The organism is Cupriavidus lacunae (assembly GCF_003353055.1).
GTDB classification, from domain to species: Bacteria; Pseudomonadota; Gammaproteobacteria; order Burkholderiales; family Burkholderiaceae; genus Cupriavidus; species Cupriavidus lacunae.
On the sequence record NZ_QKWJ01000048.1, the window covers coordinates 1 to 56,800 of the forward strand.

Genomic DNA, 56,800 nt, shown 5'->3' on the forward strand with positions numbered 1-56,800 from the left:
CAGCGCAGCATCGCCGCGCTACGGCGCCGCGCGACTGCCCTTGGCTTCCAGATCCATCCCGTGGGGACAGCTTCATGATAATGGCCCCCTCACGGCAGCCGTCTTCAATTCGTTTCTCTGGAGGTACTGGAAGCTTATCGGGAGTTGTGTAATGGCGGCCACACTGTCGTCTCCGGAGAAATGCTAAGCAAGCGTCTTGGTGTGTCTGCTAAGTATCTTTGGGAAAAGCATTCTGCGGTGTGGGAGCTCTGCCAAGGGGTGAGAAGTTACCAACGGCGGACACAGGCGCAAATTCGGTTAGACGAACTGGAGAGGTTGGTGCGGGAGGCGGGGCGCAAGGCCATCGCAGATGGCTACTCTCCGACTTACCATCGTGTCAGAGAGTATTTGATTCTCCCTCCACGATATGGCGTCATGGAAGCGGCCGATATGATCAAAAAGTGCTTTCATGACCATATCTAGGCCTTTCATAAGGCAAAGCGTGTCGTTTTTTTTGACAGGGCATAGCGTGTCGTTTGCGACATCCTTTGGCTGGTGTCCTCACTTCAGCTTCGCACCGCTCCCGCATACGTACTTTCACCTAATGCTGCATTGCGGCAATTTCTTTGCTACAATAAGGGAAAACCCCATAAGGGTAATCCCTAAAGGAAGGACGCCATGAACACCCAATCCGACATCAAGCTGACTGACCAACTCGAACGCGAACTGATCGAACGTGAACTCGGTACGCAAAGCCTGGGCTTCGCCCACGACGTGAAGCGCGCCATTGCCTTCGTCCAGAACGTGATCGAGCGCCTGCAGATCCAGGCCCGCAAGGCCAAGGTGGCTTACGCCAACGGCTAAAGTGCTGCTTGCAGCATAGTAGTTGCGGCCCGTCACGGGCTGCGTTGTAGAACCGGCCATACGTGCGCCCGTCCGGGCGGAACGCGGCCGGTTTTATTTTGTGCGCGACGAGTGCGTGCCTTGTGAGCAACTTTCACAAGACTTGCCAGCGCTTTTTGTCTGCCGGGGCCTCAGCTGCCCGACTGCTCCTGGATCCAGAGCGACAGCCGCACCTTGTAGGCCTGCTGGATATGCCGCCGCGCGATCTGCTCGGCCAGCGCCGGGTCGCGTTTTTCCAGTGCCTCGACCAGCGAGATGTGTTCCTCGTAGGAGCTGCGCGCGCGCCCCGGCACCGCCAGCGTGGTGCGTCCGAGCAGCGCCATCGACTCATGCAGCGAGCGCAGCGTCTTCAGCAGGTAGCGGTTGTGGGCGCAGCGGTGCAGGGTTTCGTGGAAGAGCCGGTTGTTCAGCGCGAGCCGGTCGGGGTCGTCGGCGATGGCCAGGTCGCGCTCGACGATATCGCGCAGCAGCGAGATCTCGACGTCGGTGGCGTGGCGCGCGGCCAGCGCGGCCGCGGTGCCTTCCAGCACTTCGCGCATCACGTATAGCTCGCTGACCATGCTGGCGTCGAGCTGGGTGACCATCATGCCGCGGTTGGGCTCGTTGACGACCAGCCCTTCGGACTCCAGCCTGGACAGCGCTTCACGCACCGGCGTGCGCGACAGGCCCAGGGTTTCAGCCAGTTCCACCTCGCGCAGCCGGGTGCCGGGGGCCAGCCGGCCGGCCTGGATGGCGGCGCGCAGCTGCTGGTAGGCGCGCTCCGAGCGCGGGAGCGATGCGGCCTGGCCGCCTTCGGCGGCCCCTGCGAACTCTTGAGAAATCATGTGAGGCTGGCTGATGCAGTTGGACTGTCGTAGCCAGCCATCATACCCGCTCGTGCGCGCCTGACATCACGGCGTCGCAATATGGGGTAAAGGGCCCGCCCACGCCAGGCCCGGCGCCTCAGCCCGCCGGCGACTGGAAGGCGTGGTACTGGTACAGCCAGGTTTCCGACAGCGGCTTGCCGTTCAGGCGCAGGAACAGGCGGATATCGACCGGCTGGGTGCCGTCGGCGGTCAGGTCGAACTGGGCGCGCCAGTGGCCGGGCACGCCATTGGGCACGGCCTCAGTGAAGACATAGGAGAAGGTGCCGCGCGAGGCGGTCAGCACGGCTTCGGGTTTGACGCCGAAGGGCAGTTTCTCCAGCGGCACGCCCTTGAACTCGACCATGAACTTGCGCACGCCCTTGGGCCGCGGCTGGCCGGGCTGGCCGCCGTTGCCCAGGCGCGTGGCCACGCAGCGCGCCAGCGGCGAAGGATAGGGCTCGTCGGCCTGCCAGTGCAGCCGGTAGCGCAGGCGGTAGGTGCTGCCGGCCTTGGCCGGGGCCTTGGGCACCCACATGGCGACGATGTTGTCGTGGATCTCGTCGTCGGTGCGCAACTCCACCAGCTGCACCGAACCGGCGCCCCAGCCGTCGCGCGGCTCGACCCACAGGCTGGGGCGGCGTTCGTAGTTGACGCCGTCCTGGTAGTGGTCGAACAGGCGGTCGCGCTGCAGCAGGCCGAAGCCCTTCGGGTTCTCGTCGGAGAAGGCCGAGGCCGTGGTCTGCGGCGGGTTGTTCAGCGGGCGCCAGATATGCTCGCCGGCGCCGTTCCACAATGCCAGGCCGTCGGAGTCGTGCACCTCGGGGCGCCAGTCGACGGCGGTGCCCTTGATGCTTTCCGAGAACCAGTACATCGAGGTCAGCGGCGCCAGCCCCAGCCGCGCCACGTCCTTGCGCAGGAACAGCGCGCATTCCACGTCCATGATCACCGCCTTGCCACGCTGCATCACGAAGCGGTAGGCGCCGGCGATGCTGGGGCCGTCCAGCAGGGCATAGACGGTGACGGTATCGGTGTTGCCCTCGGGCGTCTCGAACCAGAAGTGGGTGAAGGCCGGGAATTCTTCCTGCTTGCCCGCTTCGGCCACGTCGATGGCAATGCCGCGCGCGGACATGCCGTACTGATACAGGTCGCCGATGGCGCGGAAATACGACGCGCCCAGGAAGGCGACCCAGTCGTTCTTGCGCCAGTCGCGCGTCTTCTGGTCGCCCAGGCGGCTTTCCTGGAAGCGGAAACCGGCAAAGCCGCTGCCCGGCGGCAGCTTGTGCGCGGGGCTGTCGGCCGGCATGTCGAAGTAGGCGTCGTCGTAGACGATCTCGCGGGCCTTGCCGGGGCCGTCCTTGGCGCGCTCGATCACGTGCATGCGCACCGGGGTGCGGAAGTAGGTGCCGAGGTGGAAGAAGGTCACCGGGAACTGACCCGGACCGCTGGCAAAGAGCGCGTCGTCGGTGCGGAAGCGGATCTTGCCGTGGGCGTCGTAGTCGATGCGCGACAGCACGTCTGCGGGCGGCGACGAGGGTGGTGCGTAGGGCTTGGCGGCCAGCGCGCGGGCGCGGTCGATCAGGGCATCGAAACCGAACGGCTGCGCGTCGCCGAGCTTGATCCGGCTGGCTGCCAGCACCGATGGGGTAATGCCCAGCGCGGCAAGCGCGGCCGAGGCAGTGGCGGAGACCAGCAGGGTTCGGCGGTTCATCATGTGGCGAGAGCGTCCTTTTATTTGTCCGGGGTTGTGCAGAACTGTAAGAGACGCCGCTGCCCGGGAAAAGTTCGGACACCCTCTGTTACAGGCGGCCCGCCTGCAGTTCCCGCTGCAAGCGGCCGCCGCGGCACATCAGTGCGCCTGCCCGGCCCGGCGCCGCTGCCGCCGTTGCCGCGCCAGCATGTTCAGCCCCTCCACTGCGGCCGAGAACGCCATCGCCGTATAGATATAGCCCTTGGGCACATGGGTGCCGAGGCCCTCCGCGACCAGCGTCATGCCGATCATCATCAGGAAGGCCAGCGCCAGCATCACGATGGTCGGGTTGCGGTTGATGAAGTTGGCCAGCGGCGTGGCTGCGAACAGCATTGCCATCACCGCGGCGATCACCGCCACGAACATGATCTGCACATGCTCGGTCATGCCGACCGCGGTGATGATGCTATCGATCGAGAACACCAGGTCCAGCACCAGGATCTGGCCGATGGCCGAGGCAAAGCTCTGCACCGCCTTGGCCGTGCCGCCTTCCTCGGCATCTTCGTCGGCCGAGACATGGTGGTGGATTTCGCGCGTGGCCTTCCAGACCAGGAAGGCACCGCCGGCAATCAGGATGATGTCGCGCCACGACAGCCCCTGGCCCAGGATCGTGAACACCGGCGCGGTGAGCTTGACGATAAAGGCGATGGTGGCCAGCAGGCCCAGGCGCATCACCAGCGCCAGGCTGATGCCGATCTTGCGCGCCTTCTCACGCATCGCTTCAGGCAGCTTGTTGGTCAGGATCGAGATGAAGATCAGGTTGTCGATCCCCAGCACGATTTCCATCGCCACCAGCGTGGCCAGTGCCGCCCAGGCGGCGGGGTCCTGCAGCAATGCCAACGACGCTTCCATGAGGGCTCCGGGTGTCGGGTTTGCAATCTGAGGTTTGCAAGGCTGGTGCCCGGCGGTGATCCCCCGGCGACACATGCAGGCGTCATGTTAGCGCAGCGCCGCTTGGCGCCGCAGTGTGATCCGGAAAGATAAAGCGCGCTTGCCGAGGTTGCTATGTGCCCTCATGGAATATAGTATGTGATATATCAAAACATCCAATCGAGCCATCAAGGAGACAGCAATGAAAGTGTGTATCTACGGCGCGGGCGCCATCGGCGGCTATGTCGGCGCGCAACTGGCGCGCGCGGGCGCGGAGGTCAGCTTCGTCGCTCGCGGCCCGCACCTCGCGGCGATGCAGGAACACGGCGTCAGGCTGTTGATCGACGGCGAAGAGCGCGTGGCCAAGGTGCGCTGCACCAGCGATCCGCGCGAACTCGGGCACCAGGACTATGTGTTCATCACCCTCAAGGCGCATTCCGTGCCGGGCGTGGTGGATCAGATGCAGCCGCTGCTGGGGCCGGAAACCGCGGTCGTGACCGGCGTCAACGGTATCCCGTACTGGTATTTCTACAAGCATGGCGGCGAGCTGGCCGGCAGCACGCTGGAAAGCGTCGATCCCGGCGGGCGCCAGTGGAAGGGCCTGGGGCCGGAGCGGGCGATCGGGTGCGTGGTCTATCCCGCGGCTGAAATCATCGCGCCCGGCGTGATCAAGCATGTCTACGGCAAGAAGTTTCCGCTGGGCGAGCCGGACGGCAGCCGCTCCACGCGTGTGACCCGGCTGAGCGAGATGATGATGGCCGCCGACCTGGAAGCCCCGGTGCGGGACAACATCCGCGACGAGATCTGGCTCAAGCTGTGGGGCAACCTGTGCTTCAACCCGATCAGCGCGCTTACCCATGCCACGCTGGACGTCATCACCGCCGACCCGGCCACGCGCGCGCTGTCGCGGCAGATGATGGTGGAAGCGCAAGGCATCGCCGAGCGCTTCGGCGTGAAATTCCGTGTCGACGTGGAGCGGCGTATCGACGGCGCCGGCGCCGTGGGCGCGCACAAGACCTCGATGCTGCAGGACCTGGAGGCCGGGCGGGCCATGGAAATCGACCCGCTGCTGACCGTGGTGCAGGAAATGGGCCGGCTGATCAGCCAGCCCACGCCGATGTGCGACGCCGTGCTGGGGCTGATCAAGCAGCGCGACGCGATGGCAAAGCTGGCCGCCTGACGGGCTGGGGGCACCGACGGCTCAGGTGTCCCCTGGCGCACGCCAGGCGCGCAAACATTGCGCATGCCTGGCTTGCGAAGCGAGAGGGCAGGGCGATAGTGATATACCATATACGACAGACCGCGCACCGCTACTGTGCCGATGCATGAGGACAGCGCATTGTTTGATGCGTTTTCATAATGGGTCAGGCGTTTTTGCTAAGCTGTGCGGGAATGCGGAGGGCAGCCATTCCGGCCGCCTTGCCGCTGGTCTCACACGAGCTCATTCATGTCTGCGCAAAGCCAATCCATCGTCCAGCCCAACGGGCTGGCCTTGTCCGTGCAACCGATCAACGCCGGCGCCAGCCTGCGCGACCAGGCCTACGCCATGCTGCGCCAGGCCATCGCCGACGCCGACATCTACCAGTCGCACGACGAGATCCGGCTGGATGAACGGGTGCTGAGCGAGGCCATGGGCGTAAGCCGCACGCCCATCCGCGAGGCCATGACGCTGCTGGAACAGGAAGGCTTCCTGCGCACCGTGCCCCGGCGCGGCATCTACATCATGCGCAAGACCAAGCGCGAGATCGTTGAGATGATCCAGATGTGGGCCGCGCTCGAAAGCATGGCGGCGCGGCTGGCCACCCAGAACGCCACCGATGCCGAGATCGCGCAGCTGCGCAGCATGTTCGACAGCTTCCGCGACTCCACCCCGGCCGAGCATATCGAAGAGTATTCCGACGCCAATATCGCGTTCCACCAGGCGATCGTGCAGCTGTCCAAGTCGCACATCATCATGGACACGATCCGCAATATCTTTATCCATGTGCGGGCGATCCGGAAGATGACGATCTCGCAGAGTGATCGGGCGGCGCGTTCGATCGTTGACCATCTGCGCATCATTGAGGCGCTGGAGAAGCGGGATACGGAGTTGGCCGAGCGGCTGGTGCGGCAGCATTCGCTGGACTTGGCTGATTATGTGGAAAGGCATTGCGATTTTCTTGATTGAAGCGAGAGGGGGGGCGCCGGTGTAGCCGGTGGGCTTCCTGGTCGTTGGCCTGCTTGGGTACGTAGGGCGGGTTCCATGTTGTCGTAGGATTAATCGCCTGGTTCCGCCCTGCTGGGCGGGTCACTTTTTGTCCGAGCGACAAAAAGTAACCAAAAAGCGCGTCGCCTCTGGCGGCTGGCCATCCATTCCACGGCGTTGGTGGTTCGGGCGGCGGTGCTTGCCGTTTGGCGTGGTTGGCCGTTCGAGCCTGCTACGCACCCTGTCTGTGCCCACATCGACGGACTATTGGACGAACCCGACTTTAGGCGGTTGGCAGCCTGCTAAGTACCGCGTCGGTGGGACGCCTTNAGTGCCTTCGACCTACGATACTGAGTGCGCGCAGCGCAGCCGTAGGCGTCCCACCGATGACCTCGTTAGCAGGCTGCCAATAGCCTAAAGTCGGGTTCGTCCAATAGTCCGTCGACGTAGGCACCTTACAGGGTGCGTAGCAGGCTCGAACGGGCAACACGCCAAACAGCAAGCACCACCGCCCGAATCACCCCCGCCGCCAAATTGGTGGCCAGCCGCCAGAGGCGACGCGCTCTTTGGTTACTTTCTGTCGCTCGGACAGACAGTGACCCGCCCAGCAGGGCGGAACCAGGCGGTTAATCCTACGACAACAGGAAACCCGACCTACATACCCAACCCAACAAGCATTCCACTTTATGGTATGTGATATATCAATGCGAAAAAGGCATCCCCTAACTACCCCGGGTTTTCACTGAGTCCCCCCACCTCCACTCCAGATCTGCAGCCAAAACTTGTCAATTGCTGCATCGCACCGTAGAAATTTCCGCCACATCTACGTAACTCCTCTTGCTCTCTTCTGATATATCACATACCGTATGTCATCAAGGAGTTAAAACCATCGCCCGAGGAGACATTCGAAATGGAAACCAAGGCACTGCAAGGTGTTCGCATCCTGGACATGACCCACGTCCAGGCGGGCCCCTCGGCCACGCAGCTGATGGCGTGGCTGGGCGCGGACGTGATCAAGGTGGAAATGCCGGGGCGCGGGGACATCACCCGCAGCCAGCTGCGCGACGTACCCAACGCCGACAGCCTGTACTTCACCATGCTCAACAGCAACAAGCGCAGCCTGACGCTGAACATGAAGACGCCCGAAGGCAAGGCGCTGCTCGAGGACCTGATCCAGCGCAGCGACGTGCTGATCGAGAACTTCGGGCCGGGCGTGCTGGCGCGCGCCGGCTTTGACTGGGACCACCTGCAGGACCTGAACCCGCGGCTGGTCTATGCCTCGATCAAGGGCTTCGGCCCGGGGCCGTACGCGGACTGCAAGGCGTATGAGAACGTGGCGCAGTGCATGGGCGGCTCGGCCTCCACTACGGGCGATGCCGAAGGCGTGCCTACCGTGACCGGTGCGCAGATCGGCGATTCGGGCACGGGCGTGCATTGCGTGGTCGGCATCCTGGCCGCGCTGCTGCAGCGCGAGCACACTGGCCGCGGCCAGCGCGTGGAGGTGGCGATGCAGGACGCGGTGCTGAACCTGTGCCGGGTCAAGCTGCGCGATCAGCAGCGCCTGTCCAACGGCCCGCTGCGCGAGTACCCGAACGAAGATTTCGGCGACCACGTGCCGCGCGCGGGCAATGCCTCGGGCGGCGGCCAGCCGGGTGCGGCGCTGCGCTGCGCGCCGGGCGGCCCCAACGACTATGTCTACGTCATCATCCAGCCGCAGGGCTGGGAGCCGCTGATGCGCCTGTGCGGGCGCGAGGACCTGATCACCAACCCCGACTACGCCACGCCCGAAGCGCGCCTCAAGCACCTGGCCGACTGCTTTGCCGTGATCGAGAAATGGACCGGCGGCCGCAGCAAGTTCGACGTGATGGCCGCGCTCAACGAGGTCGATGTGCCGTGCGGCCCGATCCTGTCGATGAAGGACCTGATCGAGGACGAGTCGCTGTACCAGCGCGGCTACCTGGTGGAGCTGGAGCACCCGCAGCGCGGCAACTACGTGCAGCTGGGCTGCCCGATCACGCTGTCCGCATCGCCGGTGGAGATCGAGCGCTCGCCGCTGCTGGGCGAGCATACCGAAGAGATCCTCGAGTGGCTGGGGCGCTCGCCCGCGCAGATCGCTGCGATGAAGCTGGCTGGCGCGGTATGACGCAAGCCTGACGTCATTCCCGCCTGTGCGGGAATGACGATCCGGGGCGCGCGCCGCCCGCATTCCCGTTTCTTCCAAGATCCTGTAACCGACATCGGAGCAGGCAGGGCCCCCCTTTGCCTGCGCAAGGAGCATGCTGTGCAAACCTGGATACGTTTTCGCCGCGCCGACGGCTGCATCGGCCATGGCCGCATTGATGGCGCCGACGGTAACCGCGTCGTCGAATATGACGGCGACATTTTTGACGAGCCCACCCCCACGGGGGCCGTGCATGACCGCGCGTCGCTGACACTGCTCGCGCCCTGCGCGCCAGGCAAGGTGATCGCGCTGTGGAACAACTTCCATGCGCTCGCGCGCAAGCTGGAAAAGCCGGTTCCCACGCACCCGCTGTTCCTGCTCAAGCCGGCCTCGTCGCTGGCCGGCCCGGGCGATGCGGTGCTGCGCCCCAAGAGCTACGACGGCAAGATTGTTTATGAAGGCGAGTTGGGCATCGTGATCGGCAGGAAGGCGCGCAATGTATCGGTGGCTGAGGCTGGCGCGCATATCTTCGGCTACACCGTCGTCAACGATGTGACCGCGGCCGAACTGATCACGGCGGATCCCAGTTTCCCGCAGTGGACGCGCGCCAAGGGCTTCGACACCTTCGGCTGCATCGGCCCGGCCATCGTCACCGGCTTCAACTGGAAAGCCGCCAGCGTCATCACGCGGCTCGATGGCGTCGAGCGCCAGAACTACCCGCTGTCGGACATGATCTTTTCGCCCGAGGAACAGGTCAGCCGCATCTCGCAGGACCTGACGCTGATGCCTGGCGACGTGATTGCGTGCGGCACCTCGATCGGCGTGGGGTCGATGAAGGACGGCGCGGTGGTCGAGGTGGCGATCGCGGGCATCGGCTCGCTGGTCAACCACGTGCGCGGCTGAGCCGGCGCCTGATTCTTTCTATCAAATGGTGAATGCCATGCCAATGACGATCGGTGTGCCACGCGAGGTCCACCCGGGCGAGCGGCGCGTTGCCGCCACGCCTGACTCGGTCAGGGAACTGCTCAAGCTGGGCTACCAGGTGGCGGTGGAGACCGGCGCCGGCCAGGAGGCCTCGTTCTCCGACGATGACTACCGCGCCGCCGGTGCGGCCATTGTCGACGCGGCCAGCCTGTGGGCCTCGGTGGACGTGGTAATCAAGGTGCGCCCGCCGCAGGGTCATCCCGGCCTGGGCGTGGAAGAGGCGGCGCTGCTGAAGAAGCACGCCACGCTGATCGGCTTTGTCTGGCCGGCGCAGCAGATGGCGATGCTGGAGCGCCTGGCGCAGCGCGGCGCGACGGTGCTGGCGATGGACTGCGTGCCGCGCATCTCGCGCGCGCAAAAGCTGGACGCGCTCAGCTCGATGGCCAATATGGCGGGCTACCGCGCGGTGATCGAGGCCGCGCATGCGTTCGGGCGGCCCTTCGCCGGACAGATCACGGCCGCGGGCAAGATCCCGCCGGCGCGCGTGCTGGTGATCGGCGCGGGCGTGGCGGGGCTGGCGGCGATCGGCGCGGCGCGCAGCCTGGGCGCGGTGGTGCGCGCCTTCGATACGCGGCCGGTGGTGCGCCAGCAGATCGAAAGCCTGGGCGCGGAATTCCTGACCGTCGAGATCGAAGAGGACGGCAGCGGCAGCGGCGGCTACGCCAAGGAGATGAGCCCGGCCTTCATTGAAGCCGAGATGCGCCTCTTTGCGGAGCAGGCGCGCGAGGTGGACATCATCATCACCACCGCGCTGATCCCGGGCAAGCCCGCGCCCAAGCTGCTCGAGGCCGGCACGGTGGGCCTGATGCGCGCCGGCAGCGTGGTAGTGGACCTGGCCGCGGAGCAGGGCGGCAACTGCGAGCTGACCGTGCCGGGCGAGGCGGTGCGGCAGAACGGCGTCACCATCATCGGCTACACCGACCTGCCCAGCCGCATGGCCGCGCAGGCGAGCCAGCTCTATGGCACCAATATCCGCCACCTGCTCACCGAACTTACGCCGGGCAAGGACGGCCAACTCGTGGTCGACATGGACGACGAGATGATCCGCGGCGCGACGGTGTTGCACCAGGGCGTGGTGACCTGGCCGCCGCCGCCGCTGACGGTGGCGATCCCGCAGCAACAGGCGCCGGCCGCCACGCCGCCGGTGCACGCAGAGGCCGAGCCGCCGCGCAGCCGCACTGGTGCGACGCTGGTTGCGCTGGCCATCGTGGCGGCTGCGCTGCTGGGCCTGGGCGCGGTCGCACCGCCGGCCTTCATGGCGCACTTCACGGTGTTCGTGCTGGCGATCTTTGTCGGCTACCAGGTGGTGTGGAACGTCACCGCCGCGCTGCATACGCCGCTGATGAGCGTGACCAATGCCATCAGCGGAATCATCGTGGTGGGGGCGCTGGTGCAACTGGGCAAGCCGTCGCTGGTGACGGCGGTGATTGCCGGCTGCGCGGTGCTGGTGGCCACGATCAATATTGCCGGTGGCTTCCTGGTGACTCAGCGAATGCTCAAGATGTTCCAGCGGGACTAGAGGGGGAGACAGGGATGCCATCCGGAATCAGCAATATCGCTTACCTGGGCGCCAGTGCGCTCTTCATCCTCAGCCTGAGCGGCCTGAGCCACCCCGACACCGCGCGCCGCGGCAACCTGCTGGGCATCGCCGGCATGGCGATCGCGGTGCTGACCACCGTGCTGGCGGGCAGCCCGGACGGCATCGCCATCATCATCGGCGCGATGCTGGTGGGCGGCATCGCCGGTGCGATGCTGGCCAAGCGCGTGGAAATGACGCAGATGCCGCAGCTGGTGGCGGTGCTGCACAGCTTCGTCGGCCTGGCCGCGGTGCTGGTGGGTTACGCCAACTACCTGGATACGCACGTGCTGACCGGCGCGGAGAAGGCCATCCATGAAGTGGAGACCTACCTCGGCATCCTGATCGGCGCGGTCACGTTCACGGGCTCGATCATCGCCTTCCTGAAGTTGCAGGGCACCATGGGCGGCAAGCCGATGCTGCTGCCGGGCCGGCATGCCTTGAATGCCATCGCGCTGCTGGTTTGCCTGTGGCTGGGCTATGCCTTCCTGAGCGCGCCCGACGCGCAGCAGGGGCTGGTGCCGCTGGCGGCGATGACGGTGATCGCGCTGCTAGTCGGCGCGCACCTGGTGCTGGCCATCGGCGGCGCCGATATGCCGGTGGTGGTGTCGATGCTCAACAGCTACTCAGGCTGGGCCGCGGCGGCCACCGGCTTCATGCTGGGCAACGACCTGCTGATCATCACCGGCGCGCTGGTGGGATCGAGCGGCGCCATCCTCAGCTACATCATGTGCAAGGCGATGAACCGCAAGTTCCTGTCGGTGATCCTGGGCGGCTTCGGCGCGGTGCAGGCGCAGGGCGCGGCGACAGAGCAGGGCGAGGTGCTGCCGGTGTCCAGCGAGGAAGTCGGCAACCTGCTCAAGGACGCCAGCGAGGTGATCATCGTACCGGGCTACGGCATGGCGGTGGCGCAGGCGCAGGGCACCATCAGCGAGATCGCGCGGCGGCTGCGGGCGCAGGGGATCAACGTGCGCTTCGGCATCCACCCGGTGGCGGGCCGGCTGCCAGGGCACATGAACGTGCTGCTGGCCGAGGCGCGCGTGCCGTACGACATCGTGCTGGAGATGGAAGAGATCAACGACGACTTCGAGAAGGCTGACGTGGTGCTGGTGGTGGGCGCCAACGACATCGTCAACCCCGGCGCGCTGGAAGACCCCGGCAGTCCCATTGCCGGCATGCCGGTGCTGGAGGTGTGGAAGGCGCGCACCGTGGTGGTGTCCAAGCGCAGCATGGCGGCGGGTTACGCCGGCGTGGACAACCCGCTGTTCTACAAGGACAACACGCGGATGTGGTTCGGCGACGCCAAGGGCAGTGTCGATGCCTTGCTGAGGCAACTGGAGCAAGCGCCGGCCTGAGGTGCGCGTCCGGGCAAGAGATCCGTTCCTGACGCCTTTCCGGCGGCCATGAAGCCACCGTCGTCGTTGCGTTTGCCGGGGCGACGGTGGCTTTATTGCCAGAACATGCTCTCCGCGTACCGAGCCATAGACAAACTGCGGCGCATGTCCGCGAGGCGATTCATGCCAGTTCCGCTATATATAAATGATCGTGAATAGATATGATAAAAAACTTTAAGGACACTCAAATTAAGCTTGATGTAGCATGAATTCACGACTTCATGTGCCGCAATGCCAGGCGCCGGTCCAGTTGTGAGATGGGCAACCCATACGGCCCTGATGTGCCCGTCGAGGCACAAGCAAACAGTACCAGGAGACAGAAAAATGGCGCAATTTGAAGCAGCGGCCCTGGCCGGTCACGGCAACGTGAACGGGCGCGGGCTGCAGAACCGTTGGATCCAGCTAGCAATCGGCGTGGTGTGCATGGGGCTGGTGGCGAATTTGCAGTACGGCTGGACCCTCTTCGTGTCACCGATGGACGCCAAGCATCACTGGGGCACGTCCGCCATCCAGGTGGCATTCTCCATTTTCATCGTGACGGAAACCTGGCTGGTGCCGCTGGAAGGCTGGCTGGTGGACAAGTTCGGCCCGCGCCCGGTCGTGGCCGGCGGGGCGATCTGTGCCGGACTGGCATGGGTGATGAATGCCTATGCGACCACGCTGCCGGAGCTCTATGCGGCCGCTGTGATTGCCGGCATCGGCGCGGGCGGTGTCTACGGAACCTGCGTCGGCAATGCGCTGAAGTGGTTCCCGGACAAGCGCGGCCTCGCGGCAGGCCTGACGGCGGCGGGCTTCGGCGCGGGCTCGGCGATCACGGTGATCCCCATCGCCAACATGATCCAGAGCTCGGGCTATGAAAAGGCCTTCCTGACCTTCGGCATCCTGCAGGGCGTGTGCATCTTCGTGCTGGCATTGCTGCTGGTGAAGCCCAAGGCGCCCAAGGGTGCGGTGGCGGCCAAGGCGGTGCTGACCAACCCGGTCGAGTTCTCGCCGGGGCAGATGGTGAAGACGCCGGTGTTCTGGCTGATCTACGTGAGCTTTGTCGCAGTGGCGGCGGGCGGGATCATGGCGACGGCGCAGCTCGGGCCCATCGCCAAGGACTTCGGCTTCGCGTCGATGCCGGTGACGATGCTGGGCATGACCCTGCCGCTGCTGACCATGACCTTGTCGATCGACAATATGTGCAATGGCTTTACGCGGCCCTTGTGCGGCTTCCTGTCGGACAGGTTCGGGCGCGAGAACACCATGTTCGTGATCTTTATCGGCGAGGGGCTGGCGCTGCTCGGGCTGATGCAGATGGGCCACAACCCTTACTGGTTCATGTTCTTCGCCGCGCTGACCTTCCTGTTCTGGGGCGAGATCTTCTCGATCTTCCCGGCCTTGTGCGCCGATACCTTCGGCAGCAAGTTCGCGGCAGCCAATGCGGGCACCCTGTACACGGCGAAGGGCACGGCGGCGATGGTGGTGCCGCTCGCATCGCTCCTGTCGGCGTATGGTGGCTGGGGAGCCGTGTTCTCGGTAGCGGCCGTGGTGACGATCGCGGCAGGGATCTCGGCCAAGGTATTCCTGGCGCCCATGCGCAGGCGCTTTATCACCGGGCACGCCGAGGCAGTGCGCGTGTCCGACGCGGCGTTCCTGGCTGGCATGTCGCCGCGTCAGGGGGATTAATCCCAGGGTGAAGAGGCAGGGAGCCCGGCGAAGTCTGCCGGGCTTCGGTGCGAGGTCAGACCATTCCTATTAGTGGGCGCGCTGGTGTCACAGGTGATGTCAGTGCGTGGCAGTGTGTTCCAGAGGGCCATATGGCCGCTGGAAGTGTGGTATGTAATATATCTGAATGCGTGAGCCAGATGATTTCCAGGCTTCGACATGGCCTGGAATTCTGTGTCGATTGCGCATGAATGGCGCGCTTTCAGGAATTACGCTGATTTGGCCGTAGTTGCCTGCAAGATTGCTGCGCTGCACCGACGAAAGTTGAAGTCTTAGTGGAAATTCTTCTTGCGTCGTTCTGATATATCACATACCGTATGTCATCAAGATCAGCTGAAACGATCGGGCGCCGTAAGGCAAACGGGTAGCAACTAGTGACGGGCGAGAAGGCGAGAGAGCCCCGCCCCGTAAAGAATTCAACGAGGAGACCAAGACATGTCCGAAGTCGTCGAAGCCAAGCGGGTCGGGAGCACCGCCGCGGAAGACACCCTGAAATAAAGGAATTCCAACCCCAGTCAATTTGTATATAAGGAAGCAACCATGGCAGAAGTCGGAAACGAGCTGCAGCGTCACGCCACGGAAGAACATCAGGCACAGACCGATGGTTTTCATCTGGTCATCGACGCGCTGAAGCTGAACGGCATCGAAAACATCTACGGCCTGCCCGGCATTCCGGTCACCGATCTGGCTCGTCTGGCGCAGGCCAACGGCATGCGCGTCATCAGCTTCCGTCACGAGCAGAACGCAGGCAACGCAGCAGCGATTGCCGGCTTTCTCACGCAAAAGCCGGGCGTTTGCCTGACCGTGTCTGCGCCCGGCTTCCTGAACGGGCTGACGGCGCTGGCGCATGCGACCACCAACTGTTTCCCGATGATCCTGATCAGCGGCTCGAGCGAGCGCGAGATCGTCGACTTGCAGCAGGGTGACTACGAAGAGATGGACCAGCTGGCCATCGCCCGTCCGCACGCCAAGGCTGCCTTCCGCGTGCTGCACGCTGAAGACATTGGTGTCGGTATCGCGCGTGCCATTCGTGCCGCCGTGTCGGGCCGCCCGGGCGGTGTGTACCTGGACCTGCCGGCCAAGCTGCTGGGCCAGTCGATGGAAGCCGAGAAGGGCCGCAAGTCGCTGATCAAGGTGGTGGATCCGGCCCCGCGCCAACTGCCTGCACCGGACTCGGTCGACCGTGCCGTCGCGCTGCTGAAGAACGCCAAGCGCCCGCTGATCCTGCTGGGCAAGGGTGCCGCGTACGCACGCGCCGACGCGGATATCCGCACGCTGGTCGAGAAGACGGGCATTCCGTACCTGCCGATGTCGATGGCCAAGGGCCTGCTGCCCGATACGCACCCGCAATCGGCCTCGGCCGCACGCTCGTATGTGCTGGCTGAAGCTGACGTGGTGTTGCTGGTCGGCGCGCGCCTGAACTGGCTGCTGTCGCACGGCAAGGGCAAGACCTGGGGTGGTCCGAAGCAGTTCATCCAGATCGACATCGCGCCGACCGAGATGGACAGCAACGTTGCCATCGCCGCGCCGGTAGTGGGTGACATTGGTTCGTGCGTGTCGGCAATCCTCGATAAGGTCGGCAACGACTTTGCCAAGCCGGGCGCCGAGTGGCTGAACGCGGTGGACGAACGCAAGGACAAGAACCTGGCGAAGATGGCCGAGACCCTGGCCAAGGCCAAGGATGTCTCGCCGATGAACTTCCACGGCGCGCTGAACGTGCTGAAGGATGTGGTCAAGGCCAACCCTGGCATCTCGTTCGTCAACGAAGGCGCCAACACGCTGGACTACGCCCGTGCCGTGATCGACATGTACGAGCCGCGCAAGCGCCTGGACGTGGGTACCTGGGGCGTGATGGGCGTGGGCATGGGCTATGCGGTCGCCGCGGCGGTCGAGACCAGCAAGCCGGTGCTGGCGCTGTGCGGTGACAGTGCGTTCGGTTTCTCGGGCATGGAAGTCGAGACGATCTGCCGTTACAACCTGCCGGTCTGCATCGTCATTTTCAACAACAACGGCGTCTACAAGGGTATCGACGTGAATCCGACCGGCGGCCAGGATCCGGCGGTCACGACGTTCGTCCCGGGCGCGCGCTACGACAAGATGATGGAAGCGTTCGGTGGCGTCGGTCACAACGTCACCACGCCGGCGGAACTCGAAGCTGCGGTGAACGAAGCCCTGCGGTCGGGCAAGCCCACGCTGGTCAATGCCGTCATCGACCCGGCTGCGGGCACCGAAAGCGGTCGTCTGACCAATCTGAATCCGCAAAGCTCGGCCAAGAAGTAATTCGCCCGAATTTCACCCCTCTGATCCAATAGGAGAACGAAAGTGAACCTCCCACTCAACGGCATCAAGATCATCGACTTCACGCACGTCCAGGCCGGTCCCGCCTGCACGCAGCTTCTCGCCTGGTTCGGCGCCGACGTGATCAAGGTCGAGCGCCCCGGTTCCGGCGACGTGACGCGTACCCAGCTGCGCGACATCCCGGATGTCGATGCGCTGTACTTCACCATGCTCAACAGCAACAAGCGCAGCCTGACGCTGGATACCAAGAAGCCCGAAGGCAAGAAGATCCTGGAACAGCTGATCCGCGAATCGGACGTGCTGGTCGAGAACTTCGGCCCGGGCGCGCTGGACCGCATGGGCTTCTCGTGGGAGCGCATCAACGAGCTGAACCCGAAGATGATCGTGGCTTCGGTCAAGGGCTTCAGCGACGGCCACCACTATGAGGACCTGAAGGTCTATGAGAACGTGGCCCAGTGCGCCGGCGGCGCGGCCTCGACCACCGGCTTCTGGGACGGCCCGCCGACGGTGTCTGCCGCGGCGCTGGGCGATTCCAACACCGGCATGCACCTGGCCATCGGCATCCTGACCGCGCTGATCGGCCGCGACAAGACCGGCAAGGGCCAGAAGGTGGCCGTGTCGATGCAGGATGCGGTGCTGAACCTGTGCCGCGTCAAGCTGCGCGACCAGCAGCGCCTGGACCGCCTGGGCTACCTGGAAGAGTACCCGCAGTATCCGCACGGCAGCTTCAGCGACGTGGTGCCGCGCGGCGGCAACGCGGGCGGCGGCGGCCAGCCGGGCTGGGTGCTGAAGTGCAAGGGCTGGGAGACCGACCCCAACGCCTATATCTACTTCACCATCCAGGGCCATGCGTGGGAGCCGATCTGCAAGGCGCTGGGCAAGCCGGAATGGATCTCCGATCCCAACTACGCCACGGCCAAGGCGCGCCAGCCGCATATCTTCGATATCTTCAACACCATCGAGGAATGGCTGGCCGACAAGACCAAGTACGAGGCGGTCGACATCCTGCGCAAGTTCGACATCCCGTGCTCGCCGGTGCTGTCGATGAAGGAGATCGCCGACGATCCGTCGCTGCGCGCCAGCGGCAGCATCGCCGAGGTGCCGCACAAGGAGCGTGGCACCTACCTGACGGTGGGCAGCCCGATCAAGTTCTCCGACCTGAAGCCGGAGATCACCGGGTCGCCGCTGCTGGGCGAGCATAGCGACGAGGTGCTGGCCGGCCTGGGCTACGGTGCGGAAGACATCAAGCGCCTGCGCGAGTCCCAGGTGATCTGACGCTGCCCGCCGGCACGTGTGCCGGTGCGTACGCCGGGGCCTCGCGCACAGCGGGCCCCGGCGTTTTTGCTTGCAGCGCCGCCCTGTGGCAGGCTACCTTGATGGCAACGACGGGCCGGCACTGACCGGCGCTGGTGATAACGAGAGGGAATCCCCATGACAGACCAGATCGACCACGCGCAACTGGTGTCCGCCATCGGCGACGCCATCATCATCTCAGACGCCAAGGGCGCCATCACGCTGTGGAACCCCGCCGCCGAGCGCATGTTCGGCTTTACCCAGGCCGAGGCCATGGGCCAGTCGCTCGACCTGATCATCCCGGAGCGCCTGCGCGGGCGGCACTGGGAGGGCTACGACAAGACCATGGCGACCGGCATTACCCGCTATGGCCACGACCTGCTCAAGGTGCCCGCCGTAGACAAGGACGGCAAGTCCATGTCGATCGCCTTCACCGTGGCGCTGCTCAAGGATGCCGGCGGCAACATAACCGGCATCGTCGCCGTGATCCGCGACGAGACCGTGCGCTTCCAGGAGGAGCGGGCGCTGAAAAAGCGGCTGGTGGAGCTGGAAAACCAGGTCAAGGAACAGGCCTGAGGCGCTAGCCTTCTTCGTCATTCCGGGCCGGCCGCCAGCGTGGCAGCCCGGTGGCCAGGCTCCGCTCCTGGCCTTTTCCTGCTTGCGCGGCGGCTCCAGCCAGCGCGGCCGTGCATGTTTCGTTTCTCCCCCCGAGTTTTCCCGAGTAGGTGGCCAGCGAGCGCTTCGAGCGCCGCTTTGCCGTGCCGGACCGCGATCTTTTCGGTACCAAATGCGTTGACTGAGTACCGAATGGCTCCTACATTGGGAGCCCTGACAAGAAGAGATCCGAGGAGACAACATGACCCGTCAAGCTTCGGCTGCCGCGGTGGTTCACGGCGGCGCGACGGTGGGCCAGCTCTACGCGGCCGCACTGCGCGCGCGGCCCGGCGTACCCGCCATCGTCGGCGACGACACCACGCTGAGCTATGAGGCGCTGGCACAGCAGTGCGCTCGCATTGCGCGGCTGTTCGCCGCCCGTGGGCTGGCGCGCCAGGATGCCGTGGCCTTTTTGGTGGGCAACCGCGCCGAAGCGGTCGCGGCCATCATTGCCGCGCAACTGGCGGGGCTGAAGAATGTGTCGCTGCATCCGATGGCGTCGGAAGCGGACCACGCCTTCGTGCTGCAGGATGCCGGGGTGCGGGCGCTGGTGGTGGACAACGCCCGCTTCACGGAGCGGGCGCGCTTGCTGGCGGCCGGCGCCGGCCTGCAGGTCTTGCCGCTGGATGATGGCGAGTTCGGACCTGGCCTTGCGCGCGCGGCGGCTGCGTTTGACGACGCGCCCGTGGTGCCCGGCGACGATCCCACGGAAATCAGCCGGCTGGCCTATACCGGTGGCACCACTGGCCGTTCCAAGGGCATCCTGCATACACACCGGACCACGGTAACGGTGCTGCAGTACATGCTAGCCAGCTACGAATGGCCGGCACAGGTACGCTACCTGGTGACCACGCCGATCTCGCACGCGTCCGGCAGCCTGTTCCTGCCGACGCTGCTGCGCGGCGGCACCATCTACCTGTGCGACAAGTTCAGCCCCGTCGATTTCCTGCGCCGCGTGGCCGAGCATCGCATCAACCTGACCTTCCTGGTGCCCACGCAGATCTATGGGCTGCTCGATTGCGACGGCCTCGACTCGGCCGACCTGTCCAGCCTGGAGCTGGTGCTCTACGGCGCGGCGCCGATCGCGCCGGTGCGGCTGGCTGACGCGCTGCGCCGCATCGGCCCTGTGTTCGGCCAGGTCTACGGCCAGGCGGAAGTGCCGATGTGCATCAGCTACCTGAGCCAGCGCGACCACGATCCGGACAACCCCGAGCGCCTGCGCTCGTGCGGCAAGGTCATTCCTGGCAACCAGGTCAGGCTGCTGGACCCCGAACTGCGCGAGGTTGCGCCGGGCGAGGTCGGCGAGCTGTGCGTGCGCGGCCCGCTGGTGATGGAGGGCTACCTGAACCGGCCCGAGGAAGACGCCAAGGTCTTTGCCGGCGACTGGCTGCATACCGGCGACATGGCCCGCTGCGACAGCGAGGGCTTCCTTTATATCGTCGACCGCGCCAAGGACATGATCATCAGCGGCGGCTTCAACGTGTACCCGAGCGAGGTGGAGCATTGCCTCGCGCTGCACCCGGCCATCTCCATGTCCGCGGTGATCGGCATCCCCGACGCCAAGTGGGGCGAGGCGGTCACCGCCGTGGTCGTGGCCCGGCCCGGTGCCGCGCTCACCGAGGGCGACGTGATCGCCCACGTGACGCAGCACAAGGGCGTGGTCAATGCGCCCAAGCAGGTGGTGTTCGTGGATGAGCTGCCGCTTACCGCGCTGGGCAAGATCGACCGCAAGGCCATCCGCGGCCGCTACTGGGGCGGACAGGAGCGGCAGGTGGCGTGAGCGCGCGCGGGCGCGCCGCTAGGACGTGCGCGCGCCGGCCTCCGGCCGGCACAGCAGGCCATTCAGGATGATCTCGTAGAACTCGCTGAAGGCATCGCCGATCTTCATTCCGGTTTCCTTCAGGAACTGCTGGTTGCGCAGGCGCTGCGCGGCGCCCAGGATTGCTTCGGAAACCAGCCGTGGATTGTGCTGCGCCATCAGCCCTTGCCGCATGCCTGCCTCCAGCAGGCTCTCCAGCCCGCGCACGCGCGCCAGCTGGTAGTCGTCGAATACCGCCCGGCCGCTGTCGATCGTATCCAGGTCCGCCAGTGCCGCCTTGCTCAGTCCCGATGTGTTCAGCGCGGCATGCAGGTAGGCGGATACTGCCCGCGCCGCATCGCTTTCGCGGCGCGCCGCGGCAAAGCCCCTTTCCAGGTTTTCCGCGAGCACGTCGCGGCAGATGCCGACGAACAGTGCTTCCTTGGTCGGCGCGATTTCATACAGGCGCCGCCGTGAGCAGCGCATGCGCTGGGCAATCTCGCCGATGGTCAGTACGGACACGCCTTCGGTGCTCAGCAGCCGGGTCAGTTCCTGGATGAAGTCTTTGTCGGTGCGTCGGGTTGGCATGAAGCGGGTGGCAAGCCAGGCAAGCGCCGGCGCGTGAGGATTGATGCCGAATCTTACGACGACTGCGCCCACATCGGCATGGCAATGGATCCATGCCAGCAGGTATATCGCTATCCCCCATCCCCGATGCGGAATGAGTAATGGCTCAAAAGCAGCCGCCGACAGGGATTCCAGTGTGATTCGGGTGATAGAGTCCGTCCCCGGCAACGCAAGCAAGTTCCTATTGCTTGTATAGCGTATCTATACGCTATACACTCTGCTACCTGGACATCGATGATCAAGAGTTTCGCCCATGCGGGCCTCAGGCGCTTCTTCGAGACTGGCTCCAAGGCGGGAATCCAGCCGCATCACGCGCAGAGATTGCGCAATCAGCTCGGTGCGCTGGATCACGCCACAAGACCTCAGGACATGGGGGTGCCAGGTTGGAAGCTGCACCAGTTGGGCGGCGACAAGTCCGGCCACTGGTCCGTCAGCGTCAATGGCAACTGGCGGCTGACATTCATGTTCGACGGCATCGACGTCATCGTCGTCGATTACCAGGATTACCACTGAAGGACATCATCATGACGCGCATGCACAACCCGCCGCACCCCGGCGCGGTGCTGGCCGACTGGCTCGATGGCATGGACGATATGACCATCACGGCGTTCGCCGAGCACATCGGCGTGACGCGCGCAACGCTCTCGCGCATCCTGAATGGTCATTCCTCGATCACGCCGGACATCGCCATTCGCCTGGAAGAGGCCTTGGGCGCGAGCCGCGAGATGTGGAGCGGCATGCAGATGGCATATGACCTCTGGGTCGCGGCGCAAAAGCCGCGCAAGCGCATCAGGCGGCTGGTCCGTCCGGCAGCCAAGGCAGAGGAGGCCGACCTCGCCTGAGGGGCTTGCGGAACAAACAAAAAAAGCGAGGCCGCTCGCGCGCCTCGCCGTGAACCGATCGGACCCGCTCAGTTGAGATGGCCGACCGCGCGCAGGTATTCGTTCTTCTTCTCGAAGATCAGTCCGCTCAGGAAGGCGGCGTCATAGGCGGCCAGCAGGTGTGCGTGGTGTTCCTCGATATAGCGGGCCACGCGCGCCTTCTCGCATTCGATGCCGCACAGCCATTCATACATTTCGGCGTCCCAGCGGAAGCGCAGGCCCAGCTCGATGAAGGCCGCGTTGTAGGCCGCGAGCTGGGTTTCGCGCGGAATGGCTTGGTTGTCAGTGCCGACGGTGATGGCGGCGTGGCGGCTTTCCTGCTGGACTTGGTTCATGCTGGTCTCCTCGAATGCGCGCTGGCGGTTGGGTTGAGACAAGCATAGGGAGGCTGAACGATTTACGATAATTAAAGTTTCATAGCAAAACCATAAGTAATCGTTTATGTATTCGCGGATGCATTCAGGCGGATCAGTCCTTCCACGCCAGTGATCCGCTCGATCAGCCCGGCCCCTTCCTCCATCAGGAACTGCTTGAACGCGAGCGCCACCGGCGGCAGCCGCTTGTTCTTGCGGTGCACCACATACCAGTTGAGCATGACCGGGAAGCCTTCGATATCCAGCACCACCAGCTTGCCGGCCTGCAACTCAAGGCCGACGGTATGCGCGGACAGGAAGGCGATACCCATATTGGCGATCACGGCCTGCTTGATGGTCTCGGTGCTCTTGATCTCCATGGCGATGCGCAGGTTCGACAGCCGGCCGGCAAAGCCTTCCTGCATCGAGTTCCAGGTATCAGAGCCTTTCTCGCGTGAAACGAATGCTTCATCCGCCAGCTCGGCAAGCGGGATATTGCGCTGGCCCACCAGCGGATGGCTGGGCGCGGCCACGATGACATAGGGGTGGGGGGCAAAGGCCTCGTTGATGGTGTCCATGCCCTCGGGCGGGCGCACCATCACCGCCAGGTCGGTGAGGTTGCCGGCCAGCTGGTGCAGCAGTTCCTCGCGGTTGTGCACGGCCAGGTTCAGCGTCACGCCTTCATGGCGGTCCATGAATTCGGCCAGCAGGCGCGGAAAGAAGTAGTCGCCGGCGCTGATCACCGCGACATTGAGCCGGCCGCCGGAGATGCCCTTGAGCTGTGACATCGCGTCTTCGGCCTCGCGGAACTGCTGGATGATGCTGCGGCTGTAATGCAGCATTTCATGCCCCGCCGGGGTCAGGTAGATCTTCTTGCCGAGTTGCTCGAACAGGGGCAGCCCCACATGGTGCTCCAGCTGCCGCACCTGGGTCGATACCGCGGGCTGCGTCAGGTGCAGTTCCTCGGCTGCGCGTGAAAAGCTCATGTGGCGGGCAACGGTCTCAAAGACCTTCAGTTGCCGCAGCGTGGCGTTCTTCATCCTCGTCCCGTGCGATGTATAAACGATTGATTATATAAACGATAAAAAACTTTATGCAGTGCTGATCTTAGATTCAAGTAGCATCAATTGTCAGATCCGCATGCCTCGCCCCCGAATCCCGCACTCCGATTTGCGTAGGAGCCCGCCACTGGCCACAAGGATGGCCGATAACAACGATGGCTGCCTACAGCCACGAAAAAAATAAAAGGAGACTACCGTGACCGGACTGAACGCAACGGTGCGTGCACCACGACACCCCGCCATGCCTGATGACAGGCTTCGCCTCAGCCACGCCGGCGCCGGGCAGGGGGGCAGGCCATGAATATCTCGCTTCCCCAACTGAAGGCCTTTGCCGCGGTGGCGCGGCACAAGAGCTTTACGCGCGCGGCAGTTGAACTGGGCCTGACGCAGTCGGCAGTCAGCCGCAGCGTGCGCGAGCTGGAAGAGGAAATCGACCAGCGGCTGTTCGACCGCACCACGCGCCAGGTGGAGTTGACCGATGCGGGCCAGCACCTGTCGCAGCGCATCTGCCACCTGATCGAAGAAGTGGAGCAGACCCTGCGCGACAGCCAGAGCGCCAGCCGCCCGTGCCAGGGCCTGGTGCAGATTGCCTCGGACCCGGTACTCAGTTCGATGTCGCTGCCGACCTGGCTGGCCGGCTGCCGGCAAGCGTGGCCGGCGATTGCCATCCACCTGAAGGATCGCTCGCAGGAGTCGGTGTTGCAGAGCGTGCGCAGCGGCGAGGTGGATTTCGGCATCGCGACCGATCCGCGCGCCGGCGACGACCTTTATTGCGAGCCGCTGTGCGTCGATGCCTATCACGCCGTGCTGCCCGCCAAGCACCCACTGGCCCAGCACGACACGGTGGGGTGGGGCGACCTGAGCGATGCCAGCGTGCTGACGCTGGACCAGCAGAGCGGCATGCAGCCCGCGGTGGAGAGGGCGCTCAGCAGTTATCACGTGCGCGCGGGCTCGCTGCAGCTGCTCGGTCATTTCGCGGCAGTGTTCGGCATGGTGGCGCTGGGCCTGGGCATCGGCGTGCTGCCGTCGCGGGCACAGGCTGGCGGCATGCATCCCGCGGCGGTGATGCGGCCACTGCGCCCGCAGGTGACCTCGACGGTCATGCTGGTGCGGCGCAAGAGCCGGTCGCTCAAGCCCAATGCCGCGGCCATCTGGGATGCCCTGCGCGGCCAGGAATACCAGGAGCCGCCTGTCAGCCATCGCGAAACCACCTTGGTGTGAGCCCACCGTCTCATTGAATGTCCGTTGTTGTATTAGTGCAAGCTTCTACTGATATATCACATACAGGATATTTACACATACTGCGGCGCAGCATATAATGAAAACTCCTGATCACAACGCTATTGGAGTTTTCAAATGGAAGTCGCTCTTCTTCTCGCTCTTGGCCTGGGCCTGATTGCTGTCGGTGTCGGCGTGACCACGCTGCTGGCCACGCGCCTGCCGATGGACGTGCTCGTGACCGCGCAGGAGCATGGTCGCTTCGCCGGCCTGGGTTCCAACCAGGAGAGCGACGGCGTGGGCCGTGCCAGCCCGTCGCGCATCGTCCCCGCCGCCGGTGAACTGGCCTACGCGTAAGGCACGCGGACGCCATGCGCCTTTCGCGCTGAACAGCGCCTTTGGCAAGGGTTGTAGCGGCCGGCATCCCTTGTAGCAGTATCAGGCAGCATCCTGCTGTCACACGGTTGGTCCCTGAGTTGCGGCATTTGCCGCGAGCGCGGGGCAGGGTTCTGCGCGAACCTGCGGCCGCCACCATCTTCCTGCCGATCGCTGCCAGCGGTCGCGGCGCGCAATCTTGCCTGCGCCGCCTGCCCCGACTCCCCTGCAGTGCCTGAACGCCCCCTGTGTCATCGTTCTCAAGTTCATACATGCGTCACCAGACATTAATGTATGCATCTAGGGACTTTCCCCAACTGATCGTTTTCCCGGTTTTTCCCGGGCGCGATCCCCGGCATTCTTGCGGATGCCGGCAGCCGGCCGATTGATGTGCCGGCGCAAGGCAACTGCTTGATTTCCAAGGACTCCGGATGTTATCGGGGCAGTCATTGATGCGGTGTGCGCACCAGTCCGGCAGCAGCGCGGGTTGGTCAGGCGTGACGCACCGCGACGCAATGCTGCAGGGCCACGACGAATACGCTTGACTTACCTGATATATCACATACCGTATAGCACTAGAACGGCTCAGCTGTTCTTCGACTGAGAGTCACGCAGAGGCGTCTACAGGCGCCCATCTTCCACCTTGGCGGCATGCCGCTATAAGGAGACATCAATGGAATTGCAGCAGAGGGAGTCCACGTCGCGCTTTGCGTCGCCGTGGGTGCAACTGGTATTCGGCGTGATCTGCATGGCGATGATCGCCAACATGCAGTACGGCTGGACGCTGTTCGTCAACCCGATCGACGAGAAATACCAATGGGGCCGCACCGCGATCCAGGTGGCTTTTACCATCTTCGTTGTGACGGAAACCTGGCTGGTGCCGATCGAAGGCTACCTGGTCGACAAGTACGGCCCGCGTCCGGTGGTGGTGGGCGGCGGCTTGCTGTGCGCCATTGCCTGGGCACTGAATTCGGTGGCGTCCTCGCTGCCTATGCTGTACTTCGCGGCGGCGATCGGCGGCCTGGGCGCGGGCGCGGTGTATGGCACCTGCGTGGGCAACGCGCTGAAGTGGTTTCCCAATCGCCGGGGCCTGGCGGCGGGCATTACCGCGGCCGGCTTCGGCGCGGGCTCCGCGCTGACCGTGGTGCCCATCGCGAACATGATCAAGACTTCGGGCTATGAAGCCGCGTTCCTGTGGTTCGGCCTTGGCCAGGGCCTGATCGTGTTCATCCTGGGTATGGTGCTGTACCCGCCGTCGGCCAAGATCCTGAGCGAGGTCAAGTCCACGCTGAAGGCTGCCGCAACCTACAACGCGTCGCCGCGCGAGGTGCTGAAGTCGCCGATCTTCTGGGTCATGTACGCCATGTTCGTGATGATGGCGGCCGGCGGCCTGATGGCCACCGCCCAGCTCGGCCCGATCGCCAAGGACTTCGGCCTGCACGACGCACCGATCTCTATCCTCGGCCTGACCTTGCCGGCGCTGACCTTCGCACTGACCATCGACCGCGTGCTCAATGGCCTGACGCGCCCGTTCTTCGGCTGGATCTCCGATCATATCGGCCGTGAACGCACCATGTTCTTTGCCTTCGGGGTCGAGGCCATCGGCATCCTGCTGCTGTCCAAGTACGGCCATCACCCGGTTGCCTTCGTGATACTGACAGGCGTGGTGTTCTTTGCCTGGGGTGAGATCTACAGCCTGTTCCCTGCCACCTGCGGTGACACCTTCGGGCCTAAGTTTGCCGCCACCAATGCGGGCCTGTTGTACACCGCCAAGGGCACTGCCGCGCTGCTGGTGCCGTTCTCCAGCGTGATCACGGCCGCCACGGGCAGCTGGCATGCCGTCTTCATGGTGGCCTCCGGCATGGCGGCACTGACCGCGATCATGGCGCTGTTCGTGCTCAAGCCGATGCGCGAAGCCCATGCCCGCAAGTTTGTGCATGCCAATACCTCGGCACCGATGGGCTACCGCACCGTGCCGGAAGACCTGACCTGATGAAGAAAGCAGTACGGCGCCGCGGCGCTGGCAGGACCCGGACGTGGCGGTTGCGATGCCTGCACAGCCGCCACGCCTGGTAGCACAATACGACAACAAGAAAGCGCGACAGGAAGGCAGCCCGCCGGGCGCCTTCCTGATCGCACATCGGAAACCCACAAACAGAATTCAGGCACGCCATGAACCAGGTTGTCATTCCTCTCGAGGCGACGGGGCTCGGCCGGCAGCGCAAGCGCCGCCAGCCCAAGGGCCGGCAGGTCGACGCGGCCGCGCTGGCCGAAGTGCGCGTGGCGCTGGGCGACATGCCCCGCCGGCGCGACCTGCTGATCGAACACCTGCACTGCATCAACGACCGCTACGGCCAGCTGGCGATGCCGCACCTGGTGGCGCTGGCTAGCGAGCTGCGGCTGTCGATGACCGAGGTCTATGAGGTTGCCACCTTCTATCATCACTTCGACGTGGTGCGCGAGGATGCCGACGGACAGATCGCGTCGCCGCCTGCGCTGACCGTGCGTGTATGCGAAGGCATTGCCTGCGAACTGGCAGGCGCGCAGGCGTTGATCGACAAGCTGCCGGCACTGCTCGGCACAGACGTGCGCGTGGTGGCCGCGCCATGCATCGGCCGCTGCGAGAAAGCGCCCGCGGCGCTGGTCGGGCAGAACCCGGTCGACGTTGCGACCGCCGAGGCCATCGACGCCGCCGTGCAGGCAAAGGCCGTGCGCCATGCACCTGAACCCTATATCGATTACGACGCTTACCGGAAGGGCGGCGGCTATGCCTTGCTGAAGTCCCTCGCCAGTGGCGCGCTGGACCCGGCCGCCGTGCTGTGCACGATGGAGGACTCCGGCCTGCGCGGCCTGGGCGGCGCAGGCTTCCCGACCGGACGCAAATGGCGCATCGTGCGGAACGAGCCCGCGCCCCGGCTGATGGCGATCAACCTAGACGAGGGCGAGCCCGGCACCTTCAAGGACCGCGTCTACCTGGAGCGCGATCCGCATCGGTTCCTGGAGGGCATGCTGATCGCGGCGACGGTGGTCAATGTGTCAGCGATCTATATCTACCTGCGCGACGAATATGCCGGCTGCCGCGCGCTGCTGACCGGCGAACTGCGGCGGCTGCAGCAAGACCCGCCCATCCCCGGCCTGCCGAAGATCGAACTGCGCCGCGGCGCAGGCGCCTATATCTGCGGCGAAGAGTCGGCCATGATCGAGTCGATCGAAGGCAAGCGCGGCATGCCGCGGCTGCGCCCGCCCTATGTGGCGCAGGTGGGCCTGTTCGGCCGGCCGACGCTGGAGCACAACTTCGAGACCCTGTACTGGGTGCGCGACATCATCGAGAAGGGCGCCGAGTGGTTTGCCTCGCAGGGGCGCAACGGGCGCAAGGGCCTGCGTTCGTTCTCGGTGTCCGGCCGTGTGAAACGGCCCGGCGTGCACCTGGCGCCGGCGGGCATCACCGTGCGCGAACTGATCGACGAATACTGCGGCGGCATGCTCGACGGCCACGCGTTCTACGGCTACCTGCCGGGCGGCGCGTCGGGCGGCATCCTGCCGGCGTCGATGGGCAATATCCCGCTGGACTTCGACACGCTGCAGCCCTACGGCTGCTTTATCGGCTCGGCCGCGGTGGTGATCCTGTCCGACCAGGACAGCGCCACGCAGGCAGCGCGCAACCTGATGCACTTCTTCAAGCATGAGTCGTGCGGGCAATGCACGCCGTGCCGCAGCGGCACGGCCAAGACGCTGGACCTGATCCGCCAGCCGAAGTGGGACCTGGCGGCGCTGGACGACCTGTCCGCGGTGATGCGCGATGCATCGATCTGCGGACTGGGGCAGGCCGCGCCCAATCCCGTCGACTGTGTGATCAAGTACTTCCCGCAAGAACTGGCCTGATGCCGAGCCGAGCCTGAGAGACAGACATGAATGCACTGACCCGCGCCGAATGCGCGCTTGTCGAATCCTCCGAGCCAGCCGTCACCTTCACGCTCAATGGCCGCGAGGTCTGCGCCCAGCCCGGCGAGAGCGTGCTGAAGGTGGCCCAGCGCGAAGGCTTTGACGTGCCGCACCTGTGCTACAAGGACGGCCTGGAGCCGGCCGGCAACTGCCGCGCCTGCATGGTCGAGATCCAGGGCGAGCGCGTGCTGGCCCCGTCCTGCTGCCGCTATCCCGCCGCAGGCATGCAGGTGCAGACCGAGTCCGACCGCGCCCGCCGCGCCCAGCGCACGGTGCTGGAGCTGCTGCAGTCGGACATGCCCGAGACCGACTACACCCGCCACAACGAGCTGGACCAGTGGGCCACGAAGCTGGGCATCGGCAAGCCGCGCTTTGCCCCGCGCGAGCGCGTGGCGGCGGATGTGTCGCACCCGGCCATCGCCGTCAACCTGGATGCCTGCATCCAGTGCACCCGCTGCCTGCGCGCCTGCCGCGACGAGCAGGTCAACGACGTGATCGGCCTGGCGCTGCGCGGCGACGAAGCCCGCATCGTGTTCGACATGGACGACCCCATGGGCGCATCCACCTGCGTGGCCTGCGGCGAATGCGTGCAGGCGTGCCCGACCGGCGCGCTGATGCCCGCGCGTGACGCCGCGTTGGCGGTGCCTGACAAGCATGTGGACTCGGTCTGCCCTTACTGCGGCGTGGGCTGCCAGCTGACCTACAACGTCAAGGACAACCGCATCCTGTTCGTGGAAGGGCGCGATGGTCCGGCCAACCACGAGCGGCTGTGCGTGAAAGGCCGCTACGGCTTTGACTACGTGCAGCATCCGCAGCGCCTGACGGTGCCGCTGGTGCGCCGCGAAGGCGTGCCCAAGCAGGGCGATTTCGTCATGGACCCGGACCACGTCATGGACGTGTTCCGCGAGGCCACCTGGGAAGAGGCGCTGGCGCTGGCCGGCGGCAAGCTCGCGCAGATCCGCGACACCCACGGCAAGCGCGCGCTGGCGGGGTTTGGCTCGGCCAAGGGCAGCAATGAAGAGGCCTACCTGTTCCAGAAGCTGGTGCGCACCGGGTTTGGCAGCAATAACGTCGACCACTGCACACGGCTGTGCCATGCCTCGTCGGTGGCGGCGCTGCTGGAAGGCATCGGCTCGGGCGCGGTATCGAACCCGGTAATGGATGTCGACAAGGCCGAGGTGGTGATCGTGATCGGCGCCAACCCGACCGTGAACCACCCGGTGGCGGCCAGCTGGATCAAGAACGCCGTGAAGAACGGCACAAAGCTGATCGTGGCCGATCCGCGTCGCTCGGACCTGGCGCGCTTTGCCCATCGCTTCCTGCAGTTCAAGCCCGATGCCGACGTGGCGCTGCTCAACGCGATGATGCACGTGATCGTCACCGAGGGGCTGGTCGACCAGGACTTCATCGACGGCCGCACCATCGGCTTTGACGAGCTGCAGCGCAATGTGGCGGCGTACAGTCCGGAACTGATGGCGCCGGTGTGCGGCATCGAGGCCGAGGTCATCCGTGAAGTCGCGCGGCTGTATGCCACGTCCAAGGCGTCGATGATCCTGTGGGGCATGGGCGTGTCGCAGCACGTGCACGGCACCGACAACGCGCGCTGCCTGATCGCGCTGGCGCTGATGACCGGCCAGATCGGCCGCCCCGGCACCGGCCTGCATCCGCTGCGTGGCCAGAACAACGTGCAGGGCGCGTCCGACGCCGGCCTGATCCCGATGATGTACCCGGACTACCGCCGCGTGGACGATCCGGCCGCGATCGCCAGCTTCGAGGCGCTGTGGGGCATGCCGCTGGACCGCCAGCCCGGCCTGACCGTGGTCGAGGTAATGCAGGCAATCGAGCGCGGCGAGGTGCGGGGCATGTACATCATGGGCGAGAACCCGGCCATGTCAGACCCCGACGCCGAGCATGCGCGCGAGGCACTGGCCTCGCTCGACCACCTGGTGGTGCAGGACATCTTCCTGACCGAGACCGCCTACCTGGCCGACGTGGTGCTGCCGGCCTCGGCCTTCCCGGAGAAGACCGGCACCTTCACCAACACCGACCGCACCGTGCAACTCGGCCGCCAGGCGCTGGATCCGCCGGGGCAGGCGCGCCAGGACCTGTGGATCATCCAGCAGATGGCGGCACGGCTCGGGCTGGACTGGCACTACGCCGGCGTGGCCGAGGTCTTCGACGAGATGCGCCATGCGATGCCCAGCATTGGCGGCGTAACCTGGGAACGGCTGGAGCGCGAGCATGCCGTGACCTATCCGTGCAAGGAGGAGGGTGACCCGGGCGAGCCGGTGATCTTTGTCGACAGCTTCCCGACCGCCACCGGCCGCGGGCGTTTCGTGCCGGCCGATATCATCCCGGCCGCCGAGCGGCCCGACGCCGATTACCCGATGGTGCTGATCACCGGCCGGCAACTCGAACACTGGCATACCGGCAGCATGACGCGGCGCGCCGGCGTGCTGGATGCGATCGAGCCCGATCCGGTGGCGCTGGTGCATCCGCTGGACCTGGACGCGCTGGGCGCCAAGCCGGGCGACGTGGTCACGCTGGCGTCGCGCCGCGGCGAAGTCACGCTCTACGCCCGTGCCGACGCCGGCACGCCGCGCGGGGCCGTGTTCGTGCCGTTCTGCTACTACGAGGCGGCGATCAACAAGCTGACCAACGCCGCCCTGGACCCCTTCGGCAAGATCCCGGAGTTCAAGTACTGCGCGGTGAAAATGGCGCTGGGCGGCGCGGCGCCGGAGCAGTCGAGCTACGGCGGCGGGCAGATCCTGGCGGTGCAGGGATTGCGGCAAGCTGGTGCCGAAGGGGGCTGACGCAGACAGCGTGCAGCTGGGTTTCTCCCCTCTCCCGTTTGCGGGAAAGGGGAGTACCCGGTCGGGCATCCGGAATCGAAAGCACTTGGCAAGCCTCAGCCCATCTTGCCGAGAATGCCCTGCATCTCGTCGCTATTGAAGGCACGCAGGGTTTGCGTGCGCACGTTGCCCGCGGCACCAATGGTCAGCCCGAAGCTGGTCATGGTCTCGTCGTCCGGCGCCTCGACGGTGATCACGATGTCGTATTTGCCCAGCGTCCAGTAGATGTCCTTCATCTGCACGCCCAGGCGCGCCCCCATCTCGCGCACGGCGGCGGCGCGCTTGGTGGTGTCCTTGACGGTGCGGATACCCTGGTCGGTGAAGCTGGCTAGCACGATGTAGCGGGTCATGGCGGGACCTCCGGTTATGGTTGGATCGGTCGCCGTCCCGGCTGTGCGCACGGCGCAATGGGCTGGGGCAGTGGTTCAGGACTTCGGAGTGTGGCGAGGCGCGAATGGCATGGCGCCTCGCCGTTATGCTGCCGATGTCTGAGCAGCGTCGTCCCGACGCATATTGCGCGCCAGTTGGCGCGGCAGGCCGGTATGCGGACCGCGGGCGCGCGGTCGGCAGCTACACCTGACGGGTGTGTTTCAACTGCGATACTGCGCGTGGCTCAGTCCTGCGGGCTGACGCCGTCCACGCTGTCGGGCGTGTCGAGCGCTCGCATGTTGTCCAGCAACTTGAGCAGGTAATGCAGCGTATGCGTCAGGTCATTGGTAGAAAACCCCGTCAACGCCTGCTCGTAATACGCACGAATCTTTGGCTGCGCCTGGTGTAGCCAGACCTCGCGGCCCGGCTCGCTCATCCGTATCAGGCGTGAGCGGCGGTCGCGGCCGTCCGGGGCCAGCGTCACGTGGCCGTCGCGTTCCATCCGGCTGACCAGTCCTGACAGGTTCTGGCGGCTCACCATCAGGTAGCGGGCCAGGTCGCCCACGCTCATGCCATCGGCGGCCTCTGGGCGCGACAGCGCGCCGAGCACGGCCCACTGCTGCGTCGTCAGGCCTTCTGCCTCGACGGCTCGTGATCCCGTTTTATGCAACATATTTGCGCATTGGTACAGCCGGAAGAAAAGCCGGTTGGCCAGTTCCATGCGCGCTGCTGTCGGGAATTCTGCTCCTGATTCGGGGTTAACCATAGTCTTTTCCATAGGATCGGCGTCTTGCGCAGCCGGCAACTGCCACCTATTATAGGTAAATATATTTACCTAATTGGTGGTGCGATGTGACGGCGTCATGGCCGGCACGATAGCACCGGAACCCTGAAAGGAGAACGCTGTGCAAGGATTTGAAGGCAAGACGGTCATTGTGACCGGTGGTGGTGGCGGTATCGGCGGCGCAACCTGTTTGCGCTTTGCGCGCGCCGGGGCTGCGGTGGGCGTGCTCGACCTGAACCCGGAAGCGGCCGAGCGCGTCGCCGGCCAGATCCGCGAGTCCGGCGGGCGCGCGTTGGCGATCCGCTGCGACATCACCGATCGCGCCAGCGTGGATGCCGCGGTGGCGGCGGTGGAGCAGGGCCTGGGCCCCGTGGATGTACTGGTCAACAACGCTGGCTGGGATGTGTTCAAGGCATTCGTGAAGACCGAGCCGGCGCAATGGGAGCGGCTGATCGCCATCAACCTGACCGGCGCGCTCCATATGCACCACGCGGTGCTGCCGGGCATGGTCGAGCGCCGGCGCGGGCGCATCGTCAATATCGCCTCGGACGCGGCGCGGGTGGGGTCTTCCGGCGAGGCGGTCTATGCGGCGTGCAAGGGTGGGCTGGTGTCGTTCTCAAAGACCATTGCCCGCGAACACGCGCGCCACGGCATCACCGTCAACGTGGTGTGCCCGGGGCCGACCGAGACCGCACTGTTCGAGGACTACAAGCAGGGCGCGGGCAACCCGGAGAAGCTGGTCGAGGCCTTTACCCGCTCGATCCCGCTGGGCCGCATCGGCCAGCCCGAAGACCTGCCCGGCGCGGTGCTGTTCTTTGCCGGCGACGACGCCGGCTTTATCACCGGCCAGGTACTGAGCGTGTCGGGCGGCCTGACCATGAACGGCTGAGCCCGCAAGACAACACCACATCACGGAGACCACCATGCAATACGAAGACATCCTGTACGAAGTGCGCAATGGCGCCGCCTGGATCACCATCAACCGCCCGGAAAAGATGAATGCCTTCCGCGGCCGTACCTGCGACGAACTGATCCACGCCATCAACCGTGCCGGCTATAGCCGCGAGATCGGCGCCATCGTGCTGGCGGGCGCCGGCGACAAGGCCTTCTGCACCGGCGGCGACCAGTCCGCGCATGAAGGGCAGTACGACGGCCGCGGCACCATCGGCCTGCCGATGGAGGAGCTGCACAACGCCATCCGCGACGTGCCGAAGCCGGTGATCGCGCGCGTGCAGGGCTATGCCATCGGCGGCGGCAACGTGCTGTGCACGATCTGCGATTTCACCATTGCCTCGGAGAAGGCCGTGTTCGGGCAGGTGGGGCCAAAGGTGGGCTCGGTCGACCCGGGCTATGGCACTGCCTTCCTGGCGCGCGTGGTCGGTGAAAAGAAGGCGCGCGAGATCTGGTACCTGTGCCGCCGCTACCCCGCAGCCGAGGCGCTGGCGATGGGGCTGGTGAACGCGGTGGTGCCGCATGAGCAGCTCGACGCGGAAGTGCAGAAATGGTGCGACGAAATCCTGGACAAGAGCCCGACCGCCATCGCCATCGCCAAGCGCTCGTTCAACATGGACACCGCGCACCAGAGCGGCATTGCCGGCATGGGCATGTATGCGCTCAAGCTCTATTACGACACCGAGGAATCGCGCGAGGGCGTCACCGCCTTCCAGGAAAAGCGCAAGCCCGACTTCCGCAAGTACGCCAAATAAGCCTGGATCAAGCGGAGACAGCCATGAACCCCTATCTTGACGAAGACCTGATGGCGCTGGCGGAACACGCGCGCCGCTTTGCCGATGCGCGCGTGGCGCCCGGCTACCTGGAGCGGGACCAGACCCGCGTGCTGGACCGCGCGCTGATGCGCGAGATGGGCGAGATGGGCTTTATCGGGCCCGAACTGCCCGAGGCCTGCGGCGGGCAGGGCATGGGCTCGCTCGCGGCCGGCGTGATCCACGAAGCGGTGGCGCGCGCCGACCTGAGCCTGTCGTATATCAACCTGCTGGCCTCGCTCAACGGCCAGATCCTGGCACAGCACGCGCGTCCTGACATCGGCGGACCGTGGCTGCAGCGGCTCACGCGCGGCGAAGCGCTGCTGGCGATCGCGCTGACCGAGCCGCGCGGCGGCTCCGACGCGGCCAACCTGCGCCTGCGCATGGAGCGCGACGGCGACGCCTATGTGCTCAACGGCGAGAAAACCTCGATCTCCGCCGCCGACCAGGCCGATGCCGCGGTGGTCTTTGCCCGCACCGGCCCGGTCGATGCCGGCGCGCGCGGCGTCTCGGCCATGCTGGTGCCGATGGACCTGCCGGGCATCACCCGCAACCGCTTCGACTGCCACGGCCAGCGCGCCATCGGCCGCGGCTCGATCTTCTTCGAGAACGTGCGCGTGCCGGCCAGCCACCTGCTGGGCCGGGAAGGCGAGGGCTTTGTGCAGGTGATGCAGGGCTTCGATTTCTCGCGCGCGCTGATTGGCCTGCAGGTGCTGGCGGTGGCGCAGGCCGCGCTGGACGAGACCTGGGCCTACGTGGCGGAACGCCAGGCCTTCGGCAAGCCGCTGTCGGCGTTCCAGGGGGTGTCGCACCCGCTGGCCGACTTCCAGACCCAGGTGACCGCGGCCAGCCTGCTGTGCCTGCAGACGCTGTGGCTGAAGGACCATGGCCTGCCACACACCGCCGAGGCCGCGATGTGCAAGTGGTGGGCGCCCAAGCTTGCTTACGACGTGGTGCACCAGTGCCTGCTGTCCTTCGGCCACGGCGGCTATGACCGCGGCGTGATGGAGCAGCGCCTGCGCGATGTGCTTGGCTTCCAGATCGGCGACGGCACCGCCCAGATCATGAAGACCATCATCGCCCGCGGGCGCGCCGGGCGCGAAGCCGTGCCGGCCTGAAGCAACGGTCGCACGCGACATCGCACAACGAGGAGACAAGCCATGGATTTCGATGCCGTACTGATTGGACCCCGCCGTGCCGCGAGCGTGGCCGCTGGCCACTGGCAAGACCGCACCGTCAACGACTACCTTGCCGCCTGCGTGAGCGCCCGGCCCGACGCGCCGGCGCTGACAGCGGTAAGCCTCGACCGCGGCACCGTGGACCGCTTTACCTGGTCCGAGCTGGCCCGGCTGGCCGACCGGGTGGCGGTGGGGCTCAGCCGCCTCGGCATCGGCGCGCAGGATGTTGTGTCCTGCCAGCTGCCCAACGGCTGGCACCTGACGGTGTTGTACCTGGCGTGCGCGCGGCTGGGCGCGGTGCTCAATCCGCTCATGCCGATCTTCCGCGAGCGCGAGCTGTCGTTCATGCTGGCGCATGCGCAGAGCAGGGTGATGGTAGTGCCGCAGGTATTCCGGAGCTTCGGGCATGCGCAGATGGTGCGGGGTTTGCGCGAGGCATTGCCGGCGCTGCGCCACGTCGTCGTCGCGGGCGGCGATGGCGCGGACAGCTTCGAAGCATTGCTCAGTGGCCCGCGCTTGGAAGATGAGCCCGATGCCGCCAACATCCTGCTGGGCTGCCGCCCGCGCCCTGACGATGTCACGCAGCTGATCTACACCTCCGGCACCACCGGCGAGCCCAAGGGCGTGATGCATACCGCCAACACGCTGTACGCCAATATCGTTGCCTATGCCGGGCGGCTGCGCCTGAACGGGGACGACGTGGTGTTGATGGCCTCGCCGATGGCGCACCAGACCGGTTTCATGTACGGGCTGCTGATGCCCGTGATGCTGGGCGCGCATGCGGTGCTGCAGGACATCTGGGACCCGGCGCGCGCGGCCGCGCTGATCCGCGAGGCGGGCGTCACCTTCACCATGGGATCGACGCCGTTCCTGACCGATCTTGCGCGCGTGGTGACGGAGTCCGGCATGCCCGTGCCAAGCCTGCGCACCTTCCTGTGCGCGGGCGCGCCAATCCCGGGTGCGCTGGTGGAGAGCGCGCGCTCGGCGCTGGGCGCCACGATCGTGTCGGCGTGGGGCATGTCGGAGAACGGCGCGGTCACCACCACGCTGCCGGACGATCCCGAAGCGCGTGCTTCGACCACCGACGGTTGCCCGCTGCCTGGCGTGGAGGTGAGGGTGGTGGACGGCGCCAATGTGGACGTGCCCACCGGCGAGACCGGCCGCCTGCTGGTGCGGGCGTGTTCCAACTTCGGCGGCTACCTGAAGCGGCCGCACCTGAACAGTACCGATGCCGACGGCTGGTTCGACACCGGCGACGTGGCGCGGCTGGATGCGCATGGCTACCTGCGCATTGCCGGGCGCAGCAAGGACGTGATTATCCGCGGCGGCGAGAACATCCCGGTGCTGGAAGTCGAGACCTTGCTGTACCGGCATCCCGCCGTGGCGCAGGTGGCCATCGTCGCCTATCCGGACGAGCGCCTGGGCGAGCGCGCCTGCGCCTTCGTCGTGCCCAGGGCAGGGCAGTCGCTCGACATGGCCGGAATGGTGGACTGGCTCAGGCAGCAGAAGATGGCGCTGCAGTACATCCCCGAGAAGCTGGTCGTGCAGGACGCGCTCCCGGCGACGCCTGCGGGGAAGATCCAGAAGTTCCGGCTGCGCGAGCTGCTGCGCGGCGACCCGGCCTGAGCCAGGCCGCGGCAGCCGTCCTTTCGGGGCTGACCCACGGATCAGGCTCGAGTCCAAATAACGCAGTTAACCGCCATAATCCACCCCCATCAACCAACGCGTGAGCGCGACCAGGCCATCAGGATGGCCGGGCGTCTGTCGGGCGCTGGGAAGGTCCGGTCGCGGTGGCGGAAAGTTCGCCTGAACGCGTTATCGCCCGACGCGCGTGTAGCTGTGGTTATCCGGCGCCAGCCAGCGCCACAACCGATGCCGCCACGCGCCCCCGACCGGTGTGGTGGCAGGCTTGCATCGCGTCATATGCAGGGAAGCGGCCGTGATCGCATACAGGTCGATATGGCCTGCATCGGACAGCGTAACGCACTCGCTTGCCGTCAGCGCCGTGTCCTTCGGGTCGCCATCGCGGATCAGCCACAGTTCGCCTTCGGTACAGCGCACGGCGACGCGTTCGCCAGTGCCGGCCACCAGCCGCAGCGAACTGCGGGCGGGCAGGGTGGCGGTCATGTCATTGCTCACCAGGAACATGATGGTCTCCAGGCTCAGTCCACGGCCAGGCTGGCGGGTGCAGGCGCGGCAAGCGCGCGCGCAGCGGCCTGCGGCCGGATGAAATCGGCGATCCGGCCAATCACGGCGGGATCGTGCAGGATGCGGCGGTGGCCAAGGCCGGTGGTGGTTTCCAGGCGCGCGCCGGGCCAGGCGCCGGCGATGGCAGCGCCGTCTTCCCATCGCACTTCCTTGTCGTCGCGGTCATGGATCACCAGCGTCGGCGGGACGGGGCGGGTGCGGCCGACGTCGGGCACGTTGAAGGCCGACCACGGCATGCCGAGCCAGCGCTCGCTCTGGCGTTGCATGCGCGCAAGGACCGCGGGGCCAACGCCCAGTTGCCAGGCCAGGGAGGCGCACGCCGCGTGCATGTCGGCCGGCGAGCCGACCAGCACCGCGGCGCTTGCCGGCAGGCCTTCACGCAACGCCAGCGCGGTGGCCGCACCACCGAGCGAGTGTGCCACTACGGCATGGACCGGCCCTGCATGCCATGCCGCCGCGAGCAGCGAGCGCGACATCTCCAGCACCGAGGTCTGCGCCGCGCCGCGCGCGCCGGCGTCGGACGCGCCATGCGAGAGCGCATCGAAGGCGACGACCCGCATGCCGGCAGCCAGCAGGCCATCGATCACCGCATGCCACTGCCCGGCCTGGCCGCCCCAGCCGTGGGCGAGCAACACCACGGGACCCGAGGTGCCCCAGCGGTAGACGCGCACGCGCCGGCTGGGGCCATGGCCGGTGACCAGCGCCCAGTCGGCACGTGCGCTGTCCAATGCACGCCGTGCCGCCGACGTGGCGGCGGCGCGCGGCGGGCTGAACCAGACGCGTTCCAGCGCTCGTGCCGCAGCGCCGGGCATCAGCGCGCTGCTGGCCTGCCAGCGCAGCCGTTGCCAGCCTGCCAGCGCGCGCTGCAGCGAACCGCCGTTGGCGGCTCCGGCGGCGTGTAGCTTGCCGGCAGCGGCGGATGAGGAAATCGGGGAAGGAGAAGAGACTGCTTGCGTCACGACCTGCACCTCCAATGGATTCTGGATTGCGCGGCGTCATCGGGACCGGCCTGGCCGGCGGCGTCTCGCGCTGTTTTTAAGACCGACCAGTCGTGCTTTTTTTGAATCAAAAAAAGCCCGCCGTAGCGGTTTGCTGCCCGCCGGCGGGGTATGCCGGCGCCAATGTGTTGTGTGCCTCAGGGGTGGGGCGCGCCCTCGGCGGCACGCGCCACCAATGCCCCGAATGCGCGCCGCGCCATGATTTCCGCATCCTGGCGGCCCAGCAGCTTGAAAGACTGCTGGAAGGCCATGCCGATGCCGGCAAGTTCGAAGGCGAACTGCCGCGGGTCAGCATCCGGCCGGAACTGGCCTTCTTCGATGGCATCGCCGACCACGCGCGCGATGGTGCTGTGCCAGTCCTTCAACGACTGCACCACCAGGTCGCGGATCGAGCCCGGCCGGTCGCGGTATTCCTGGCCCAGCGCCGTAAACAGGCAGCGTCCCTGCGTCACCGTGCCGCCCAGCCATTCCAGGTAACCCTCGAACAGCGCCTGCAGCCGCGGCATCCCGCGCGGCTGGCGCATCGCCGGCCGTATCACGATGTCGCCGAAGCGCTCCACGGCCAGGTCCAGCACCGCTTGCTGCAGCATCTCCTTGGACTTGAAGTGCGCATACAGGCCGCTCTTCGACATATTGGTGTCGGCGGCCAGCGTGGCCAGCGACAACTGTTCGAAGCCGACTTTGGCGGCGGCATCCAGTGCCTGCTCGATGATGGCTTTGCGGGTGAGGTTTCCTTTCTGCATGGTGTTGAGAATAGCACGACCGGTCGGTTTGTCAACGAAACCAGATGCATGGTAATTGCCCGGACTTGCGTTGTTGTGCACGGGAGGCCATAACGTCATTTAGCTATGCATGTGACGTCAACGCAAATTGAGAAGGTTCGTTACTGTCAAGGCGGCACGACGATGTTGTGCACGATCCGGCCCTTGGGCGGCCGCCTCAAGGTCAGTGCCAGGGCAGGATGACGGACTTGCAAGAAATCTGCACAAAGTGTTTCTCCGGCTACATACGGAACGCTTTGCGTGCTCTATACTCGAATGCACGTCCGCGCACTTTTTTTCATTGGTGACTGGAGACCGACATGAACAGTACAGCCGTGCCAAGAGGCGCTAGCGAACCGTTCCGGCAACTGCGGGCGTTGCGTCGCGCGCGCAAGCTCAAGCAGGAGGACGTCGCCCGCAAAGCGGGGATTTCCCGGGAAGCCTACCTGCGGGCAGAGTCGGGTCAGGCCGACCCCCGCATGTCGACCTTCCTGGCCGCCTGCGAAGCGCTGGGCCTGGAAGTCGTGCTGGCCCCGCAGCATCTTGCCGCCGACGTCAACGCATTCATTGCCAGCCGCAACGGTGGTGTGACGGCCGCCTCCATGGCCGGCCAGCCCGCCGGCAGCGCGGTGGCACCTGCCGCAGCGCCGGCGTCCGGGGGCAGCTTCGGCTCCGGGACCGGCGAGGGCCACAAGCCGGTCTGATCCGGCCGTTGCCTGGCAGGCCGCGTCTCCACGCGGGCCGGTCCGGCAGCTGGCCTCCAGGCCACCCAAGACAACCGGCGCGGGGCGTTCCGCACCGCGCCGGTTGCTTTCGTCCGGAGAGCCGGTTTCGGCTTCGGGCGCCAATGACGCCGCAGGCCTGGCTGCCTGATCCGGCGCTTTCACACCTGCTCCCATTTTGCTGTTGACCTGATTGGCGCTGTCGCGGGCAATCTCCCGACACGCGCGGCAACCGCCTGCCCGGCTTTCTCCCGTTTTTCTGTTTTCCGGCCTACAACTGCAAGGCAAGCGACGCATGCCTCATGCGCATCCGCTGCAGTTTGACACGTCTTGCGTCGACTATTACGATATAGTAAATTCATTTCTCAATACGTAATTCATGCGCCGTGCGGCCCGCGCAGCGCCAGATGGACCTTCCGGAAACGCTGACGACACCATGAACCTCACGCACACCCAGCTCGCCGAGCACGGCTATATGTCAGGCTTCGCCAATGAATTCGCCACCGAGGCGCTGCCCGGTGCGCTGCCCGTGGGCCAGAACTCGCCGCAGCGCGCGCCGTATGGCCTGTATGCCGAGCAGCTGTCCGGCACGGCCTTCACCGCGCCGCGTGCACACAACCGCCGCGCATGGCTGTACCGCATCCGCCCGGCGGCCATGCACAAGCCGTTCACGCAGATCGAGCAGTCGCGCTTCCTGAGCCGGTTTGACCAGGTGCCGCCGTCGCCCAACCAGATGCGCTGGAGCCCGCCGGCAATGCCGTCGGTGCCGACCGACTTTGTCGACGGCATCGTGACCATGGCCGGCAACGGCGGCCCCGAGGTCATGACCGGCTGCGGCATCCACCTGTACCTGGCCAACCAGTCGATGCGGGACCGCTTCTTCTACAACGCCGACGGCGAGATGCTGATCGTGCCGCAGCAGGGCCGCCTGCTGATGGTGACCGAGCTGGGCCGGCTGGAAGTAGAGCCGCAGGAGATCGTGGTGATCCCGCGCGGCGTGCGCTTCCGCGTGGAGTTGCCCGACGGCGAAGCGCGTGGCTATATCTGCGAGAACTATGGCGCGCTGTTCAAGCTCCCTGACCTGGGCGTGATCGGCTCCAACGGCCTGGCCAACCCGCGCGACTTCCTGTCGCCGGTGGCCAGCTATGAAGACCGCGAGGGCGATTTCGAACTGGTGGCCAAGTTCCAGGGCAACCTGTGGCGTGCCGGCATCGGCCATTCGCCGCTGGACGTGGTGGCCTGGCACGGCAACTACGCGCCGTACAAGTACGACCTGCGCCGCTTCAACACCATCGGCTCGATCAGCTTCGATCACCCGGATCCGTCGATCTTCCTGGTGCTGCAGTCGCCTTCGGATACGCCGGGCGTGGACACCATCGACTTCGTCATTTTCGGGCCGCGCTGGCTGGCGATGCAGGACTCGTTCCGCCCGCCCTGGTTCCACCGCAATATCGCCAGCGAGTTCATGGGCCTGATCACCGGCGTCTACGACGCCAAGGCCGATGGCTTCGCGCCGGGCGGCGCCAGCCTGCACAACTGCATGAGCGGCCATGGCCCGGATGCGGAAACCTTCGAGAAGGCCAGCGCCGCCGATACCTCGAAGCCGCATCACATCGAAAGCACCATGGCCTTCATGTTCGAGACGCCGGGCGTGATCCGCCCGACGCCGTATGCCGCGCAATCGGCCTCGCTGCAGCAGGACTACTACACGTGCTGGCAGGGCCTGAAGAAACACTTCAACCCGAACGCCCGCTGATCCCGGGCGCCTGGCTACCCTCCCGGTTTTCTCCCCTCGCCCGCTTGCGGGAGAGGGGCCGGGGGAGAGGGCAGGCGCTCGTCAAGCATGACGCGTCACCGTACGCGACAAGTGCCACTAAAATTTTCGGAGTATCCCAATGACCGCCCCCCAAACCAGCTGGATCGCCACCGCCAACGACGCCCAGACCCATTTCCCGCTGCAGAACCTGCCGTATGGCGTGTTTTCCACCAAGGGCCAGGCGCCGCGCGTCGGCGTTGCCATCGGCGACCAGGTGCTGGACCTCGCCGCACTGGATGAAGCCGGCCTGCTGCCTGCTGCGGCCAAAGGCACGTTTGCCGCAGCCAGCCTGAATCGCTTTATCGCGTTGGGCAAGCCGGTCTGGAGCGAAACCCGCAAGCGCCTGACGGCGATGCTGTCCGGCGATGACGCCGCGCTGCGCGACAACGCTGCACTGCGCGACAAGGCCCTGGTGCCGATGTCGGCCGCGACGCTGCACCTGCCGGTGGAGATCCCCGGCTACACCGACTTCTATTCGTCGAAGGAACACGCCACCAACGTCGGCCGCATGTTCCGCGACCCGGACAACGCGCTGCTGCCGAACTGGCTGGAAATCCCCATCGGCTACAACGGCCGCGCCAGCTCGGTGGTGGTGAGCGGCACGCCGCTGCATCGCCCCAACGGCCAGATCAAGCTGCCAAACGAGGCGCGCCCGGTGTTCAGCCCCTGCCGCAAGCTGGATTTCGAGCTGGAGATGGGCTTTATCGTCGGCAAGGAAACCGCGCTGGGCGAGCCTGTCAGCATTGCCGCCGCGCCGGAGCATATGTTCGGCATGGTGCTGCTCAACGACTGGAGCGCGCGCGATATCCAGCAATGGGAATACGTGCCGCTGGGGCCGTTCAACAGCAAGGGCTTCGGCACCTCGATCTCGCCGTGGGTGGTGACGATGGAAGCGCTCGAGCCGTTCCGCCGCGACAATCCCGAGCAATCGCCCCAGCCGCTGGCGTACCTGCAGCAGCAGGGCAAGAACGCCTACGACATCGCGCTGGAAGTCGCGCTGCAGCCGCAGGGCGCAGCGGCACCGAGCAGCATCTGCCGCACCAACTTCAAGGCGATGTACTGGACCATGGCGCAGCAGCTGGCCCACCACACCGTGTCGGGCTGCAATGTGCGCGTGGGCGACCTGATGGGCTCGGGCACGATCAGCGGCACCACGCCGGACTCCTACGGCAGCATGCTCGAGCTGACCCGTAACGGCGCCGAGCCGGTGACGCTGGCCGATGGCAGCCGCCGCGGCTTCCTGGAAGATGGCGACGACGTGATCATGACCGGCTACTGCCAGGGTGAGGGCTACCGCGTCGGCTTCGGTGCGGTGTCGGGCAAGATCCTGCCGGCGCGCTGAAGCGCTTCAGCCGGCCGCGGCGGCATCGAGGATGACCGCCGCGCGGCCTGACAGCAGCGGCCGGCCCGCGGCGCTGACGGTGAACGCGTACAGCACGGTGGCACCCTCGCCGCTGACGCGCTCGGCCGCCACATCCAGCGGCGCCTCGATATCGTCGAGCCGCTCCACATGCAGCACCAGCTTGCGCACGCTGGCCAGGTAGCCCAGGCGCGGGCGCTGCGCACCGTTTCCCTGCCCGGCTTCGGCCAGCAGGGCGCCATGCACGGCCATTGCCTGTGCCGCATATTCGATCCCGCACACTGCCGCCAGCCGGTCCTGCGCGCGCAGCGGATTGTCCGCGCGCGTATGGGTCGCCGAGGTGCAGCGGATCGATGCCGCATCCCAGCTCAGCACACCGTCGAGCAGGCACATGCTGCCGTGATGCGGAATGCGCGCCGCGATCCAGTCGCGGTCCTTGGCGAGTTCAGGCATCCGCCCGGCTGCCGAGGCTTTCCACCTCGGTTTCGATCTGCAGCGTGTCCAGATAATCCAGTACCACCGTACCAGCTTCGCCGCGGGCGATGGCCGCGAGCAGCGGCAGCCCGCGCGCGGCCGGGGCCGACGTCCGCAGCGCTTCCAGCGTGGCATCCGGCATCGCGGTGGCCGGCGCCTGCGTCAGCGCCACACCGATGCGTGCGAGCGAGCGCGCCGTTTGCCGCGGCGTGACCAGCAATGCCACACCGAAGGGATCGGGGATCGGGCGATGCCTGTGCAGCGGCTCAGGATAGCCCGTGTCATACGCAATCAGCAGGCAGGGCTCGGCATCGGCGGCGGCCTGCAGCACACATTCCAGCAGGCCCGCGCCGAAGCTGCCATCCATGGCGCACAGCACGTTGGAGGTGCGCATCGCGCCCGCGGCGATCGACCAGTAGCCGGCGGTCGCGTTGTGCACGGAGTTGTGGAAGCGCGTGGGCGACATCAGCGGATCGGCTTGCGCCAGCGCTTCGCAGATCGCGTGGAAGTTGTGGCCATCGCTGCTGGATGACGTAAAGATCGTGGGCAGTTGCGCGGCATCACAGTCGCTGCCGGCCACCGCCTGCTGGCCCACGTCCAGCGCCAGCCGCACGGTCGGGCCGGTGCGGCGCCGCTCGGCCGGCGGCAGGCCGGCGGGCAGCGGCAGTTCGGTGGGCGCATGCGCGTATGGCGTGCGCCCGGCGAGCACTTCACTGGCCTGCTGCCAGCAGGTCAGGCCGGGGCCGAGCAGGCCGATGCTTTCGATGAATACATGTTGCGGCATGGCGCTGGCTCAGTGAGAAACCGCGTCCGCACGGGCGAACAGCAGGCTGCAGTTGGACCCGCCGAAGCCGAACGCGTTGCTCATCGCATAGCGCACCGGTGCGTCCCGGTTGGCGAGCTGGTAGTTCACGTCCAGCGCCGGGTCCACCTGCGTGGTGTTGATGCCGGCAGGCACGAAGCCATGGCGCAGCGCCAGGGCACAGATCACGGCCTCGAGCGCACCGGCTGCGCCCAGCGCGTGCCCGGTAGCGCCCTTGGTGGAGCTGCACGGTGTGCCGGGCAGTGCCGCGGCCATGGCCAGGGCTTCGGCGGCGTCGTTGCTGCGCGTGGCGGTGCCGTGCAGGTTGACGTAGCCGACTTGCGCTGGCGTAACGCCTGCGCTGGCGAGTGCCTGTTCCATCGCCAGGCGGGCGCCCAGCCCCTGCGGGTGCGGCGTCGACATATGGTGCGCGTCGCTCGATTCGCCGATGCCGACCAGCAGGATGGTATCGTCTTGCGGCGTGCCGATCATGCGTTCGAGCAGGCCAAAGGCCGCCCCCTCGCCGATCGAGATGCCATTGCGCGCCACGTCGTAGGGACGGCAGGGCTGCCGGGACAGCAGCTCGAGCGCATTGAAGCCGTACAGCGTGGTGTGGCACAGCGAGTCGACACCGCCGACCACGGCCGCATCGATCAGTCCCGCCTCCAGCATGCGCCGTGCCGAGCTGAATACCTTGGCACCGGACGAACAGGCCGACGACACCGCCGCCGCCGGCCCGGTCAGGCCCAGGGACTGGCGCAGGAATGCGGGCAGCGAGTATGGGTTGTGGGTGCCGCCGTAGTGGAAGCCCGGCGGCAGCGCACCGCTGGCGGGGTCGCGCTGGCGGTATCCCAGTTCGGTCTGCAGCACGCCCGCGGTGCTGGTGCCGAGAAAGACGCCGATCCGGTGGGCGCCGTAACGCGCCGCGGCTTCGCGCACGCGGGCGGCAAAGCCGTCCTGCTCCAGTGCCAGTTGCGCCAGCCGGTTGTTGCGGCAGTCGAACTCGGCCAGCGCGGCGGGCAGTGCCACGGCGTCGAGACCTGGCGCTTCGCCAACGAAGGTGTCGAGCGCGACGTCGCCGAACCGGCAGGGCGCCAGGCCGCCACGCTGGGCGCGTAGCGCCGACAGGGTGGCGTCGGTACCGGCGCCAAGGCAGCTGGTGGCCGTGAAATGCGAGAACAGGAGCGGGGACACGGCTTGGACGGAGCGGATGGAAGGAATCTCGGAAGGCAGAGTCAATTGTAACAAGCCGCGGCGACTCAGGCGGGAGGCACGACCGAGCGCAGCGTCACGCAGCGCAGGCCGGCTCGCTCGATGGCGGCAAGCAGGCCCGGCAGCACGGTGGTGCAGTGCGGATTGCCGGCGGCATCCAGGCCGGGATTGCCGTCATGCAGCAGCAGGATGTCGCGCCCGGCCAGCTTGCCGGCAAGGCGCTGCGCCACGCGCGCTGCGTTGTCGCCGCTGCGGGTATCGAAGCCGCGCCGGGTCCAGGCAGCCAGTTGCAGGCCAAGCCGGCACAGGACCGGCTCCAGGAACGGATTGCGCAGTCCGGCCGGGGCGCGGAAGAAGCGCGGTGCCTGGCCGGTGATATCCGCCAGCACCTGCTGGGCGGCGGCGATATCGCGCTGCATGCGCCCCGGCCCGAAGAGCGAGAAGTGCAGCCGGTGGTACATGCTGTGGTTTTCCACGGCGTGGCCGCGGCGGACGATCTCGCGCAGCAGTTCAGGATGCGCCGCGGCGCGCTGGCCGACGCAGAAGAAGGTCGCGCGCGCGCCGTGCTGGTCCAGCATGTCGAGCACGCGCGGCGTCAGGGCCGGGTTGGGGCCGTCGTCGAAGGTCAGCGCCACGCAGTCTTGGGCCGATGGCGGCAGGCGCAGCAGGTTGGGGCCGAGCCAGTTGCTGCGCGGCCACAAGCCGGCGGCGCACATCGCCGCATGGGTGGCGCCGATGCCGGCCAGCGCCACGCCCGTGCTCTCGGGGTAGGCGAGCATCGCGCCGGCGGCGCCCACGTGCACGGCGGCGGCGCCGCAAAGCAGCGGGCTGGGCCGCCAGGGACGGCGGTTGGCGGCGTCGGCCAAGGCAACGCCCGGCGCGGGTAACGGATTCATGTTGCACTCCCGGCTTTCTCCGGCGTCGCCAGGGGCGCCAGGATCGCCGAAAACCACAGGGCCAGCACGGCACCGGGGCCGACGGTCAGGCCAAATGCCTTCAGCAGCGGCAGGCTCGACAGCGCCAGCAAGCCGAAGGCGGCAACCGTGGTCAGGTTGGCCAGCAGCAGGGACACCAGCGTGTGCGGTGAAGCGCCCGCCACCTGGCTGCCCGCCGCGGGGCCATTGAAGAATAGCGCGTAGTTGGAGCCCACCGCCACCAGCAGCAGCAGGCCCACCAGGTGCAGCAGCGTCAGCGGTTGGCCCAGCGCCGCCAGCCCGCCCAGCACCACCACCGCAGCGGCGGCCAGCGGCAGCACCGTGGCCGCCACGCGCCGCGGCGAGCGCAGCGCCACGGCCAGCAGGGCGACGATTGCCAGCAGGCCGGCCAGCGACAGCAGCAAGGCCTCGCGCAGGTAGCCGGTGTAGAGATGGTCCGATTCGCCCTTGAGGTCAACGAACAGGGTATCGGCTACGCCGGCCCGCTTGATGGCGGCGCGCACCGCATCGCTGTCGACGCCGTCGGCCGCGCTGGCGCTGCCCGGCGTGTGGACGGGTGCGCGCAGTGGCAGGGTGACGCTCCAGCGGCCGTCGCGCTGCGCCAGCAGCGCATCGACGGCCAGTGCCATCGAGGTGCCGCGCAGGTCCTCGCGCCGCAGCAGCGTGCCGGTGCGGGCCGCCTCGGCCTGCGCCAGGAACGGGGCGAACAGCGATGCGCGCACCGGTTGTGTGGCGATGGCGGCCTGCAGGCGCTGCGCCAGCACGTCGGGCGGCGGCAGGCTGGCCTGGCGCTCGCGCTGGGTCGCCGCGCTGGGCAGGTAGCGCGCCGGGCTCTCGTAGCCGCCGATGAAGTTCTGCGCCACCAGCGGGTCCAGTTCGTGCGCGACGCGCTCCGCGCCCTGCAGCACGGACTCCTGGTCCGGCCCGGACAGCACCACCAGATAGCGCACGTCGGGCGCGCCCAGGTCTTCGCGCAGCGAAGCGTCGAGTGCCTGGTCGCTGGCCGATACCGGGCTCAGCGCCTGCAGCTCGCGACCCCACAGCGTGCCGCGGTGCATGGCCAGCACGGTGCAGGCGGCCACCACCAGCAGTGCCACCAGCCAGCGCAGCCGGTGCGCGCGCGCCGCCAGCCACTGCAGCTTGCGGCCCAGCGGCGCCACGTCGCGCAGGTGCAGCGTGGCCGGCACCAGCTGTGGCAGCACGAAGCGCGTCACCAGCGCCGCGCTCGCCAGCCCCGCGATCGAATACAAGCCCAGCTGCGCCAGCCCCGGAAAGCCCGACAGCAGCAGCGAGGCAAAGCCGCAGACCGAAGTCAGCACCCCCAGGCGCACCGTGGGCCAGAAGCCACCCAGCCAGGCACGGTCGTCGCGCTGGCCGTTGTGCGTGTATTGCGCGGACTGCACGAACAGGTAGATCGAATAGTCGACCGCCTCGCCGATCAGCGTGGTGCCAAAGCCGAGCGTCAGCCCGTGCACCGAGCCGCCAAAACCCAGGCTGACCGCGGCGATGCCCGCCAGCGCACCGCTGAGCACGGGCACCAGCCCAAGCACCAGCAGCGGCACCGAGCGGTAGACCAGCAGCAGCAGCGTGACGATGATGGCCAGGCCGATGGTCGACAGGCGCTCGACATCATGCCGGATGGTGTCGCGTGCATTGACCGAGAACACGCCAGGACCCGTCATCACCAGCTTGTAAGGGCCGGTTGCCGCCGCCCTGGCAAACGCCGTGCGCACGGCGTCCATGGCCTGCTCCTGCGCATCGGTATCGGCACCGGCGCTGGCCGTCTGCGCCAGCAACACCGCGCGCCTGCCATCGTGCGAGGCCCAGGCGCCAGCGTGCATCGGCACGCGCTGCCCGGCATCGAGCTGCGCCATCATCGCCGCCACTTCACCGGTGGGGTCGCGCGGCAGCAATGACTTGGTGAAGAGCCCGGCGGATGAAGCCAGTAGTTCGAACGAATCGTTCACCGCCTGTGCCAGGCCACGTTCACTGAAGCGCTCTGGTGTGACCTCGGGGCTCAGCAGGTAGCGATGCGCGAAGACGTAGTCCCGGTCGGCCCCCTGGTTGACCGGTTCGCCGTTCTGGATCGCGGTGAAACGCCGGTCGCCGCGCAGCTGCGCCGCCATCGCACGCGAAACCGCGGCGCGGCCGTCGGCATCGCCGCCTTCGATTCCCACCAGGATCAGGCGTGACACCAGCCCGTCGCGCAACTGGTTCACCAGCAGTTGCTGCTCGGCGCTGGGCAGCCGCGGCAGGAAGGCGGAGAGGTCGGCGGTGAAGGTGGTGCGGCTGATGACGGCGGCGCACGCAAGCAGGGCGAAGACCCAGAGCGCCAGTGCCAGGCGGCGCGGTGCTGCGCTCATCGGCTGCCGGCCGGTCGGATCTTCATCACCGAGCGGTCGCCGTCGGCCTGCCGGATCTCGACCTGGTCCAGCGCGTCCTGCCTGCCGTCGATGCGCACCTGGCTGACGGCCGCGGCCATGCGCGAGTCCGCCGGCGTCAGTGTCAGGGTCCAGCGGCTGGCGCGGCCCTCCAGGCCAAGCTTGTAGTAGCGCTCCAGCGTATCGCGGTTGCCCGCCAGCGTGGCGCGGATGCTCTCGATAAAGGCCGCGATCTCAGGGTAGTTTTGCAGCGGCATGGTGTAGCGCTTGCCGTCGCGCTCGACGGTCAGCATGTCGCCGTCGAGCACCAGGTTTTCGGCCTTGGGCGACAGCGTGCGCTTTTCGAGGTGGTCGGGCGCCGTGAACCGCAATTCGCCCGACGACTGCACCGGCTTGTCGAGGATCGCCAGGTACTTGGTTTCGGTAAACAGCACGCGCCCCGACTTGCGTTGCGCCAGCGTGGACATCAGCTGGTCGACGCCGAACGCGGCAGGGCCGGCCGGCGTCGCGAGCGCAAGCGTGGCGCTGGCCAGCAGCATCGACAGCAGGTAGCGGAAAGGGCGCGTGGAAAGACACATCAATGGCAGCTCACGGGTTAGGGCTCGTTCCCCGGCGGCGGCTGCTCGGACAGCGGCGGGCCGGCGTGCCAGAAGTCGTAGAAGTTGAACCAGTTGTACGGGGCGCTGCGGCAGAACCGCTCCAGCAGCCGCACGTAATCCGACAGGGCGGTCTGCACCGCCGCTTCGCGCTGGCCACGCGCGGTTTCCGAGAAGTCCGCCAGCGGCACGAAGTGGACATCGTAGCGGTTGCCGCCGCGGTACAGGCCGGTGATGAAGAACACCGGCCGGCGCAGCATCGCCGCCATGCGCAGCGGGCCGGTGGGGAAGCCGGTCGGCGTGCCGAGGAAGCTGCACTGCTGCACCGGGTCGGTGGCGCGCTGCGACAGCGTGCGGTCGGCCAGCATGCCGATCATGTAGCCCCGGTCGAGGTAGTCGCGCACCCGCAGCATGGTGTCGAAGCGGCCCAGCGCGATCACGTCCTGGCGCATCGCGGGGTTGATCGACTGCAGCACGTCGTTGAGCTTGTGCGCGTTCTCCTCGTACATGGTGATCGCGACTTCCATGTCCGGATGGCGCCGCCCGAGCGCGCGCACCATCTCGAAGCTGCCAAGGTGCGCACCCAGCAGGATGGCACCGCGCCCGCGTGCCATCGCGGCTTCCAGCTGCCCCTCGCCGTGCAGGCGGATATCGAACAGGTCGAAGCGGCCGTTGAGCAGGTAGATGCGATCGTGGATGGTCGAGGCAAACGTGAACACATGCCGGTAACCGTCGCTCCAGTTGGCCTTGCGTCCCAGCGCGCGGTCCATGTACGCCCGCGAAGCATGGCGCGCCGCCGGCGCGAACAGCATGAAGTAGGCCGCAATCCCCCGCAGCACCACGCGCCCGGCGGGGCGGCCGAGCGCCAGCGAGAGCCAGGTCATGATGCGCAGCAGGGTGATATTGCCGCGCTCTTCGCGGCGGGACCACTCGGTATCCAGCGGTGCCTGCCGCCGCCACAGCCAGCTCAGCATGGCGATGCTCCCGACTGCGGCGCGGTGCTGCGTACCTGCAGCGTGCCGCTGGCAACATCGCGCCCGGCGCTGCGCAGCGTGAAGCGGATGTTCTCGCCGCCATCGGCTGCGGCATCGGCCTGGTGCCGGACCTCCACGCGCTCGCCCGGGCGCACCGGGCTCAGGAACTTGAGCATGCTGGCCTGCGTGACCGCGAGCGGGCGGCCCAGGGCCGCACCGAGTGCAAGCACGGCATGGTCCAGCAGCACCACGCCCGGCACGATGGGATGGCCCGGGAAGTGGCCGGCGATGGCCGGGTGGTTGGCGTCGATGACAAAACCGGGCACGCGATCGCGGGGTTGCCCCCCGGCAAGCCTTGCGACCAGCGCTGCCAGCGCTTCGCGCGGCAGCTTGCCGGCGGCATTGCGTGGCAGCCTGTCGGCAAAGTAGAGCGGCCGCGGCATGAAGGCAGGATCGATCCGCGCGCGCAGCGCCTGCTGCAGCCGTGCCGGCGCAATGCCCGGCGCGACCACCACCGCAACCAGCCGCACGACGTGGCCATGCGTATCGCCTTCGTGGGCGTCATCGGGCATGAAGAACGCGCCGTCGCGCACGCCGTCGATGGCCGTGAGCTGGTGGTTCAGGTAGCCCAGCGAGGTGCGCTTGCCGGCGATATTGAGCATGTCGGCCTTGCGGCCATGGAGCATGAACCGTTCGCCATCGAGTTGGGCGATGGCGTCGCCCAGTGGCACCGGCTGTTCGATATGGCCGCCTTCGGCCCAGGTCTCGGTATCGTCGCCAGCGGCATTCGGGCGCGCTTGCAGCCGCACGCCTGGCACCAGCGTCCAGGCGTCGGTTTGGGCGGTGCGGCGCATGGCGAGCTGGCCGGTCTCGGTGCTGCCGTAGATCTCGCACAGCGGGGCGCGGAACAGCGCTTCAGTCTCGGTTGCCAGTTGGCGGCCGAGGGGCGCCGTGGCGCACAGCACCAGGTCCGCAGCAGGCATTGCCAGGTCTGACTGCACCAGGGTGCGCAGGTGCACGGGCGAGCTGACCAGCGCACGCGGGGCCGGCACCGAGGCCAGCGCGTCGCTGACATCGGCCGGATAAAAGGCGGGCGTCGCTACCATGGCCGCGCGGCCCTGCAGCACCAGCATGACCGTGGCTTCCAGCCCGAACATATGCTGCGGCGGCACCGTGCCCACCAGGGTCCAGGCACGACCGTCCAGCAGGCCAAGCCGTTGCGCCGCGGCGCGCGCGCAGCGTGCCATCGCGCCCCAGGTCTTGCGATGCGGCACCGGCGTGCCGGTCGAGCCCGAGGTGAACACGCAGGCCATGACCTGCGCCGCCGGAATCTGGGGAATATCGACCGGGCCACTTGCTACGGCGCCCGCCAGGCCATCGTGATAGTGGACGGCCGGCATGTCGAATGCCGCATCGGGCTGGTCGTGCAGGCAGAACGCGTCGGGCGCGAAGGCAAGCAGCTGGCGCACCATCTCCGGCGTGTGCGACGGCGGCAGCGACGTGACCTTGCGCGCCAGCAGCGCGGCGCACAAGCCGACGGTGAAGCGGTAGCGGTCGGTGCAGGCGTTGAACACATGGCCGCCCGCCGGCAGCGCGGCGGCCAGGCTGGCGGCATCGGCCAGGAACTGCCGCACGGTGACGGGCCGCCCGTGCGCCCAGGCGATGATGTCTTCGGGCGAGGCGTGCGCAACGATGGGGAGCGTGGTCATGGGACGGAGCCTGTGCCTGTTGCCAGTGTAGGAGCCGGGTTGCGGCGCGTCAGCGCGGCAAGCCGGGCCGGCCCGCACGGGCAGCCATGACGGCGCGGTAGCCATGCACCGCGTCCAGCAGGCCGCCATGGCGCATGCCTGGAAAGGCGATGCGGCGGCACACGGCCTCGCCCAGGAACATCAGGGCGATCAGCAGCGGCGTGGCAAGGTTGGCGAAGCTGGACCAGGTCGCGACCGGGGCAAGCACGAACAGCAGCGTGGACACGCCCACCGTCGCGGCAAAGAACAGCGTCCAGGCCTGGGTCACGCGGACGGTGTAGCGCGTGTGCGCCGCGGACAGCGGGCCATGGATCGCCGTCGCGATCTGGGTGCACAGCGGAGTCCTGCCGCGGCGCAGGCTCAGCGCGAACATCGCGCCCAGCGCGGCGTTGATGCCCGCGTGCTGCAGGTAGTAGGTCCAGCCGAAATGCCCGGCCAGCGGCGCGCGCCAGATCCACAGCGCGGCGCAGGCCGCCAGCAGGCCAATCAGGGCGGGAGTACGCCCCGCGGCCCGGCGGCAGGCCAGGAAGCCGATCAGCAGGAACGGGGCCGCGCCCAGAAACAGCGCGGCCACCTCGGCACCCGGCTGGTGTGCCGCGCGATGCAAGGCGGATTCGTAGACGACAAAGCCAGCGATTGCGCCAATCCAGCCATGGCGCCGTCCCACCTGGACGGCGGCGTCCTGCCGGGCGGGCACTGGCGGCGCGGCGGGCGGAGAAGGGCGGTCAAAAGGCTGGCTCGAAGGCATTTGGGGAGTTCTTGTGTGTTGCGTAAGTCGCTTGGTTTGGGCGCCTGGTCCGGCACATCGCCTAGAATGGCGGTCGCGAGGCACGCGAAGCGAACGCTTTATACCCCAAAAGACCCTCCGGACGCGATGATGATTCCCGAAAGGAGTGTTGATGTTGTTACTAAACTTCTCTCAACTGGCTCGGGATTGCCCCCTTTGATAGCATCGGGTGCCCGACGCGCGCACCGGGACAACCTTCCCGGACGCGTGCCGCAGCGGCCTTCCAGCCATCTAGCAACATGACCGAACTCGAAACCGAACTTGCCCGCCTGATCATCGACGAACTCGACATCGCCGAATTGCGGCTGGAGGACGTCAATGCCGCCACGCCGCTCTATGGCGATGGCTTCGGCCTGGACTCCATCGACATTCTCGAGATCGCCCTGCTGGTATCGCGCAAGTATGGCGTGGAACTGCGCTCGGACAACCCCGACAACAAGACCATCTTTGCCTCGCTGGGCAGCCTGGCCGCCTACCTGGCGGCACAACGCACGCGCTAGCCGCCACGCTTCCCGCACCCTCACTTTCCCGGCCAGGACAGGAACACGATATGCCGCAGCAAGCCACGCCCGCGCCGGCGCTGGTGCACGGCGGCGCCGCGCCTTCAGCCACGCACCTGGTGCTGATCCCCAGCTACAACCCCGGCGTGCGCCTGCACGAGGTGCTGCGCGCCGCCCGTGCAGCCTGGACGCCGGTCTGGGTGGTGGTCGATGGCAGCACCGACGGCAGCGAGCAGTGGCTGCAGGCACAGGCGGCCACCGACCCCGGGCTGCGGGTGCTGGTGCTGCCGCGCAACCAGGGCAAGGGCACTGCGGTGCTGCATGGCATCGATGCGGCCGCCGCGGCGGGCTTTACGCATGTGCTGGTGATGGATTCCGACGGCCAGCATCCTGCCCACCTGATCCCCCAATTCATGGCGGCATCGCAGCGCGAGCCTGAAGCGATGGTGCTGGGTCGGCCGGTGTTCGACGCCAGCGCGCCGCGCGAACGGGTTTACTGGCGGCGCATGTCCAACTTCTGGGTCGATGTGGAGACGCTGTGGGCGGGCATCGGCGATTCCCTCTACGGCTTCCGCGTCTACCCGATCGCGCCGCTGCACGCGGTCATGCAGGAAAGCCGCTGGATGCGGCGTTTCGACTTCGATCCGGAAGTCGCCGTGCGCCTGTGCTGGCGGGGCGTGCGGCCTGTCAACGTCGACGCGCCGGTGCGCTATTTCAGCCAGCGCGAGGGTGGGGTATCGCATTTCCGCTATCTGCGCGACAACGTGCTGCTGACCGGGATGCACCTGCGGCTGGTGGCCGGGTTCGTCGTGCGGCTGCCGATGCTGGTGTTGCAGCGGTTGCGGCGCCCGCCTGACGGTACATCGTCAAGGCACACGGCGTAGGCACAAATCAGACAAGCAGAAAGGCCGCGAGGCGCGGCCTTTCTGCTTGTGGGCCCAGAGGCTGCCTGCTTGCCCACCTACTTGCCCAGCTCGTGGCCAACCACACCGCCCACCACGGCGCCGCCGATGGTCCCCGCCGTGCTGCCATGGGTCAGCTCGTGCCCGGCCACACCGCCGGCCACTGCGCCCGTCGCCGTACAGCCGGCCAGCGCCATGCTTGCGCTTGCCAGAAGCGCGCCTGCGAGTTTCCACATGATGGTCTCCTGCCTCGTTGCCGGGCCGGCCGCGAGCAACTGGCCCTGATGCATCCAGCTTAGGCGTGTGACCGTCCGCGGCCTTTCCGAGAGGCGCCGATTGCACTGTAGGAATCGGACGACGGCAGGTGACGTGGCAGTGGCCTCAGGCGTCCTTGCTGTGCTGGCGCAGGCGCTTGATCAGCGACGAGGTGTCGGCGCGGCCACAGCCCATCTGCTGGAGGTCGGCGTAGAACTGGTCCACCAGCGCGGTGACCGGCAGGCCGGCGCCGTTGCGGCGCGCCTCGTCCAGGCACAGGCCCAGGTCCTTGCGCATCCAGTCCACCGCAAAGCCGAAGTCGAACTTGTTGTCGATCATGGTGGGGCCGCGGTTCTCGAGCTGCCAGGAGCCGGCCGCGCCTTTGCTGATGACGTCCAGCACCAGGTGCATGTCCAGTCCGGCGCGCTCGCCAAAGGCAATGGCCTCGGACAGACCCTGGATCAGGCCGGCGATGCTGATCTGGTTGACCATCTTGGCCAGCTGGCCGGCACCGGATTCGCCGATGCGGGTCACGGCGCGCGCGTAAGCGGTAATGACCGGCTCGGCAAGTGCATAGACCTCGGCATCGCCGCCGCACATGATGGTCAGGATGCCTTTTTCCGCGCCGACCTCGCCGCCGGACACCGGGCCGTCGATAAAGTGCAGGCCGCGTTCGCCGGCGGCGGCGTAGAGCTCGCGCGCGACGTTGGCGCTGGCGGTGGTGTGGTCGACAAAGATGCAGCCGCTGGGCGCGCTGAAGAAGGCGCCGTCATGCCCGGTCAGCACCGCGCGCAGGTCGTCGTCGTTGCCCACGCAGGAGCAGACCACCTGCGCATCGCGCACAGCCTGCGCCGGGGTAGGCGCCGACTTGCCGCCGAACTGCTCGACCCAGGCCTGCGCCTTGGCCGCGGTGCGGTTATACACCGTGACCTCGTGGCCCTTGGCTGCGAGGTGGCCGGCCATATGGAAACCCATGACGCCCAGTCCGAGGAATGCGACACGCATGCTGCTGCTCCGTTGCTTGATTATGTTCGGGATCGGTGAGGCGCGGCCTTGTTGGTATGGCGTCCGCCCGGGAACCGCATGGGCGGAGCGGCGGGCCGCGTCCGGTTTCGGGAGTATACGGGGGCGGCGCGGGCGTTGGACAGATACAGAGCCGCGCAGGATGGTGCATGACAGCATGGCGTTGGCGGCACAAATTCCCATCACAGCGGTAAATCGACGGCTTTCCCGATCACAACAAGGTCAGACCCCGCCTACGTCAGCATCCGCCCCTGTCCTATCCCTTGCGCACCACGCCCTGCCTACATTGAACCTAGGAGGCTGCGCGGCAGAGCCGTGTGACCGGTTTTTGTAGAGCGCTGACGATGGCGGCGGCGCTCTCCGCAATTGGCAAGGCGTCGGCGCCAAGGATGCCAATCTTGCGGCGCGCAGCGTGTTATGACGACTGGGGTCCTCTTGAGTCACCCCATTCAGCTTCGTCCTCACAGATACGCCATTCGCCTCAGATTCAGCGCCATGCAGACGAGTTTCCACTCCGCCTTCACCTTGTCGATGCCCCTCATGCTGAAC

Annotated in this window: 51 protein-coding genes; 28 read left to right on the plus strand and 23 right to left on the minus strand. The window is 66.6% G+C overall.

Annotation, left to right across the window (positions count from 1 at the left end):
* Positions 1 to 657: 657 nt before the first annotated feature.
* Positions 658 to 843 carry a hypothetical protein gene (locus tag DN412_RS27815; protein WP_078200438.1) on the plus strand — a complete coding sequence of 62 codons (186 nt, stop codon included), beginning with the start codon at positions 658 to 660 and terminating at the stop codon, positions 841 to 843.
* A 170-nt stretch (positions 844 to 1,013) separates the two neighbouring features.
* On the opposite strand, the gene DN412_RS27820 is transcribed toward DN412_RS27815, so the two are convergent.
* From DN412_RS27820 to DN412_RS27830, 3 genes are all read right to left on the minus strand, one after another.
* A complete protein-coding gene (locus DN412_RS27820) occupies positions 1,014 to 1,706 on the minus strand; it encodes a GntR family transcriptional regulator (protein ID WP_115214515.1) in 693 nt (230 codons plus the stop codon).
* Positions 1,707 to 1,824: 118 nt separating this feature from the next.
* Positions 1,825 to 3,438, minus strand: coding sequence for an OpgD/OpgG family glucan biosynthesis protein (locus tag DN412_RS27825; protein ID WP_115214516.1), 1,614 nt, complete (start codon positions 3,436 to 3,438; stop codon positions 1,825 to 1,827).
* Positions 3,439 to 3,573: 135 nt separating this feature from the next.
* Positions 3,574 to 4,326: a TerC family protein gene (locus DN412_RS27830; protein ID WP_115214517.1), complete on the minus strand. Its 753-nt coding sequence runs from the start codon at positions 4,324 to 4,326 to the stop codon at positions 3,574 to 3,576.
* A gap of 220 nt (positions 4,327 to 4,546) precedes the next feature.
* On the opposite strand from DN412_RS27830, the gene DN412_RS27835 reads away from it, so the two are divergent.
* From DN412_RS27835 to DN412_RS27885, 11 genes are all read left to right on the plus strand, one after another.
* Positions 4,547 to 5,524, plus strand: coding sequence for a 2-dehydropantoate 2-reductase (locus DN412_RS27835; RefSeq protein ID WP_078200434.1), 978 nt, complete (start codon positions 4,547 to 4,549; stop codon positions 5,522 to 5,524).
* A gap of 267 nt (positions 5,525 to 5,791) precedes the next feature.
* A complete protein-coding gene (locus DN412_RS27840; protein ID WP_115214518.1) occupies positions 5,792 to 6,511 on the plus strand; it encodes a GntR family transcriptional regulator in 720 nt (239 codons plus the stop codon).
* 928 nt (positions 6,512 to 7,439) lie between these two features.
* Positions 7,440 to 8,672 carry a formyl-CoA transferase gene (frc, locus tag DN412_RS27845; RefSeq protein WP_115214519.1) on the plus strand — a complete coding sequence of 411 codons (1,233 nt, stop codon included), beginning with the start codon at positions 7,440 to 7,442 and terminating at the stop codon, positions 8,670 to 8,672.
* A gap of 138 nt (positions 8,673 to 8,810) precedes the next feature.
* Positions 8,811 to 9,593 (plus strand): fumarylacetoacetate hydrolase family protein, encoded by a 783-nt coding sequence (locus tag DN412_RS27850; RefSeq protein ID WP_115214520.1) that lies wholly within the window; start codon positions 8,811 to 8,813, stop codon positions 9,591 to 9,593.
* Positions 9,594 to 9,630: 37 nt separating this feature from the next.
* A complete protein-coding gene (locus tag DN412_RS27855; protein ID WP_115214555.1) occupies positions 9,631 to 11,193 on the plus strand; it encodes a Re/Si-specific NAD(P)(+) transhydrogenase subunit alpha in 1,563 nt (520 codons plus the stop codon).
* Positions 11,194 to 11,207: 14 nt separating this feature from the next.
* On the plus strand, positions 11,208 to 12,605 hold the full coding sequence (pntB, locus tag DN412_RS27860; protein ID WP_115214521.1) for a Re/Si-specific NAD(P)(+) transhydrogenase subunit beta: 1,398 nt from the start codon (positions 11,208 to 11,210) through the stop codon (positions 12,603 to 12,605).
* Positions 12,606 to 12,968: 363 nt separating this feature from the next.
* On the plus strand, positions 12,969 to 14,312 hold the full coding sequence (gene oxlT / locus DN412_RS27865) for an oxalate/formate MFS antiporter (RefSeq protein WP_115214522.1): 1,344 nt from the start codon (positions 12,969 to 12,971) through the stop codon (positions 14,310 to 14,312).
* Between the two features lie 579 nt (positions 14,313 to 14,891).
* The gene (oxc, locus tag DN412_RS27870; RefSeq protein ID WP_115214523.1) at positions 14,892 to 16,631 is read left to right on the plus strand and encodes an oxalyl-CoA decarboxylase; all 1,740 of its coding nucleotides are present in this window, start codon (positions 14,892 to 14,894) and stop codon (positions 16,629 to 16,631) included.
* 42 nt (positions 16,632 to 16,673) lie between these two features.
* Positions 16,674 to 17,924 carry a formyl-CoA transferase gene (gene frc / locus DN412_RS27875; RefSeq protein ID WP_115214524.1) on the plus strand — a complete coding sequence of 417 codons (1,251 nt, stop codon included), beginning with the start codon at positions 16,674 to 16,676 and terminating at the stop codon, positions 17,922 to 17,924.
* A 156-nt stretch (positions 17,925 to 18,080) separates the two neighbouring features.
* Positions 18,081 to 18,518 carry a PAS domain-containing protein gene (locus tag DN412_RS27880; protein WP_115214525.1) on the plus strand — a complete coding sequence of 146 codons (438 nt, stop codon included), beginning with the start codon at positions 18,081 to 18,083 and terminating at the stop codon, positions 18,516 to 18,518.
* Positions 18,519 to 18,798: 280 nt separating this feature from the next.
* Complete coding sequence (locus tag DN412_RS27885) at positions 18,799 to 20,376, plus strand: AMP-binding protein (protein WP_115214526.1); 1,578 nt, start codon at positions 18,799 to 18,801, stop codon at positions 20,374 to 20,376.
* Between the two features lie 18 nt (positions 20,377 to 20,394).
* On the opposite strand, the gene DN412_RS27890 is transcribed toward DN412_RS27885, so the two are convergent.
* Positions 20,395 to 21,198: a TetR/AcrR family transcriptional regulator gene (locus DN412_RS27890; RefSeq protein WP_244222809.1), complete on the minus strand. Its 804-nt coding sequence runs from the start codon at positions 21,196 to 21,198 to the stop codon at positions 20,395 to 20,397.
* Between the two features lie 57 nt (positions 21,199 to 21,255).
* Between DN412_RS27890 and DN412_RS27895 the strand changes: the two genes are divergently transcribed.
* Complete coding sequence (locus DN412_RS27895; RefSeq protein ID WP_115214527.1) at positions 21,256 to 21,534, plus strand: type II toxin-antitoxin system RelE/ParE family toxin; 279 nt, start codon at positions 21,256 to 21,258, stop codon at positions 21,532 to 21,534.
* A gap of 11 nt (positions 21,535 to 21,545) precedes the next feature.
* Positions 21,546 to 21,863, plus strand: coding sequence for a HigA family addiction module antitoxin (locus tag DN412_RS27900; RefSeq protein WP_078200423.1), 318 nt, complete (start codon positions 21,546 to 21,548; stop codon positions 21,861 to 21,863).
* A 68-nt stretch (positions 21,864 to 21,931) separates the two neighbouring features.
* Here the strand turns inward: DN412_RS27900 and DN412_RS27905 are convergent, their stop codons facing one another.
* Positions 21,932 to 22,237, minus strand: a complete 306-nt coding sequence (locus DN412_RS27905) for an HAD family hydrolase (RefSeq protein ID WP_115214528.1) — start codon at positions 22,235 to 22,237, stop codon at positions 21,932 to 21,934.
* A 104-nt stretch (positions 22,238 to 22,341) separates the two neighbouring features.
* The gene (locus tag DN412_RS27910; RefSeq protein WP_115214529.1) at positions 22,342 to 23,295 is read right to left on the minus strand and encodes a LysR family transcriptional regulator; all 954 of its coding nucleotides are present in this window, start codon (positions 23,293 to 23,295) and stop codon (positions 22,342 to 22,344) included.
* A gap of 318 nt (positions 23,296 to 23,613) precedes the next feature.
* Here DN412_RS27910 and DN412_RS27915 point away from each other — a divergent pair, with 318 nt between their 5' ends.
* From DN412_RS27915 to fdhF, 5 genes are all read left to right on the plus strand, one after another.
* The gene (locus DN412_RS27915; protein ID WP_115214530.1) at positions 23,614 to 24,537 is read left to right on the plus strand and encodes a LysR family transcriptional regulator; all 924 of its coding nucleotides are present in this window, start codon (positions 23,614 to 23,616) and stop codon (positions 24,535 to 24,537) included.
* A gap of 135 nt (positions 24,538 to 24,672) precedes the next feature.
* Positions 24,673 to 24,891, plus strand: coding sequence for a hypothetical protein (locus tag DN412_RS27920; RefSeq protein ID WP_078200419.1), 219 nt, complete (start codon positions 24,673 to 24,675; stop codon positions 24,889 to 24,891).
* A gap of 691 nt (positions 24,892 to 25,582) precedes the next feature.
* Positions 25,583 to 26,902, plus strand: a complete 1,320-nt coding sequence (gene oxlT, locus DN412_RS27925) for an oxalate/formate MFS antiporter (protein WP_115214531.1) — start codon at positions 25,583 to 25,585, stop codon at positions 26,900 to 26,902.
* 179 nt (positions 26,903 to 27,081) lie between these two features.
* Complete coding sequence (locus DN412_RS27930; protein ID WP_115214532.1) at positions 27,082 to 28,791, plus strand: NADH-ubiquinone oxidoreductase-F iron-sulfur binding region domain-containing protein; 1,710 nt, start codon at positions 27,082 to 27,084, stop codon at positions 28,789 to 28,791.
* 26 nt (positions 28,792 to 28,817) lie between these two features.
* The gene (gene fdhF / locus DN412_RS27935; protein WP_115214533.1) at positions 28,818 to 31,664 is read left to right on the plus strand and encodes a formate dehydrogenase subunit alpha; all 2,847 of its coding nucleotides are present in this window, start codon (positions 28,818 to 28,820) and stop codon (positions 31,662 to 31,664) included.
* 95 nt (positions 31,665 to 31,759) lie between these two features.
* Here the strand turns inward: fdhF and DN412_RS27940 are convergent, their stop codons facing one another.
* Both DN412_RS27940 and DN412_RS27945 read right to left on the minus strand, forming a co-directional pair.
* Complete coding sequence (locus tag DN412_RS27940; RefSeq protein WP_078200415.1) at positions 31,760 to 32,053, minus strand: GYD domain-containing protein; 294 nt, start codon at positions 32,051 to 32,053, stop codon at positions 31,760 to 31,762.
* Positions 32,054 to 32,316: 263 nt separating this feature from the next.
* On the minus strand, positions 32,317 to 32,838 hold the full coding sequence (locus DN412_RS27945; protein ID WP_115214534.1) for a MarR family winged helix-turn-helix transcriptional regulator: 522 nt from the start codon (positions 32,836 to 32,838) through the stop codon (positions 32,317 to 32,319).
* Positions 32,839 to 32,977: 139 nt separating this feature from the next.
* Between DN412_RS27945 and badH the strand changes: the two genes are divergently transcribed.
* From badH to aliA, 4 genes are read left to right on the plus strand one after another with little or no spacing between them, the layout of a single operon-like run.
* Positions 32,978 to 33,745 (plus strand): 2-hydroxycyclohexanecarboxyl-CoA dehydrogenase, encoded by a 768-nt coding sequence (gene badH / locus DN412_RS27950; protein ID WP_115214535.1) that lies wholly within the window; start codon positions 32,978 to 32,980, stop codon positions 33,743 to 33,745.
* Between the two features lie 34 nt (positions 33,746 to 33,779).
* On the plus strand, positions 33,780 to 34,562 hold the full coding sequence (badI, locus tag DN412_RS27955) for a 2-ketocyclohexanecarboxyl-CoA hydrolase (RefSeq protein ID WP_115214536.1): 783 nt from the start codon (positions 33,780 to 33,782) through the stop codon (positions 34,560 to 34,562).
* Between the two features lie 23 nt (positions 34,563 to 34,585).
* On the plus strand, positions 34,586 to 35,737 hold the full coding sequence (aliB, locus tag DN412_RS27960; protein WP_115214537.1) for a cyclohexanecarboxyl-CoA dehydrogenase: 1,152 nt from the start codon (positions 34,586 to 34,588) through the stop codon (positions 35,735 to 35,737).
* A gap of 42 nt (positions 35,738 to 35,779) precedes the next feature.
* On the plus strand, positions 35,780 to 37,423 hold the full coding sequence (gene aliA / locus DN412_RS27965; protein ID WP_115214538.1) for a cyclohexanecarboxylate-CoA ligase: 1,644 nt from the start codon (positions 35,780 to 35,782) through the stop codon (positions 37,421 to 37,423).
* Between the two features lie 189 nt (positions 37,424 to 37,612).
* On the opposite strand, the gene DN412_RS27970 is transcribed toward aliA, so the two are convergent.
* From DN412_RS27970 to DN412_RS27980, 3 genes are all read right to left on the minus strand, one after another.
* Positions 37,613 to 37,945 carry a DUF2917 domain-containing protein gene (locus DN412_RS27970; protein WP_115214539.1) on the minus strand — a complete coding sequence of 111 codons (333 nt, stop codon included), beginning with the start codon at positions 37,943 to 37,945 and terminating at the stop codon, positions 37,613 to 37,615.
* A gap of 14 nt (positions 37,946 to 37,959) precedes the next feature.
* Entirely contained in the window at positions 37,960 to 38,964 is a 1,005-nt protein-coding gene (locus DN412_RS27975) for an alpha/beta fold hydrolase (protein ID WP_115214558.1), read from the minus strand.
* 176 nt (positions 38,965 to 39,140) lie between these two features.
* Positions 39,141 to 39,746 carry a TetR/AcrR family transcriptional regulator gene (locus DN412_RS27980; protein WP_167471140.1) on the minus strand — a complete coding sequence of 202 codons (606 nt, stop codon included), beginning with the start codon at positions 39,744 to 39,746 and terminating at the stop codon, positions 39,141 to 39,143.
* Positions 39,747 to 40,084: 338 nt separating this feature from the next.
* On the opposite strand from DN412_RS27980, the gene DN412_RS27985 reads away from it, so the two are divergent.
* The 3 genes from DN412_RS27985 (at position 40,085) to fahA (ending at position 43,644) form a co-directional block, all read left to right on the plus strand.
* On the plus strand, positions 40,085 to 40,468 hold the full coding sequence (locus DN412_RS27985; protein ID WP_115214541.1) for a helix-turn-helix domain-containing protein: 384 nt from the start codon (positions 40,085 to 40,087) through the stop codon (positions 40,466 to 40,468).
* Positions 40,469 to 40,922: 454 nt separating this feature from the next.
* Positions 40,923 to 42,242, plus strand: coding sequence for a homogentisate 1,2-dioxygenase (hmgA, locus tag DN412_RS27990; RefSeq protein ID WP_115214542.1), 1,320 nt, complete (start codon positions 40,923 to 40,925; stop codon positions 42,240 to 42,242).
* A gap of 139 nt (positions 42,243 to 42,381) precedes the next feature.
* Positions 42,382 to 43,644 carry a fumarylacetoacetase gene (fahA, locus tag DN412_RS27995; RefSeq protein ID WP_115214543.1) on the plus strand — a complete coding sequence of 421 codons (1,263 nt, stop codon included), beginning with the start codon at positions 42,382 to 42,384 and terminating at the stop codon, positions 43,642 to 43,644.
* A 6-nt stretch (positions 43,645 to 43,650) separates the two neighbouring features.
* On the opposite strand, the gene DN412_RS28000 is transcribed toward fahA, so the two are convergent.
* From DN412_RS28000 to DN412_RS28040, 9 genes are all read right to left on the minus strand, one after another.
* The gene (locus DN412_RS28000; protein WP_115214544.1) at positions 43,651 to 44,115 is read right to left on the minus strand and encodes a hotdog family protein; all 465 of its coding nucleotides are present in this window, start codon (positions 44,113 to 44,115) and stop codon (positions 43,651 to 43,653) included.
* A complete protein-coding gene (locus DN412_RS28005; RefSeq protein WP_115214545.1) occupies positions 44,108 to 44,920 on the minus strand; it encodes a beta-ketoacyl synthase chain length factor in 813 nt (270 codons plus the stop codon). Before DN412_RS28005 ends, DN412_RS28000 begins: the two co-directional genes overlap by 8 nt.
* Positions 44,921 to 44,929: 9 nt before the next feature.
* Complete coding sequence (locus DN412_RS28010; protein ID WP_115214559.1) at positions 44,930 to 46,132, minus strand: beta-ketoacyl-[acyl-carrier-protein] synthase family protein; 1,203 nt, start codon at positions 46,130 to 46,132, stop codon at positions 44,930 to 44,932.
* Positions 46,133 to 46,197: 65 nt separating this feature from the next.
* Complete coding sequence (locus DN412_RS28015) at positions 46,198 to 47,046, minus strand: polysaccharide deacetylase family protein (RefSeq protein WP_115214546.1); 849 nt, start codon at positions 47,044 to 47,046, stop codon at positions 46,198 to 46,200.
* A complete protein-coding gene (locus tag DN412_RS28020; protein WP_115214547.1) occupies positions 47,043 to 49,448 on the minus strand; it encodes an MMPL family transporter in 2,406 nt (801 codons plus the stop codon). Before DN412_RS28020 ends, DN412_RS28015 begins: the two co-directional genes overlap by 4 nt.
* On the minus strand, positions 49,445 to 50,044 hold the full coding sequence (locus tag DN412_RS28025) for a LolA-related protein (protein WP_115214548.1): 600 nt from the start codon (positions 50,042 to 50,044) through the stop codon (positions 49,445 to 49,447). The genes DN412_RS28020 and DN412_RS28025 overlap by 4 nt, the downstream gene beginning before the upstream one ends.
* A gap of 17 nt (positions 50,045 to 50,061) precedes the next feature.
* Positions 50,062 to 51,036 carry an LpxL/LpxP family acyltransferase gene (locus tag DN412_RS28030; RefSeq protein WP_115214549.1) on the minus strand — a complete coding sequence of 325 codons (975 nt, stop codon included), beginning with the start codon at positions 51,034 to 51,036 and terminating at the stop codon, positions 50,062 to 50,064.
* A complete protein-coding gene (locus DN412_RS28035; RefSeq protein ID WP_115214550.1) occupies positions 51,030 to 52,745 on the minus strand; it encodes an ApeI family dehydratase in 1,716 nt (571 codons plus the stop codon). Before DN412_RS28035 ends, DN412_RS28030 begins: the two co-directional genes overlap by 7 nt.
* 49 nt (positions 52,746 to 52,794) lie before the next feature.
* A complete protein-coding gene (locus tag DN412_RS28040) occupies positions 52,795 to 53,532 on the minus strand; it encodes a COG4648 family protein (RefSeq protein ID WP_115214551.1) in 738 nt (245 codons plus the stop codon).
* Between the two features lie 278 nt (positions 53,533 to 53,810).
* On the opposite strand from DN412_RS28040, the gene DN412_RS28045 reads away from it, so the two are divergent.
* Both DN412_RS28045 and DN412_RS28050 read left to right on the plus strand, forming a co-directional pair.
* Complete coding sequence (locus DN412_RS28045) at positions 53,811 to 54,071, plus strand: phosphopantetheine-binding protein (protein WP_115214552.1); 261 nt, start codon at positions 53,811 to 53,813, stop codon at positions 54,069 to 54,071.
* Between the two features lie 50 nt (positions 54,072 to 54,121).
* A complete protein-coding gene (locus DN412_RS28050; RefSeq protein ID WP_115214553.1) occupies positions 54,122 to 54,955 on the plus strand; it encodes a glycosyltransferase family 2 protein in 834 nt (277 codons plus the stop codon).
* 77 nt (positions 54,956 to 55,032) lie between these two features.
* Here DN412_RS28050 and DN412_RS28055 read toward each other — a convergent pair whose 3' ends face one another.
* The 3 genes from DN412_RS28055 to DN412_RS46240 all read right to left on the minus strand — a co-directional run.
* On the minus strand, positions 55,033 to 55,209 hold the full coding sequence (locus DN412_RS28055) for a glycine zipper 2TM domain-containing protein (RefSeq protein WP_115214560.1): 177 nt from the start codon (positions 55,207 to 55,209) through the stop codon (positions 55,033 to 55,035).
* Between the two features lie 145 nt (positions 55,210 to 55,354).
* Positions 55,355 to 56,254, minus strand: coding sequence for an NAD(P)-dependent oxidoreductase (locus tag DN412_RS28060; RefSeq protein WP_279635247.1), 900 nt, complete (start codon positions 56,252 to 56,254; stop codon positions 55,355 to 55,357).
* 458 nt (positions 56,255 to 56,712) lie between these two features.
* Positions 56,713 to 56,800: transposase (locus DN412_RS46240; RefSeq protein ID WP_482764220.1), on the minus strand; the 88-nt coding region annotated here is incomplete at its 5' end.

Excerpts from the sequence above, each read along its gene's own strand:
- DN412_RS27815 (WP_078200438.1), top strand. The coding sequence starts at position 658 with ATGAACACCCAATCCGACATCAAGCTGACTGACCAACTCGAACGCGAA.
- DN412_RS27820 (WP_115214515.1), bottom strand. The coding sequence starts at position 1,706 with ATGATTTCTCAAGAGTTCGCAGGGGCCGCCGAAGGCGGCCAGGCCGCA.
- DN412_RS27825 (WP_115214516.1), bottom strand. The coding sequence starts at position 3,438 with ATGATGAACCGCCGAACCCTGCTGGTCTCCGCCACTGCCTCGGCCGCG.
- DN412_RS27830 (WP_115214517.1), bottom strand. The coding sequence starts at position 4,326 with ATGGAAGCGTCGTTGGCATTGCTGCAGGACCCCGCCGCCTGGGCGGCA.
- DN412_RS27835 (WP_078200434.1), top strand. The coding sequence starts at position 4,547 with ATGAAAGTGTGTATCTACGGCGCGGGCGCCATCGGCGGCTATGTCGGC.
- DN412_RS27840 (WP_115214518.1), top strand. The coding sequence starts at position 5,792 with ATGTCTGCGCAAAGCCAATCCATCGTCCAGCCCAACGGGCTGGCCTTG.
- frc (WP_115214519.1), top strand. The coding sequence starts at position 7,440 with ATGGAAACCAAGGCACTGCAAGGTGTTCGCATCCTGGACATGACCCAC.
- DN412_RS27855 (WP_115214555.1), top strand. The coding sequence starts at position 9,631 with ATGCCAATGACGATCGGTGTGCCACGCGAGGTCCACCCGGGCGAGCGG.
- pntB (WP_115214521.1), top strand. The coding sequence starts at position 11,208 with ATGCCATCCGGAATCAGCAATATCGCTTACCTGGGCGCCAGTGCGCTC.
- oxlT (WP_115214522.1), top strand. The coding sequence starts at position 12,969 with ATGGCGCAATTTGAAGCAGCGGCCCTGGCCGGTCACGGCAACGTGAAC.
- oxc (WP_115214523.1), top strand. The coding sequence starts at position 14,892 with ATGGCAGAAGTCGGAAACGAGCTGCAGCGTCACGCCACGGAAGAACAT.
- DN412_RS27880 (WP_115214525.1), top strand. The coding sequence starts at position 18,081 with ATGACAGACCAGATCGACCACGCGCAACTGGTGTCCGCCATCGGCGAC.
- DN412_RS27885 (WP_115214526.1), top strand. The coding sequence starts at position 18,799 with ATGACCCGTCAAGCTTCGGCTGCCGCGGTGGTTCACGGCGGCGCGACG.
- DN412_RS27895 (WP_115214527.1), top strand. The coding sequence starts at position 21,256 with ATGATCAAGAGTTTCGCCCATGCGGGCCTCAGGCGCTTCTTCGAGACT.
- DN412_RS27900 (WP_078200423.1), top strand. The coding sequence starts at position 21,546 with ATGACGCGCATGCACAACCCGCCGCACCCCGGCGCGGTGCTGGCCGAC.
- DN412_RS27905 (WP_115214528.1), bottom strand. The coding sequence starts at position 22,237 with ATGAACCAAGTCCAGCAGGAAAGCCGCCACGCCGCCATCACCGTCGGC.
- DN412_RS27910 (WP_115214529.1), bottom strand. The coding sequence starts at position 23,295 with ATGAAGAACGCCACGCTGCGGCAACTGAAGGTCTTTGAGACCGTTGCC.
- DN412_RS27915 (WP_115214530.1), top strand. The coding sequence starts at position 23,614 with ATGAATATCTCGCTTCCCCAACTGAAGGCCTTTGCCGCGGTGGCGCGG.
- DN412_RS27920 (WP_078200419.1), top strand. The coding sequence starts at position 24,673 with ATGGAAGTCGCTCTTCTTCTCGCTCTTGGCCTGGGCCTGATTGCTGTC.
- oxlT (WP_115214531.1), top strand. The coding sequence starts at position 25,583 with ATGGAATTGCAGCAGAGGGAGTCCACGTCGCGCTTTGCGTCGCCGTGG.
- DN412_RS27930 (WP_115214532.1), top strand. The coding sequence starts at position 27,082 with ATGAACCAGGTTGTCATTCCTCTCGAGGCGACGGGGCTCGGCCGGCAG.
- fdhF (WP_115214533.1), top strand. The coding sequence starts at position 28,818 with ATGAATGCACTGACCCGCGCCGAATGCGCGCTTGTCGAATCCTCCGAG.
- DN412_RS27940 (WP_078200415.1), bottom strand. The coding sequence starts at position 32,053 with ATGACCCGCTACATCGTGCTAGCCAGCTTCACCGACCAGGGTATCCGC.
- DN412_RS27945 (WP_115214534.1), bottom strand. The coding sequence starts at position 32,838 with ATGGTTAACCCCGAATCAGGAGCAGAATTCCCGACAGCAGCGCGCATG.
- badI (WP_115214536.1), top strand. The coding sequence starts at position 33,780 with ATGCAATACGAAGACATCCTGTACGAAGTGCGCAATGGCGCCGCCTGG.
- aliB (WP_115214537.1), top strand. The coding sequence starts at position 34,586 with ATGAACCCCTATCTTGACGAAGACCTGATGGCGCTGGCGGAACACGCG.
- aliA (WP_115214538.1), top strand. The coding sequence starts at position 35,780 with ATGGATTTCGATGCCGTACTGATTGGACCCCGCCGTGCCGCGAGCGTG.
- DN412_RS27970 (WP_115214539.1), bottom strand. The coding sequence starts at position 37,945 with ATGTTCCTGGTGAGCAATGACATGACCGCCACCCTGCCCGCCCGCAGT.
- DN412_RS27980 (WP_167471140.1), bottom strand. The coding sequence starts at position 39,746 with ATGCAGAAAGGAAACCTCACCCGCAAAGCCATCATCGAGCAGGCACTG.
- DN412_RS27985 (WP_115214541.1), top strand. The coding sequence starts at position 40,085 with ATGAACAGTACAGCCGTGCCAAGAGGCGCTAGCGAACCGTTCCGGCAA.
- hmgA (WP_115214542.1), top strand. The coding sequence starts at position 40,923 with ATGAACCTCACGCACACCCAGCTCGCCGAGCACGGCTATATGTCAGGC.
- fahA (WP_115214543.1), top strand. The coding sequence starts at position 42,382 with ATGACCGCCCCCCAAACCAGCTGGATCGCCACCGCCAACGACGCCCAG.
- DN412_RS28000 (WP_115214544.1), bottom strand. The coding sequence starts at position 44,115 with ATGCCTGAACTCGCCAAGGACCGCGACTGGATCGCGGCGCGCATTCCG.
- DN412_RS28005 (WP_115214545.1), bottom strand. The coding sequence starts at position 44,920 with ATGCCGCAACATGTATTCATCGAAAGCATCGGCCTGCTCGGCCCCGGC.
- DN412_RS28015 (WP_115214546.1), bottom strand. The coding sequence starts at position 47,046 with ATGAATCCGTTACCCGCGCCGGGCGTTGCCTTGGCCGACGCCGCCAAC.
- DN412_RS28020 (WP_115214547.1), bottom strand. The coding sequence starts at position 49,448 with ATGAGCGCAGCACCGCGCCGCCTGGCACTGGCGCTCTGGGTCTTCGCC.
- DN412_RS28025 (WP_115214548.1), bottom strand. The coding sequence starts at position 50,044 with ATGTGTCTTTCCACGCGCCCTTTCCGCTACCTGCTGTCGATGCTGCTG.
- DN412_RS28030 (WP_115214549.1), bottom strand. The coding sequence starts at position 51,036 with ATGCTGAGCTGGCTGTGGCGGCGGCAGGCACCGCTGGATACCGAGTGG.
- DN412_RS28035 (WP_115214550.1), bottom strand. The coding sequence starts at position 52,745 with ATGACCACGCTCCCCATCGTTGCGCACGCCTCGCCCGAAGACATCATC.
- DN412_RS28040 (WP_115214551.1), bottom strand. The coding sequence starts at position 53,532 with ATGCCTTCGAGCCAGCCTTTTGACCGCCCTTCTCCGCCCGCCGCGCCG.
- DN412_RS28045 (WP_115214552.1), top strand. The coding sequence starts at position 53,811 with ATGACCGAACTCGAAACCGAACTTGCCCGCCTGATCATCGACGAACTC.
- DN412_RS28050 (WP_115214553.1), top strand. The coding sequence starts at position 54,122 with ATGCCGCAGCAAGCCACGCCCGCGCCGGCGCTGGTGCACGGCGGCGCC.
- DN412_RS28055 (WP_115214560.1), bottom strand. The coding sequence starts at position 55,209 with ATGTGGAAACTCGCAGGCGCGCTTCTGGCAAGCGCAAGCATGGCGCTG.